Origin of the sequence: Pantoea sp. RIT413 (assembly GCF_003057675.2) — a bacterium.
Taxonomy (GTDB): Bacteria; Pseudomonadota; Gammaproteobacteria; order Enterobacterales; family Enterobacteriaceae; genus Pantoea; species Pantoea eucrina.
On the sequence record NZ_QBJB02000014.1, the window covers coordinates 1 to 57,671 of the forward strand.

Sequence of the window (57,671 nt, forward strand, 5' to 3'; positions counted from 1 at the left end):
CTCCCCATGCGAGAGTAGGGAACTGCCAGGCATCCATCAAGTAAAAGAGCCCTGAACACGCGTTCAGGGCTTTTTTACGTCTGCAGAAAATAACTTTTACGTTCGCTCACGGCTATTGCTGAAGCATCAGCATGCTATGGGTACTTTTTTTTCCTCAAAAAAGATCTTACCGTCTCGCTTTTAGTGCCGGCGCAATTTCCTTTCTTCTCTGTCGCTGTCGGTTATGCCACATTAAGCTGAAACATTTTCATAAATAGCATGAAGTCTCGACATTCCGCGTATGCCAGGCTAATCTCGGGCATCTGGATGTCTAAACGTTTATATGGTTATCAGCAAGAGGTGAGCAGGTTATGCCAATCAGGGTGCCCGACGAATTACCGGCAGTGAATTTCTTACGTGATGAAAATGTGTTTGTGATGACCTCATCGCGCGCCCGTGTTCAGGAGATCCGCCCGTTAAAAGTACTGATCCTTAACCTGATGCCAAAAAAGATCGAGACTGAAAATCAGTTTTTACGTCTGCTCTCTAACTCACCGCTGCAAATTGATGTGCAGCTATTGCGGATAGACAGCCGCGAATCGCGCAATACCCCCAGCGAACATCTGAATAACTTTTACTGCAATTTCGAAGAGATACAGCACGATAACTTCGATGGCCTGATTGTGACAGGTGCGCCGCTGGGTCTGGTTGACTTTAATGACGTCGCCTACTGGCCGCAGATCCAGCGCGTGCTGCACTGGGCAAACGAGCATGTCACCTCTACGCTGTTTGTCTGCTGGGCGGTACAGGCTGCGCTGAACATTCTGTATGGTATTCCCAAGCAGACGCGGCAAAACAAACTGTCAGGCGTCTATGAACATCAGATCCTGCATCCGCACGCTTTGCTGACGCGCGGCTTTGATGACAATTTTCTGGCGCCGCATTCGCGCTATGCGGATTTTCCCAGCCAGCTTATACGCGACTACACCGATCTCGAACTGTTTGCTGAATCTGAGGCAACCGGCGCCTATCTGATGGCGAGTAAAGACAAGCGGCTGGCCTTTGTAACCGGGCACCCGGAATATGACGCGCTGACCCTTGCAGGTGAATTTCACCGGGATAATGATGCGGGTCTGCAGCCGGAAGTGCCGTTTAACTATTTCCCGCAGAACAATCCGGTCCTGCCGCCACGTGCGACCTGGCGCAGCCACGGCAACCTGCTGTTCTCTAACTGGCTGAACTACTATGTTTACCAGATCACGCCGTTTGACCTGCGCCACATGAATCCGACTCTCGACTGATCTCTTTTTAGCTTCTCTCCACCGCGATCGCCCTCAGGCCATCGCGGTTTTTTTATGTCTTTTCCAAAGCAGAAACCATTGCCTTTATTTTGATACTTTAAATAACAGTATATACAGAGAGTTAATGATTATCTTTTCATAAAATGGAAATAGTTTTTGAAATAAAAATTAAAATGCATATGCTCTGATCCTGTCGGTTACAAAACATCCAGTATTCTGATCCCGGCAGTAAACCAGGATCGCTTCAGGAGAGAGCCAGCATGACAGACACGATTATTCACTCTACGCTGACCTTCACTCAGCCCTTCTCAGACGCGGAGCAGCAACTGCTGACGCCGGCGGCTATTGATTTTCTGCAGGCGCTGGTCGTGCGCTTTGCCCCGGAACGCGATCGACTGCTTAAAGCGCGGCAGCAGCGCCAGCGGGACTACGATCGCGGAGCGCTGCCTGACTTTAATGCGGAAACCACTTCCATTCGTGAAAATGAATGGCAGGTGCGCCCGCTGCCTGAGCTGCTGTGCGATCGCCGGGTCGAAATTACCGGGCCACCCGATCGCAAAATGACCATTAACGCGCTGAACGCCAACGTTAAGGTTTTTATGGCGGATTTCGAGGATTCGCTGGCTCCGTGCTGGAGCAAGCTGATTGAAGGGCAGCAGGTGCTGCGTGAAGCGGTCGCCGGTACGCTGCGTTTTACCCGCGATGATGGCCGGATCTACCAGCTGCGCTCCGATCCTGCACTGCTGATGTGCCGGGTGCGCGGATTACATCTGGCTGAAAAGCATGTGGAGTGGCGCGACAAAGCGATTCCGGCTGGCCTGTTTGATTTTGCTCTCTTTGTATTCCATAACGTGCGGGCGCTGCAGGAAAAAGGGCATGCACCGTGGTTTTATCTGCCTAAAACCGAGCACGCCAGTGAGGTAGCGTGGTGGCGTGAGATCTTCCGCTTCAGCGAAGATCGTTTTGATCTGCCGCGTGGCACGATCAAAGCCACGGTACTGATTGAAACGCTGCCCGCGGTGTTTCAGATGGATGAAATCCTGTGGGAGCTGCGCGACCACGCCGTAGCGCTTAACTGCGGCCGCTGGGATTACATCTTCAGCTACATCAAAACGCTGGGGCAGCACGGCGATCGCATTCTGCCCGATCGACAGCAGATCACCATGGATCAGCCATTTCTGGATACGTACTCCCGGCTGCTGATTAAAACCTGCCACCGGCGCGGCGTACTGGCAATGGGCGGCATGTCTGCACTCATCCCGGCGCAGGAAGAGACGCGCAATGCGTGGGTAAAAGAGAAAGTTGAGGAAGATAAAGCGCGCGAAGCGGGTAACGGCCATGACGGGACATGGGTTGCGCATCCTGGTCTGGCAGATATTGCCATGAAGGTGTTTGATCGCCAGCTGGGCGATCGCGCCAATCAGCTGCACGTGACGCGTAATACCGATTCGCCGGTAACGGCTGAGCGGCTGCTGCGTCCCTGCCGCGGTTTACGTACCGAAGCGGGCATGCGCGCAAACATCCGCGTTGCGCTGCAGTATCTGGAAGCGTGGATTAGCGGTAACGGCTGCGTGCCGATTGAGGGACTGATGGAAGATGCGGCAACGGCTGAAATCGCCCGCGCCTCTATCTGGCAGTGGATCCGTCACAAACAGATCCTGAGTGATGGCCAGCTGGTCACTGCTGCCCTGTTTGAGCAGTTTCTTGACGAAGAGCTGGCCGCGCTGCGTCAGCGCTACGGCGACGTACGTTTTCAGCAGGGACGCTTTGAAGATGCAGCCGCGCTGATGGCGCAAATCACCACGGATAACGAGCTGGTTCCATTTCTGACGCTGCCAGGCTACCGCCTGCTGCCCTGACCCCGGAGAGAGTGCTATGAATCGGACACAACAGATCACACAGCTGGAAATGAGCTGGCAGGATGCGCGCTGGAACGGTATCACGCGTCCCTATCGGGCAGAAGAGGTCATCAGCCTGCGCGGCTCGGTGACGCCGGCCTGCACGCTGGCAGAGCGGGGCGCCGTCAGGCTCTGGTCGCTGCTTAACGGCGGTGCGGCAAAAGGTTATATCAACAGTCTCGGCGCATTAACCGGCGGTCAGGCGCTGCAGCAGGCGAAAGCCGGTATCGAAGCTATTTATCTCTCTGGCTGGCAGGTGGCGGCGGATGCGAACCTCGCCGGGCAGATGTACCCCGATCAGTCGCTCTATCCGGTTAACTCTGTACCGGAGGTGGTGCAGCGGATTAATCAGAGCTTTCAGCGCGCCGATCAGATCCAGTGGGCCAGCGGCCTGTCGCCGGAAGATGACGCGTATGTCGACTATTTTCTGCCGATAGTGGCCGATGCGGAGGCGGGCTTTGGCGGCGTACTGAACGCTTTTGAGCTGATGAAATCGATGATTGTGGCCGGGGCTGGCGCCGTGCATTTTGAAGATCAGCTGGCGGCGGTAAAAAAATGCGGTCATATGGGCGGTAAGGTGCTGGTGCCAACGCAGGACGCGATTCAGAAACTGGTAGCTGCACGCCTTGCGGCTGATGTCATGAATGTGCCAACCGTGCTGATTGCGCGCACCGATGCGGACGCCGCCGACTTAATTACTTCTGACTGCGATCCGAACGACAGCGCGTTTATCACCGGTGAACGTACGCCGGAGGGATTTTATCGCACCCGTGCCGGGATCGAGCAGGCGATCAGCCGCGGTCTTGCCTATGCGCCCTATGCCGATGTTTTATGGTGTGAAACCTCCACGCCCGATCTGGCGCTGGCGCAGCGCTTTGCTGACGCGATACACGCGCGCTATCCCGGCAAACTGCTGGCTTATAACTGCTCACCCTCATTTAACTGGAAGAAAAACCTCGACGATCGCACCATCGCACGCTTTCAGCAGGCGCTGAGCGACATGGGCTATCGCTTTCAGTTTATTACGCTGGCCGGGATCCACAGCATGTGGTTCAGCATGTTTGACCTGGCGCACGCGTACGCGCAGGGCGAGGGGATGCGCCACTACGTTGAAAAAGTGCAGCAGCCGGAATTTGCGGCGCGCGACAAAGGCTACACCTTTTCATCGCATCAGCAGGAAGTGGGCACCGGTTACTTTGATCGCATCACCACGGTGATTCAGGGCGGCGCATCTTCTGTGACGGCCCTGACCGGCTCAACGGAAACCGCGCAGTTCTGATCGGATCGGCAAGAGAGGCGCCGCTGCTGTGCAGCGGCTCGTGGCCACCGCGTACCGGAGATAACTGATGTCACCCGGAGAATCCCTTATTGCCCATACCATTCTGCAGGGCTTTGACGCGCAGTACGGTCGTTTTCTCGATATCACCGCCGGTGCGCAGCAGCGGTTTGAGCAGGCTGACTGGCCGGCGGCGCAGCGCGCCATGAAGGAGCGCATACATCTGTATGATCATCATGTCACCCTGGTAGTCAGTCAGTTGCGCGTGCTGAACGGGCAGGCGGAGTGGGATACCGCCTTCTGGCTGCGGGTAAAGGCGCACTATGAGACGCTGCTGCCGGGCTATCCGCGCCATGAAATTGCAGAGAGCTTTTTTAACTCCGTTTACTGCCGGCTGCAGGGGCACAGCCATCTGTTTCCGGAGCGGCTGTTTATTCACTCCTCGCAGCCGGGTTTGCAACAACCGGAAGCGCAGCGTCCACTGTCGCGTCGCTATGCTCCCCGGCCGGACTGGCAGAGTGCGCTGCGGCAGCTGCTGTCCGATCTTCCTCTGCGGCTGACGTGGCAGGATCGGGCACGCGATATCCGCTGGATTGAGCGGCATCTGAAGGAGCAGTTCAGCGCGGCGCAGCTGGCCGGTGCCGTGCTGGAGGTCGCCAGCGAACTTTTCTATCGTAACAAAACCGCGTGGATTGTCGCGCGGCTGCAGTTCCGCAGCGGTGAGATCCTGCCCTGTCTGCTGCCGATCCAGCGCGACAGCGATGGACAGCTGTGGATCGATACCTGCCTGACGGATCGCGATGAGGCGAGCATCGTATTTGGCTTCGCCCGCGCCAGCTTCATGGTTTACGCCCCGGTGCCTGCGGCGCTGGTGGCGTGGCTGCAGCCGCTGCTGCCAGGCAAAACCCTCGCCGAGCGCTATATCGCCATTGGCTGCCAGAAACACGGTAAAACCGAGAGCTACCGCGAATATCTGCACTATCTGGCACGCCATGATGACGCATTTGCGCCTGCGCCTGGCGTGCGCGGCATGGTGATGCTGGTGTTTACTCTGCCGGGCTACGATCGGGTATTCAAGGTCATTAAAGACCGTTTCGCGCCGCAAAAGGAGGTAACGGAAGCGCAGGTGCACGACTGCTACCGGCTGGTCAAAGAGCACGATCGCGTCGGACGCATGGCGGATACGCAGGAGTTTCGCTATTTTGCCCTGCCGCGCGCGCGGATCCCGGACGCGCTGATGGCGGAGTTCATGCGCGATATACCGGAAAAGATCACGCTGCGCGATGAGAACGTTATCATTCGTCATCTCTGGCTGGAGCGTCGCATGGAGCCGCTTAACCTCTGGCTGCAGCACGCCAGCGAGGCGCAGCGTCGGCATGCGCTGGAGGAGTATGGCAATGCCATCTGTCAGCTGGCGGCGGCTAACATTTTTCCCGGCGATATGCTGTTTAAAAATTTCGGTATGACGCGCCACGGGCGCGTGGTGTTTTATGACTACGATGAAATCCGCCTGATGACTGAGCTGATATTCCGTGACGTTCCGCCCGCGCGTTATGAAGAGCAGGAGCTGCAGGCAGAGCCCTGGTACAGCGTCGGGCCCGATGACATATTTCCGGAGACGTTCCGTTACGCGCTCTGCAGCGAACCCGCGACCGGCAGGCTGCTGCAGACGCTGCATCCGCAGCTGTTTGACCCCGGCTGGTGGCGATCGCTGCAGGCGCAGATCCGCAATGGCCATGTTGAAGAGGCGATGGCGTGGCGTAACGCCCGGCGCTTCAGCGTGCGCTACGCCACGGTAGCAGTTTAACGCCCGGCGTACGCCTGCGTGACCGTTCGGGCGGCGCGGATCACCAGCGCACCCAGCTCGGTAATACGATCGTCCGTCATACGGGCCAGCGGGCCTGAAATAGAGATCGCGGCAAACGCGTCGCCGTGCTCGTCATAAATAGGTGCCGCTACGCAGCGCAGCCCCAGCGCATGCTCCTCATCATCATGCGAGAAGCCCATTTTGCGGATCAGCGCCAGATTCTCTTTCAGCGTATGCGGCGACATCAGCGTTTTAGGCGTATAGCCGTGCAGGCCTTTCTGATGCAGCAGTGCAGTTACCTGATCGTCATTCAGATGGGCCAGAAAAGCTTTCCCGGCGCCGGAAGCGTGCATCGGCAGCTTGCCGCCAATCGGGGCTGACATACGCATCAGCTGCGTGCACTGCACCTGATCAACAATCACCGCCTGATAATCACTCAGGTCCAGCACCGCCAGATTCACCGTCTCGCCAGCTTCCTCCATCAGTCGCCGTAACACCGGATGCACAATGGCCAGCAGATTGCGGCTCTGCAGAAAACTGCTGCCCACCACAAAGGCGTGGGCGCCAATCGTCCAGTAGCCCAGATCGCCCACCTGATGCACAAAGCCCTGCTGCTGCATCGTGGAGAGCAGACGATGCGTGGTTGAATTTGGCAGGCCCGCCTGCTGCGCCAGCTCGGTCAGCGCCACGCTGCCGTGCGCGTCGGCAATTAGCTCCAGCAGACGCAGGCCGCGCGTCAGCGACTGAACCTGACCGCCAGCCGGCGGCGTAGCCGCAGGGGAGGTAACGCGAGGTTTTTTTCCGCGTTTAGCCGGTACCGGGGTAGCCATAGTTGCTCCATTTCAGCGTTGTACGTGGAAACCATTTTCGTTTTAACCATTATGGAGGCAAATGCAGTTGTGCTGGTCGGATCTGTGAGCAATGAGGAAAGAAAGCGTGCGGAGTCTGACTGATGCCAGGGGAAAGAGGGGTGGAGAGCATCAGCACAGATAGAGTGCGCGGGTGTTACCCCGCGCCCGATCTTAATTAAACCGCGCGTCGCGATCGGCGGTCAGATCGTAAAGCTGATATTTACGACTCAGCATCTGGCCACCATCACGCGTCAGCGGCACCCAGTTCACCTGTGCACGGCCGCGCGTTGGCGTGACGGTAAACAGATCCATCGGAACCGAAATATAGAAGCCTTTGGTAAAGTCGCCTTCGCCATACGCTTCAGATGAAACGTTGGTTTTGGTGGCGTAGAAGCCCACGGTGACACCGCTGTCGTAGCGTTTGGAGATATCCAGCGTGGCGCCTTTATCCTTCGCCAGGTATTGCCCCACGCTCGCTTTCACCAGCACATCCTGCATAAACCACGGGCGCCAGTAGGCGGTCAGATGACCGGTTGGCGCTTTGTAGTCGCGGAACTGCATCATGTTGTCCCAGTCGCGTTGTTTGACATAGTTGGCATCAACGCCCACCGCCCAGTTGCTGTCTACCGGGCGGTAGAGCACTTCAGCACCGGCGCCGCCATACATGGTCTCCAGATAGCCGCCATAAACCTGACCATACAGGTTATTACCGAGGTAATGCATATAGTTGGCCTGCAGATCGTTTACGTAGACATTGTTTTTCACATAGTCGCGGATATGGGTACGCACGCGCGGCAGCGTGGAGTCAGAGGGCGCGCCGTTATAATTGAAGCGGTCATAGTTGTTCACGATATTGCCAAACAGGCTGCCGCCCACCAGCAGGTGATCGGTCAGCCAGTAATCCGCGTTTGCCATCGCGCCAACCTGATACATATAGAAGCTTTCCGGCCCGCCAACTGACTGGTTGAGCACCGGTGACAGGCTGTAATTCAGGCGATCTTTACGCATAAACAGGCCCTGCTCGGTTGCGCCCGGATCGACCGGATTAACGCGCGACTGCTGCAGCGGCTGCTCATGCCCCAGCGGATAGCCGCTGAGCGTATTATGCAGGCTGGCAACCTGCGTGCGCGTCGTCACCTGCGGCATATTAAAGCGCGACTCCGTGACGGCAATCGTGTCAATGCCGGCCGGCAGGTGATTCATCATAATACGATTGGCGCGATCAACGCCTTCGCGCGTATCGCGATATTTGATCTGCTCACCGCTGACGTAAAGGGTAGCGCCTTTGGTCTGAATGCGCGGGCCATTGAATCCGGCGTCATACTTCAGTGCGCTAAGCTGGCTGGCGACCACGGCAGAATCCAGCAGATCGCCCTGCGGATGCGGGTCGTAAGCAGGCTTCGGCGTATCGATATGCGTCTGGCGCAGATCGTTGAAGTTGGTGCGAATGGTGACGCCAAACATAAAGGTGTTGCCGCGCTCATAGCTGGCATTGATATCTGCCCAGTCAGTAAGGCGATAAATCGCACCGGCGTTGACTTTGCTGCGCTGCTCCAGCCGTCCGGCAAAGTCATCCTGATAGTCGTTGCCCTCATACTCCAGCTTAAGGCGCAGCGGCTGCCACGGCGTCTGATACTCCACGCCGCCAAAAAGGGCAGCAGGGCCATGAAACAGCTGTGAGCCATTGACTGAACCAGCCGTGCCGCCACCGGTGCGGCTGCAATAGCTGTCGCTGTAAGAGCAAAACGGGTTTTTCACGGTGCCGCTGTTGCCGAGATAGCCCCAGCCAAGGCCCAGCGTAAAATCGAATGGCCCCCAGGCTTTAGACGCCACCAGATATTCGCTGTCAAACAGCCCGGTGCCGCCGAGGTCGCGTGAACCCACCGCCACCTCCGGCAGCCAGTAGCTCTCCTGCCAGAGGCGCAGTTTCAGATCGAACGCTTTATCTTTATAACTCTGGTTGCCGCTGAAATCTTCCACGCCGCTGTAGCGACGGGTCCGCACATCGGTATAGCGTACGGTGGTTTCCAGCCACGACAGAAGCTGAAGCGAGGCGGAGTAGTAGCGATACTGATCGTTATCCCGCGCGTTAAGGCTGAATTCACCCTCTTTCGCCATGCGGGCGGTAGGCGTCTGCAGCAGGCCGACGCCGCCAAAATCGGATTGTGAAGGACCCACCGGCTGCGGCCAGGTTTCAGCCTGCACCTGGCAGGCGGCAGAGACAGATGCAGCCAGCAGGCTGAGCAGTAGTTGTTTTTTCATTATTGCGGGATCCGGTGAGTCAGAACAGAAATCAGACGCGTATTTAAATCTGCCTGGCCCCACGGCAGGCTCCATGAGGTAAAGCCGAGCCAGATAATGCTGCCGGGTTCAACTTCAGCATGACGCTGATTCCAGTAGGCGACCGGAACCTGACGGACCTCGCCAGATGGCGCAATAACGGTGGCCACGCTGCGATCGCCGCCGGTCAGGCGTTCGTGTGCGGCGAGATAGTCGCGTACGCTGCGTCCGGGCTGCCAGCTCTCTGCGCCAGGCCGGGCGAGGGCGCCCATAATCAGTACCTGGTGCGGTTCCGGCAGGGTATAGAGGTCATAACTGCCCTGCAGCGCACGATCCGCTTCCGGATGCAGCCGCAGCCAGTCGATATCCAGCGAGGTAAACTGCCGGCCGGTAACCGGCAGCGCGTTGAGCTGCCGGATCACTGCACCGATGGTTGCGCCGAGTGCGGCATCGCTGCTGCCCTGCCAGGCGCGCAGATCGGTCAGCAGCTGGTGGCGCTGTTGCTGTACGGCAGCGGTAGCACCGCGCTCTGCTATGACGGTGCCGGGCCACCAGGTATTGAGGCCGGGATGCGTCAGCAGCTGGCTCAGACGCTGAACGTCATCAATCTGCATGCTGCTATCGCCTGTCGCAGCGTGCACGGTAATCTGGCCTGCGGCCAGCGCGTTGCCTGCCGCAGGCAGAGCCAGTGCAGCCAGCAGAGTTATTATTTTTTTCATGATTTAGCCGGCTTCAGAAGGGTGGTTACAACAGGAAACTGGTCAGCGGCAAGCATCTGCTGCGCCTGCAGCACCGTGCCGTCGCGGTTGTCGATCCAGAACGTGTTCTGCCAGGTGCGGTTCAGGCTCGCCATCGACACATTTTCCTGCCAGACGCGGCACGGTATCGCTTCTCCCGCCAGCGTCAGCACTTCATCGGTGCCGCGCTCAAACTGCGAGACCGCCGTTGCGGCGCGTACCCGATCCTGTTCACGCCACTGCACGACGCGTGTCCAGCTGGCACCGTTCTGCAGATGCAGCGCATCAGCCAGCGGATCCCCGGCGAGGTTGCTGACCGCCTGCAGGTTGTCGCGCAGTCCCAGCGTTTTCACCAGGCGGCCATGCTGCATCACCAGCATGGCTTTGTCCTGAGTCACCCACTTTTGCTGACCCGCTTCAAGGTAGCCGAGTACCACAAAGATACGTGCGCCATTGTCGATGCGGGCGTACATACTGGCGTAAGGGAGTTTCTGAATCTGTTCGGCACTGACCGTGACGTCGTCGGGACCATTGACGGCAAGCATGACGGTCTGCTCAAGACCTTTTTGCGTCTGTGTGCAGGCCTGCAGCAACAGACAAAGCAGCAGCAAAGAGAGTTGGCGCACTGTGTGTATCCCTGTCTAAAAAACAAAAGCAAAAAATAACCACACGGCGGTGTGGTCAGGAGTCAAAGCGTATTATCAGCGGGTCGTGCCCGTTGTGGTTGTTGTTGTACCGGTATTTGCGCCATCACCGCCGCCGCCGCCGCCAGCAGCGGCAAGGCCGAGACCTACCAGCGCGCCGAGCGCGCCAATCCCCACCGCGGTCGATGCGCCAGAGGAGATCGCGCCCGCCTGTGCGCCGGCTGCTGCGCCGGTCTCTTCCGGTACGGCGTGGGCGGCAGAAGCGACCGCGAGATATAACAAGGCTGCACCGGCAGCCACGAGTTTTTTCATAACAGCGTTTCCTGCATTTAGAAAAAAAATGAATGAAGGAGCTATCCTGGTTTCAGGCGCATTTACGTCAGAGCAATAAAATATCAGCCTGTAGCAGGCTAAAAAGCGCGCCCGTATCCGGCTGCTGTGGTATTGCAGTCAGAAAAAACCGGCGTGAATAGCTTTTTTCCGTGGCCCGTTTGCTACTGCCTGAAGCGTAAATATGACGACATTATATACGGCAGGATTTTACACTTTTTTAGTAAAATTTGGCACGGAATAGGAATTATCGGATTTTCCTGATGGGTTGTAAATTTAAATCCGCGTGGATTCAGGGGGGCTGAGCGCCTGTTGCACGCAATCAGATCCGGTAAAATCTGTGATTTTTGCAGAGGCTTAGCGCAACATCAGATTTTCTGTAGCCAGCCGAAGGGATATTTCATCAGCAATGAATGGCCGTATTAAAACCGGCAAATAAGCGGAATAAAAAAAGGCGGCCAGCGGCCGCCCTGATGATCCTGATGCAAATTAACGCCAGGATTTGTAGCGATTGATCAATCCATTGGTCGAGCTGTCGTGACTGGCAATATCTGCGTCATTTTCCAGCTCAGGCAAAATACGATTTGCCAGCTGTTTGCCCAGTTCCACGCCCCACTGATCGAACGTGTAAATATTCAGAATGGCACCCTGCGTGAAAATCTTATGTTCATACAGCGCAATCAGCGCACCCAGGCTGTAAGGGGTAATTTCGCGCAGCAGAATGGAGTTAGTCGGACGGTTACCTTCAAACACTTTAAACGGCACAACGTGCGCCACGGACTCCGCCGATTTGCCGGCATCCGTAAACTCTTTCTCTACCGTATCGCGTGACTTACCAAACGCCAGCGCCTCGGTCTGAGCAAAAAAGTTCGACAGCAGCTTCTGGTGGTGATCGGCCAGCGCGTTATGGGTAATGGCCGGTGCAATAAAGTCGCACGGCACCAGCTTGGTTCCCTGATGGATCAGCTGATAAAACGCATGCTGACCATTAGTGCCAGGCTCGCCCCAGATAATCGGGCCGGTCTGATAGTCGACCGGATTGCCTTCACGATCGACATACTTGCCGTTCGATTCCATGTTGCCCTGCTGGAAATAGGCAGCAAAGCGATGCATATACTGGTCGTAAGGCAGGATCGCTTCGGTTTCGGCACCAAAAAAGTTGTTGTACCAGATACCGATCAGCGCCAGCAGCACCGGCAGGTTCTGCTCCGCCGGAGCGGTGGCAAAATGCTGATCCATCGCGTGTGCGCCGCTGAGCAGCTGCGTGAAGTTGTCAAATCCGATGGAGAGAATAATAGAGAGGCCGATGGCCGACCAGAGCGAGTAGCGCCCGCCAACCCAGTCCCAGAACTCAAACATGTTGCTGGTATCAATACCAAACTCGCTGACCGCTTTGCCGTTGGTAGAGAGCGCGGCAAAATGTTTTGCCACGTGCTGCTGATCGCCCGCCGTTTTCAGGAACCAGTCGCGTGCGCTGTGCGCATTGGTCATGGTTTCCTGCGTGGTGAAGGTTTTTGAGGCCACCAGGAACAGCGTGGTTTCCGGGTTCAGATCTTTCAGCGTCTCAGCAATATGCGTGCCGTCAACGTTGGAGACAAAGTGCATATTCAGATGGTTTTTATAAGGGCGCAGCGCCTCAGTCACCATAAACGGACCGAGATCGGAGCCGCCAATGCCGATGTTGACCACATCGGTAATGGGCTTACCGGTGTATCCCTTCCATTCGCCGCTGATGATACGCTCAGAGAAGCCTTTCATCTTGTCCAGCACGGCGTTGACTTCCGGCATCACATCTTTGCCATCAACCAGAATCGGCGTATTGCTGCGGTTGCGCAGCGCCACGTGCAGCACGGCGCGCTCTTCCGTACGGTTGATCTTCTTGCCGGAGAACATCGATTTAATGGCGCCCGCCAGGTCAGTCTCTTTAGCCAGCGCCTGTAATTTTGTGAGGGTTTCCTCAGTGATACGGTTTTTTGAGAAATCCACCAGCATCTGGTCATCGAACGTAGCGGAGAATTTCGCAAAACGATCGGCATCCTGCTGAAAAAGATCGGCGATCTGCACTGATTTCATCTGTTCAAAATGCTGCTGCAGCGCTTGCCACGCTGCGGTTTGTGTCGGATTGATATTTTTCATGGCAACACTCTTGTTGATATAAGAACCGTCATTTCATCCGGGCGCGTTCCGCTGGCCCGGCATGCTTAGTTTCTCTTACGGCGCGCTGCTGATACCCCGGTGTGCGCCTGTTTATCAGGGGCATAACCGCGTCGGGTACAGTCGAACAGGCATCGCGCAAACGCATTTCAGTATGACCATAGTTGCAGGCGAAAGGAAAAATTTTGTGACCCTGGCCGCACGGTTTCAGTGAAATCCAGGCGCCAGTATGCCGCATGCGGAAAAGATAAATTCTGCGGCGCGTCAGTAAAAAGCCGCGTAAGCGGGCGCTTTTGTATCAGGGATCCCGCATCGGGCGCGGCGCGCATTTACAGCGGGGCTTCGCGCGTTAAAAAATCATTTCTCCGGGTGCCACAAGGCTGGACAGCAGCACAATTTGTCGATAATTTATGCCCGCGACTTGCACCTCCGGGTGCAAGCCAGAAGAGGCGCGTCGCCCAGGCAGTGTGTTTGAGGATCCGTATCCGGCGAAAACACATCAGGGGGTGCGACGCCGAGATGGCATAACACGCGGAGTGTTGTGCTGTCGGCTGCAGGGGCTGAATCCTCTGGGTTGTCACCAGAAGCGTCCGCAGTCGGACGTTTCGCAAGGTGAAGTGCTTTTGGTGACTCATCTCCTGATCTTGTCTGTCCAATTCCGCTCTTCTCTTGTGCCAAGGCTGTTATCCCTGTCTTCTGAACCGAATTCCCGGCGGAAGATAACCTGACACGAGGTTTGTTACATGTCTCAACCGTTGATTGTGGCAAAATTTGGTGGCACCAGCGTTGCCGATTTCGATGCCATGAACCGCAGCGCAGACGTTGTGCTGTCCGATGCCCACACCCGTCTGGTCGTTCTCTCTGCGTCTGCTGGCGTGACGAATCTGCTGGTCGCGCTGGCCGAGGGCCAGGATCAGGCAGAGCGTACCCAGATGCTGGATGAAATTCGCCGTATCCAGTACGCCATTATCGATCGCCTTGCTGCGCCGGATGTGATCCGTGAAGAAATTGACCGCGTGCTGGAAAACATCACCATGCTGTCAGATACCACGGCGCTGGCCAATTCTCTGGCTCTTACCGATGAGCTGGTCAGCCACGGCGAACTGATGTCAACGCTGCTGTTTGTCGAGATCCTGCGCGAGCGCGGTGTCAATGCAGAGTGGTTTGACGTTCGCAAAGTGATGCGCACCAGCGATCGTTTTGGCCGGGCCGAGCCGCAGGTGGCTGAGCTGCAGACGCTGGCAGCGGCGCAGCTGCAGCCGCGCATTGCGGAGGCGCTGGTGGTTACCCAGGGCTTTATCGGCAGCGAGAGCAAAGGGCGCACCACCACGCTGGGCCGCGGCGGCAGCGATTATACTGCTGCGCTGCTGGGCGAGGCGCTGCAGGCTGAGCGCATCGATATCTGGACCGACGTGGCAGGTATCTATACTACCGATCCGCGCGTGGTGCCGGCTGCGCGCCGTATCGAAGAGATCACCTTCGAAGAGGCGGCAGAAATGGCAATTTTTGGCGCGAAAGTGCTCCATCCCGCCACGTTGCTGCCGGCGGTACGCAGCGATATCCCGGTGTTTGTTGGCTCCAGTAAAGATCCGGCCGCCGGCGGCACGCGCGTCTGCAATGAAACGCGTAATCCGCCGCTTTTCCGCGCGCTGGCACTGCGTCGCAAGCAGACGCTGCTGACGCTGCACAGCCTGAACATGCTGCACGCGCACGGTTTTCTGGCTGAGGTGTTTGCGATTCTGGCGCGCCATAATGTTTCTGTGGATCTGGTCACCACCTCTGAAGTCAGCGTGGCGCTGACGCTGGATAACACCGGCTCCACCAGCAGCGTGGATAGCCTGCTGACGCAGGCGCTGCTTACCGAGCTCTCTTCGCTGTGCCGCGTGGAAGTTGAAGAGAATCTGGCGCTGGTCGCTATTATCGGTAACAACCTGTCGAAAGCCTGCGGCGTGGGCAAAGAGGTCTTTGGTGCGCTGGAGCCGTTTAATCTGCGCATGATTTGCTACGGTGCCAGCAGCTACAACCTCTGTTTCCTGGTGCCGACGCCAGATGCGGAAGCGGTGGTGCGCGCGCTGCATCACAATCTGTTTGGTGCCTGATACCCCCCCTTATGATGCTGATTAGCCGGACGCTGTCCGGCTTTTTTTCCGGCTAATCCCGCCATATCTGCTGGCGTTTGCCGCAAAGCGCAGTGTTATTTCCCGCTTCAGGGCGCAATACGCAGCAGCTGATAGGCAATTGCCGCCGGCACCGTCGTCGGCGATAACGAAATGTTATGATCCCTTCCGATTGCAGCGGTCGTTCCCCGTGCGATCTTTCACCTGTGGCACATTATCTAAAACCTCTCCGGCTCGTTTTTGTAGCGGACAAAGGTCTCTGAAAAAGGAAGTGTTTCATGCTCGCCAGTATCACCCGCCTGTTTCCACTCTGGGCTGTACTGCTCTCAGTCGCCGCCTACTACTCGCCATCCACCTTTACCGGTATCGGTCCGTGGGTCTCTTATCTGCTGATGCTGATCATGTTTGGCATGGGCGTTACGCTAAATATTGACGATTTTAAACGCGTGCTGGTGCGTCCGGCTCCGGTGATTGCCGGCACCTTTCTGCACTATCTGGTGATGCCGCTGGCCGCATGGGCGCTGGCAAAGCTGTTTCAGATGCCGCCCGATCTGGCTGCCGGCATGATTCTGGTCGGCAGCGTCGCCAGCGGAACCGCGTCAAACGTAATGATTTACCTGGCGAAGGGCGATGTGGCGCTCTCGGTGACGATCTCTTCCGTCTCTGCGCTGGTGGGCGTGTTTGCCACTCCGCTGCTGACCCGTTTTTACGTTGATACGCATATTCAGGTCGACGTGGTGGGGATGCTGCTGAGCATCGTGAAAATTGTGGTGATCCCGATTTCACTCGGGCTGATTATTCATCACACCATGAACAGCGTGGTGCGCCGCGTTGAACCCTGGCTGCCGGCGTTTTCCATGCTCTGCATTTTGCTGATTATCAGCGCGGTGGTGGCGGGTAGCCAGAGCTTTATCGGATCGGTGGGCCTGATGGTGATTCTGGCGGTGATCCTGCATAACGCCATTGGTCTGCTCGGCGGCTACTGGGGCGGCAAGCTGTTTGGCTTTGATGAGTCGACCTGCCGCACGCTGGCGCTGGAGGTGGGGATGCAGAATTCGGGGCTGGCGGCTACGCTCGGCAAACTCTATTTCTCACCGCTTGCTGCCCTGCCGGGTGCACTCTTCTCGGTCTGGCACAACCTCTCCGGCTCACTGCTGGCAGGCTACTGGTCTGGCAAACCCATAAAGAAAAAATCCTGAATGGTTGATGCGGGCGATGCCAGTCGCCCGCAGCCATAGCATGCGGTTATAACTTCAGATACGCCCGGATCCCATCCAGAAGCATCTGCGTCGCCAGCATAATCAGGATCAGTCCCATCAGCCGCTCCAGCGCGTTAACGCCTTTGTCGCCCAGCAGGCGCAGAAACAGCCCCGACAGCAGCAGAATGATAACCGTAGCTCCCCAGGCGATCAGCAGCGCGCCGACCAGATGGCTCATCTGATGCGGGTACTGGTGCGACAGCAGCATCAGCGTGGCCAGCAGTGAGGGGCCGGCGACCAGCGGGATGGCCAGCGGCACGAGAAACGGCTCCTCGCCAGCCGGCAGGCCGCTGCTGCCGGTGTCGCCGGAGGGAAAAATCATGCGAATCGCGATCAGGAACAGAATAATGCCGCCGGAAATAGAGACCGTTTCGGTGCGCAGGTTCAGGAACATCAGAATGCGTTCACCGGCAAACAGAAACAGCAGCATCAGACCGAGCGCAATCAGCATTTCGCGCATCAGCACCACGCGACGGCGTCTGGGTTCCAGATGTTTCAGCACCGACATAAAAATAGGCAGGTTGCCGAGAGGATCCATGATCAGCAGCAGCAGCACGGTCGCAGATATCATTTCAGTCATGGGCGGTAAACCACTCCTTTCTGTTGGTGTTCACTATTATTAGCTCTGTTGCTGAAAAAACAGGTGTAATCGAATTAATTCACTTGCCAGAAGTGCAGCATTTTGTAGAGTTGAAGGTCGCAGGTAAACCTGAATATTACGCAGGCTCGCGCATCGTTAGCGCCGGGTCTGATACATGCACTATACAGGCCTCGGCCCGAGCTCCTGAGACGGACAGAAAATGAAGAATGTAGGTTTTATTGGTTGGCGTGGCATGGTCGGCTCTGTGCTGATGTCACGAATGAGCGAAGAACGCGATTTTGACGTGATCAATCCGGTGTTCTTCTCTACGTCGCAGCTGGGTCAGGCTGCGCCCGCGTTTGGCGGTAAGTCAACCGGCGCGCTGCAGGATGCGTTTGATATTGACGCGCTGAAAGCGCTCGACATCATTATTACCTGCCAGGGCGGCGACTATACCAGTGAAGTCTATCCAAAGCTGCGCGAGAGCGGCTGGCAGGGCTACTGGATTGATGCAGCTTCTACGCTGCGCATGAAAGATGACGCCATCATTATTCTCGATCCGGTCAACAATCAGGTGATTCGCGACGGCCTGAACAACGGCATCAAAACCTTTGTCGGTGGCAACTGCACCGTCAGCCTGATGCTGATGTCGCTGGGCGGCCTGTTTGCAAACGATCTGGTAGAGTGGGCCTCGGTGGCGACTTACCAGGCGGCGTCCGGCGGCGGCGCGCGTCATATGCGCGAACTGCTGACGCAGATGGGTATGCTGCATGACCATGTCGCTCCGGCGCTGCAGGATCCCGCTTCCGCTATTCTGGAGATTGAGCGCAGCGTGACTGATTTTACCCGTTCCGGCACGCTGCCGACGGATAACTTTGGTGTGCCACTGGCGGGCAGCCTGATTCCCTGGATCGACAAGCAGCTCGACAATGGCCAGAGCCGCGAAGAGTGGAAAGGGCAGGCGGAGACCAACAAGATCCTCAATACCGGCAACATCATTCCGGTTGACGGCCTCTGCGTGCGCGTCGGCGCGCTGCGCTGCCACAGCCAGGCGTTTACGCTGAAGCTGAAAAAAGATCTGCCGCTGGCAGAGATTGAGCAGCTGCTCGCGGCGCATAACGAGTGGGTAAAAGTGGTGCCAAACGATCGCGAGATCACGATGCGCGAGCTGACGCCCGCTGCGGTTACCGGTCGCCTGACCACGCCGGTTGGCCGCCTGCGCAAACTTAATATGGGACCGGAGTATCTTTCCGCTTTCACCGTTGGCGATCAGCTGCTGTGGGGTGCCGCAGAACCGCTGCGTCGCATGCTGCGTCTGCTTATCGACTAAGCGCAGCGACATCAGACAGGCCGGGGTTTCCCGGCTTTTTTTTAATCAGCTGACGGGCAAAACCTAAGGCAAATTGCCGCCAGCGAGTGATCGGCTTCCCTTTTTTGTTTTTCCGATAACAATTTTTCACGTTCCTCCCTGGCTTCTGCCAACCCCAAGCTATGATTTAACTGAGAAGTACCGATTGTTAACAGGTTGTACTTTGTAAGCGAATTAGTAGTGGTACCTGGCAACGAATTTTCCCATGGAGGGTGGCCTCTCTTGCCAGCGTACGTATGACTCAATGAAAAGCAGCGCACTTACAGCGGCACAGCTGCCCCTGCGGTCGCCTGCACAAAATCATAGGAAGAAAGTCATGTCAGAGTTTCCCGATCGCGATGCGATCAATGCGCTTTTTGCCGGGGATTACGCCGACCCCTTTTCTGTCCTGGGAATGCACCAGACCGTTCAGGGCCTTGAAGTCCGCGCGCTGCTGCCGGATGCGTCTGAAGTCTGGGTGATTGAAACCAAAACCGGCCGCAAATGTGGTCAGCTGAAGTGTCTGGATTCACGCGGCTTTTTCAGCGGAGTGATTCCGCGCCGCAAGAACATGTTTCGCTATCAGCTGGCGGTGAACTGGCATGGTCAGCAGAATCTGATTGATGACGCCTACCGTTTTGGCCCGCTGCTGGCCGATATGGACGCCTGGCTGCTGGCTGAAGGTACGCACCAGCGTCCGTATGAAACCCTGGGTGCGCACGGCGCGACCATTGATGGCGTCAGCGGCATCCGCTTTGCCGTATGGGCGCCGAATGCCCGGCGCGTCTCTGTGGTGGGCGACTTCAACTTCTGGGACGGCCGCCGTCATCCGATGCGCTTCCGGCGCGAACTCGGTATCTGGGAGCTGTTTGTGCCGGGTGCGGTAAACGGACAGCTCTATAAATATGAGATTGTCGATTTACACGGGCAGATGCGTATCAAAGCTGACCCGTTTGCGTTTGAAGCGCAGATGCGCCCGCAGACGGCATCGATGATCTGCGGCCTGCCGCCGAAGGTTGAGATGCAGCCAGCGCGCAAAGCGGCGAACGGTTTTGATCAGCCTATCTCTATTTATGAGGTGCACCTCGGCTCATGGCGACGCCACACCGATAACAACTTCTGGCTGAGCTACAAAGAGCTGGCTGAGCAGCTTATCCCCTATGTCAAAGAGATGGGCTTTACCCATATCGAGCTGCTGCCGATTAATGAGCATCCGTTTGACGGCAGCTGGGGTTATCAGCCGCTGGGCATGTATGCGCCGACGCGGCGCTTCGGCACGCGCGATGAGTTCCGTCAGTTTATTGCAGCGGCACATGAGGCGGGTATCAACGTACTGCTGGACTGGGTACCGGGCCATTTTCCTGACGACGACTTCGGTCTGGCGAAATTTGACGGCACTGAACTCTATGAGCACAGCGATCCGCGCGAAGGGTATCATCAGGACTGGAATACGCTGATCTATAACTTTGGCCGGCGTGAAGTCAGCAACTATCTCTCCGGTAACGCGCTTTACTGGCTGGAGCGGTTTGGCATTGACGGCCTGCGCGTGGATGCGGTGGCTTCAATGATCTACCGCGACTACAGCCGTAAAGCGGGCGAGTGGATCCCGAATCATCTGGGCGGGCGCGAAAATCTGGAAGCGATTGCATTTCTGCGTCATACCAACCAGACGCTGGGCACGGCGGTACCTGGCAGCATCACCGTGGCGGAAGAGTCAACCGACTTCCCTGGCGTCACGCGCCCGAGCGAAAATGAAGGGCTGGGCTTCTGGTTTAAGTGGAACCTGGGCTGGATGCACGACACCCTCGACTACATGAAGCTCGACCCGGTACATCGCCGCTATCATCACAATCTGATGACATTTGGCATGGCCTACAACTACAGCGAAAACTTCGTGCTGCCGCTCTCCCATGACGAAGTGGTGCACGGCAAGCGCTCTATTCTCGATCGCATGCCGGGTGACGCCTGGCAGAAGTTCGCTAACCTGCGCGCCTACTACGGCTGGATGTGGGCGTTTCCGGGTAAAAAGCTGCAGTTTATGGGCAATGAGTTTGCTCAGGGGCGCGAGTGGAACCATGACGTCAGCCTCGACTGGCACCTGCTGGAAGGCGATGACAACTGGCATCACGGCGTGCAGCGTCTGGTACGCGATCTCAACCACACCTATCGCCACTATGCGCCACTTTATCAGCTCGACTTTGATCCGCAGGGCTTTGAGTGGCTGGTAGTGGATGACCACGATAACTCGGTGTTTGTCTTTGTACGCCGCGACCGCGAAGGCAATGAGATCATTGTTGCCAGCAACTTTACGCCGGTCACGCGCCAGGATTACCGTTTTGGCGTCAATCAGGCGGGCAGCTGGCGCGAAGTGCTGAATACCGATCAGCACGACTATCACGGCAGCGACGTGCGTAACCACAGCATCGCCCGCACCGACGAGATTGCCAGCCACGGCCGCGCGCAGTCGCTGAGTCTGACCCTGCCACCGCTGTCGACCATCTGGCTGGTGCGGGAGGCGGACTGATGATCGAAGCGGGCCAGCCTGCGCCGCACGGGGCCCGCTATGATGGACGCGGCGTCAACTTCACGCTCTTCTCGCGTCACGCAGAGAAGGTGGAGCTCTGCCTGTTCAGCTGTGAAGGAGAGGAGCAGCGTCTGACGCTGCCCGCCCGCAGCGGCGATATCTGGCACGGCTATATTGCCGGGCTGAAGCCGGGTCAGCGCTACGGCTATCGCGTTTATGGTCCGTGGGATCCGCAGCGGGGACACCGTTTTAATCCGGCTAAACTGCTGGTGGACCCCTGCGCCAAAGCCGTTACCGGCAGCGTTGCGGATGACGCCGCGCTGTATGGCGGCATCGCGCAGCCTGACAGTCAGGACAGCGCCGGCTGCATGCCCAAATCGCTGGTTATCGCTGAAGACTTTGACTGGGAAGACGATCGGCCACCGCGTACGCCCTGGGGCAAAACGGTCATTTACGAAGCGCACGTGCGCGGTCTGACGCAGCTGCATCCGGAAATTCCTGAAACGCTGCGCGGGACGTATGCGGCGCTCGGCCACCCTGCTATGGTGAAGTACCTGCGCGACCTCGGCATTACCGCGCTGGAGCTGCTGCCGGTGGCGGCGTTTGCCAGCGAGCCGCGGCTGCAGCGGACAGGGCTGCAAAACTACTGGGGCTACAACCCCTACGCGCTCTGGGCGGTACACCCGGATTATGCGTCAGGGGAAGCGGGCGTCACAGCGCTGCAGGAGTTTCAGCAGGCGGTGAAAACGCTGCACGCAGCAGGTATTGAAGTGATCCTGGACGTGGTCTTTAACCACTCCGCAGAGCTGGAAGAGATTGGCCCGACGCTGTCGCTGCGCGGGGTGGATAACGCCAGCTACTACTGGCTTGATGAGCAGGGGAATTACCAGAACTGGACCGGCTGCGGCAACACGCTAAATCTCAGCGAGCAGCAGGTGGTGGCGTGGGCGCTGGAAGCGCTGCGATACTGGGTACAGCACTGTCACGTTGATGGCTTTCGCTTTGATCTCGCCAGCGTGCTGGGGCGTACGCCGGACTTTTGCGCTGAAGCACCGCTGCTGGCGGCGATTCGCGCCTGTCCGGTTCTGTCGCAGGTCAAGCTGATTGCTGAGCCATGGGATATCGGCGAAAACGGCTATCAGGTGGGCCGGTTTCCGCCAGGCTTTGCCGAATGGAACGACCATTTTCGCGACGCCGCACGCCGCTACTGGCTGCATGGCGAACTGAACAACGGCGAGCTGGCGCGTCGGTTTGCCGCCTCAGCCGATCTGTTTCAGCAGGCAGGGCGCCGGCCGCACGCCAGCATTAATTTTATTACCGCGCATGATGGCTTCACGCTGCGCGACCTGGTGAGCTATAACCATAAACATAATCAGGCTAACGGCGAGGATAACCGCGACGGCAGCAGTGACAACTTCAGTCATAACCACGGGCATGAAGGGCTGAAAGCGAATCCGGATGTCCTGCAGCGGCGGCGGCACAGCGCGCATGCGCTGCTGACCACGCTGCTGCTGGCACAGGGCACGCCAATGCTGCTGGCGGGCGATGAGCGCGGCCAGAGCCAGTATGGCAACAACAACGCCTACTGTCAGAATAACCTGCTGACGTGGCTCAACTGGCAGCAGGATGATGAAGGGCTGGTCGACTTTACTGCGGCGCTGATCCAGCTGCGCCAGCGCATTCCGGCGCTGACGGCAGACTGCTGGTGGCAGGAAGGTGATGGTCAGGTGCAGTGGTTCAATGCCAGCGGCAAACCACTGGAACCAGAAGAGTGGGAGCGGAGTGCGCATCAGATGCAAATCCTGCTGTCGGATCGCTGGCTGATAACAATAAATGCAACAGATGCAATCAGTGACCTAGCCTTACCAGACGGAGAATGGCATGCCATACCTCCTTTCGCCGGGGAAGATAATCCCATTTTGACAACTGTCTGGCACGGGCCCGCACGCGGCGTGTGTGTGTTCCTAAAGCAATCATAAGGAGTCAGACATGGTGAAGTTAGACAGAAACGATCCTCTGATGCTGGCGCGCCAGCTCCCTACCCAGACAGTTGCCCTGATCCTTGCTGGCGGACGCGGCACGCGTCTGAAAGATCTGACCGCAAAACGCGCGAAGCCTGCCGTTCACTTTGGCGGCAAGTTTCGTATCATCGACTTTGCCCTTTCCAACTGCATTAACTCAGGCATCCGGCGCATCGGCGTCATTACCCAGTATCAGTCGCATACGCTGACGCAGCATATTCAGCGCGGCTGGTCACTGTTTAACGAAGAGATGAATGAGTTTGTCGATTTGCTGCCCGCTCAGCAGCGCGCCGCGACGGAGTACTGGTATCGCGGCACCGCCGATGCGGTGACGCAGAACCTCGATATTATCCGGCGCTATAACGCACAGTACATCGTGATCCTTGCCGGCGATCACATCTACAAAATGGACTACTCGCGTATGCTGCTCGACCACGCTGAACGCGGGGCGAAGTGCACTATCGCCTGTCTGCCGGTTCCGCTGGCGGAAGCGACCGCCTTTGGCGTGATGGCGGTAGATGCTGACAACAACGTGGTCGATTTTGTTGAAAAACCCGCGACTCCTCCCGCTATGCCTGGCGACGCAGATAAGGCGCTGGCAAGTATGGGTATCTATGTTTTCAATGCCGACTATCTTTATCAGTTACTGGAAGAAGATTTGCTGGTAGAGAACTCCAGCCACGACTTTGGCAAAGATCTGCTGCCAAAAATTGTGGCGAGCGGTGAGGCGTATGCACATTCATTCACGCTCTCCTGCGTGCAGAACGATGAGAATGCAGAACCCTACTGGCGTGATGTAGGTACGCTGGAGGCCTACTGGCGTGCGAATCTTGATCTGGCATCCGTGACGCCAGAGCTGGATATGTATGACCATGAATGGCCCATCCGGACCCATATGGAGCCACTGCCGCCGGCTAAATTTGTGCAGGATCGCTCCGGCAGTCATGGCATGACCATGAACTCGCTGGTATCGGGCGGCTGTATTATTTCCGGCTCCGTAGTCGTGAATTCAGTGCTGTTTCCGCGCGTGCGCGTAAACTCATTTTGCAATATTGATTCAGCGGTGCTGCTACCGGATGTTGTGGTAGGCCGTTCGTGCCGGCTTCGCCGCTGTGTAATTGACCGTGCCTGCGCAATCCCGGAGGGCATGGTGATTGGAGAGAATCCGGATGAAGACAGCCGGCGTTTTTACCGATCGGAAGAGGGCATCGTACTGGTGACGCGCGCCATGCTGGCCAGGCTGGCCACCGCGGGTCAGTGAGTGGCGACAAGCATACAAAAAAACCGCCGCGTGGAACGCGCGCGATAACATAATAGGGGTTCAGGATGCAGGTTTTACATGTCTGTTCAGAGCTTTTTCCGCTGCTGAAAACGGGCGGGCTGGCTGATGTCGTCGGCGCATTACCGCAGGCGCAAATAGCCGATGGTACGGATACGCGGGTACTGATCCCGGCGTTTCCGGATCTGCGTAAAGGAATTCCTGATACTGACGTGGTGGCGGAGCTGCAAACTTTTGCCGGGCCCGTGCGCCTGCTGTTCGGGCAGTACAACGGTGTCGGTATTTATCTGATTGATGCGCCAGGACTGTATGACCGTCCCGGCAGCCCCTACCACGACACGTCGCAGTTCGCATACGTAGACAACTATCTGCGTTTCGCACTGCTGGGCTGGATGGGTGCCGAGCTGGCCAGCGGAGTAGATGGCCTGTGGCGTCCGCAGATTGTGCACGCGCATGACTGGCATGCCGGTCTGACCTGCGCCTATATCGCCGCGCGCGGCAATCCGGCTAAAACGGTCTTTACCGTACACAACCTTGCCTATCAGGGGCTGTTTAACGCCCGGCATCTGGATGAGATTCAGATCCCGCGCGAATATTTTGGCATGCATGGCCTGGAGTTTTACGGCCAGATCTCTTACCTCAAGGCTGGTCTGTTCTTTGCCGATCACATCACGGCGGTCAGTCCGACCTACGCGCTGGAGATCACCCGACCGGAGTTTGGTTATGGCATGGAAGCGCTGCTGGAGCAGCGTCTGCGTGAAGGTCGTCTGAGCGGTATTCTCAACGGTGTGGATCCGGGCATCTGGGATCCGGCTCATGACCTGCTGCTGACCGCCCGTTATGACCGCGAAACCCTGGAAAGCAAAGCGGAAAACAAACGTCAGCTGCAGATCGCCATGGGACTGAAGGTCGACGATAAAGTGCCGATTTTCTGCGTCATCAGCCGGCTGACAAAACAGAAAGGGCTCGATCTGGTGCTGGAAGCGCTGCCGGGTCTGCTGGCGCAGGGCGGGCAGCTGGTGCTGCTGGGTCAGGGCGACGCCGAACTGCAGCAGGGTTTCCTTGCGGCCGCGGCGGAACACCCCGGCAGCGTAGGCGTGCAGATTGGCTATCACGAAGCGTTCTCACACCGCATTGTTGGCGGTGCCGATGTGATTATGGTTCCCAGCCGCTTTGAACCCTGCGGGCTGACGCAGCTCTATGGCCTGAAATATGGCACGCTGCCGCTGGTGCGTCGTACCGGTGGCCTGGCCGATACCGTACAGGATAGCTCTCTGGAGAACCTGGCGGATGGTGTTGCCAGCGGCTTCAGTTTTGAAGACAGCAATGCCTGGTCACTGCTGCGGGCTATTCGTCGCGCCTTTGTACTCTGGTCACGGCCTTCACTGTGGCGCTATGTTCAGCGCCAGGCCATGGCGATGGATTTCAGCTGGCAGGTGGCTGCGCAGGCCTACCGCGATCTTTATCAACGTATGCTGTAATTGAGAGATTGGGAGTCCGGATATGAATGCACCTTTCACCTACGCCTCACCCACGCTGACGGTTGAAGCGCTGAAGCACTCAATCGCCTATAAGCTGATGTTTACGATTGGCAAAGATCCTTCAATCGCGAATAAACACGAGTGGCTGAACGCCTCGCTGCTCGCGGTGCGCGACCGTATGGTGGAGCGCTGGCTGCGTTCCAGCCGTGCGCAGCTGTCGCAGGATGTGCGTCAGGTTTACTACCTGTCGATGGAGTTCCTGATGGGCCGCACGCTGGGCAATGCGCTGCTGGCGATGGGCATTTATGACGATCTCAATCAGGCGCTGGATGAGATGGGACTCAATCTCAGCGAACTGATGGAAGAGGAGAACGATCCCGGACTCGGCAACGGCGGCCTTGGTCGTCTGGCCGCCTGCTTTTTAGATTCGCTGGCAACGTTAGGCCTGCCGGGACGCGGTTACGGCATCCGCTATGACTACGGTATGTTCCGGCAGAACATTGTCGACGGCCAGCAGCGTGAGTCGCCGGACTACTGGCTGGAGTATGGCAATCCGTGGGAATTTCAGCGCCATAATACCCGCTATAAAGTGCGTTTCGGCGGTCGTCTGCAGCATGAGGGCGCGCGCGTTCGCTGGATTGAAACGGAAGAGATTGTCGCGATGGCGTACGATCAAATCATTCCCGGTTTTGACACCGATGCCACCAATACCCTGCGGCTGTGGGGGGCGCAGGCGAGCAATGAGATCAATCTCGGCAAGTTTAACCAGGGCGACTACTTTGCGGCCGTCGAGGACAAAAATCATTCCGAGAACGTTTCGCGGGTTCTCTATCCGGATGATTCAACCTACTCAGGACGCGAGCTGCGGCTGCGTCAGGAGTACTTTCTTGTCTCCTCTACGGTGCAGGATATTCTGCATCGCCACTGGAAAATGCATGAAACCTGGGACAACCTTGCTGACAAAGTCGCTATCCATTTGAACGACACGCATCCGGTTCTGGCGATCCCGGAGCTGATGCGGCTGCTGATTGATGAGTATAAATTCAGCTGGGATGACGCGTTTGAAGTCACCTGTCAGATCTTCTCCTATACCAACCATACGCTGATGAGCGAGGCGCTGGAGACCTGGCCGGTAGATATGATCGGCAAAATTTTGCCGCGTCACCTGAGTATTATTTTCGAGATCAACGATTACTTCCTGAAGACGATTCAGGAGCACTATCCCGACGACTGGGATCTGATGTCGCGCATCTCGATCATCGATGAGAATGATGGCCGCCGCATCCGTATGGCGTGGCTGGCGGTAGTGGTGAGTCACAAAGTAAACGGCGTCTCTGAGCTGCACTCCAATTTGATGGTGCAGTCGCTGTTTGCCGACTTTGCCCGGCTCTTTCCGGGACGTTTCTGCAACAAGACCAACGGCGTGACGCCGCGTCGCTGGCTGGCGCTGGCGAATCCGGCGCTCTCCGGCGTGCTGGATGAAACCATTGGCCGCACCTGGCGCACCGATCTGTCACAGCTCAGCGAGCTGCAGCCGCATATCGACTACCCGGCGTTTATTCGCCAGGTTGCCGATGCCAAATTTGCCAACAAGCAGCGGCTGGCGGCATGGGTCGCCAAAAATATGGATATCGTGCTCAATCCGCACGCGCTGTTCGATGTACAGATCAAGCGTATTCACGAGTACAAACGGCAGCTGCTTAACGTGCTGCATGTGATCACCCGCTATAACCGGATCAAAGCCGATCCCGATGCCAGCTGGGTGCCGCGCGTAAATATTTTTGCCGGTAAAGCCGCCTCGGCCTACTACGTGGCAAAACACATTATCCATCTGATCAACGATGTGGCTGACGTGATCAACAACGATCCGCAGGTAAAGAACAAGCTGAAAGTGGTGTTTATTCCTAACTACGGCGTCAGCCTCGCGCAGATCATCATTCCGGCGGCCGATCTTTCCGAGCAGATCTCCACGGCGGGTACTGAGGCCTCCGGCACCAGTAACATGAAGTTTGCGCTAAACGGCGCGCTGACCATCGGCACGCTGGATGGCGCAAACGTGGAGATGCGCGAGCACGTGGGCGCAGAGAACATCTTTATCTTCGGCAACACCACGCCGCAGGTTGAGCAGCTGCGCAAAGAGGGCTACAACCCGCGCAAATACTTTGAGGAAGATGCTGAACTGCATCAGGTGCTGACGCAGATTGCCACCGGCGTGTTCAGTCCGCAGGAGCCTGGACGGTATCGCAACCTGTTTGATGCGCTGGTTAACTTTGGTGACCACTATCAGCTGCTGGCGGATTACCGCAGCTATGTGGATACGCAGGATAAAGTGGATAAGCTTTACCGGCAGCCGGATGAGTGGCAGCGGCGTGCAGCGCTGAATATCGCCGGTATGGGCTACTTCTCGTCAGATCGCACCATTCAGGAGTATGCGGATGAGATCTGGCATATTTCGCCGGTGCGGTTATAAAAAAGGTCGCCATGAATGGCGACCCTGCAAAATATGGCCCGATGCGCATTAATGCGCATCGGGTAACGGCTTACTTCAGCGTAATGCTCTTCACAATGCTGTCTGCATCGCTCTGCGCCTGCTGCTGATTCTCTGCCGGCAGGGTGATCTGCAGCGTCAGCAGCTGGTTATCGACTTTTGCCAGCACCACCGTTGACCACGATGTCTGGTTGTTAGCGGAAATCACCGTATCCAGCTGCTGTGCCGGCTGGTCTTTCAGCGTTACCGCTTTATTCGACACCACCTGCAGCTGCGGATCGCGATTGCGCTGCTGCTGCTCCAGACGTTTTGAGAGCGTCTCAAGTGAGTCACTGGTCGGGTCGCCGGCAATCACGATAATGGCGCGCTGGCCGGTTTCATTAGCGTAGACGTGCATATTGGTGGATTCAGAGCCGAGTTTACCGCTCTTATCAGACATGCCCGCAGGCAGCGTAAAGCTCAGTTTCCCTTCCATCAGATTCACCGTCTGAGTGGACTGGCTGACGCTGGTACCGCTGTTGTCAGCAGCATCCTCTTTTTTCTGATCGCACGCCGCCAGGCCCAGCACCAGCAGGCCGATACCTGCATACTTCACTACGTTGCGCATTCTGTTCCCTTTTACAATTCCAGTCTCGCTTATACAAACGGAATCGGCGGTCAAAAGCAACCGCCGATGTGTCAGGAAATCTTAGCGCACCGCGCCATTTCGTCTATGGCACATTAGCCGAAATTGATCTGGCGGGCCTGATGCCGTTCCGCCATGCGCTTCAGGGCGGCATTCAGCAGCAGGCCGTAGGCGGGCAGGAAGAAGATCAGGCAGATCAGCACTTTGAAGCTGTAATCCACCAGGGCAATCTCGACCCAGTGCGCTGCCATGAAGGGATCCTGGCTCTTATAAAAAGCGATAAAGAAAAAGGCCAGCGTATCGCTGACGTTGCCGAGAAACATGGCGCAGGCTGGCGCTATCCACCACTGCGGCAGCTGGCGCAGACGGTTAAAGACGTGAACGTCAAGGATTTGACCCAGCGCATAGGCCATAAAGCTGGCGCAGGCGATACGGGCGACAAACAGATTGACCTGCTGCAGCGACGCCCAGCCCTGCCATGCCCCCTGATAAAAGAGGCAGGAGATAGCGTACGAGATAAATAGCGCCGGGATCATCACCGCGAGAATAATGCGTCGCGCGAGCGGGGCGCCAAAAATACGCACGGTCAGGTCGGTTGCGAGAAAAATAAAGGGAAAGCTGAACGCACCCCAGGTGGTATGAAAACCGAAAATAGCGACCGGCAGCTGAACCAGATAATTGCTGGAGGTGATCACCAGCAGATGAAACAGCGACAGCCAGAAAAGGGCGTGCATGCGCTGACGCGCAGAAAAAGCGATCATATTGAGCCTTTTTTAACAATGGGGTGAGGGAACCCATCCCTTCATCGTTCGCATTTTTGCTGCGCTGGCTGCGCGTGCCAAAAGACTAACGATTTTGGGGACTAAGCAACGGTATTGAAAAATCGGACGGCATCTTAACCCGTTGCGCAATTTATGCAACGGTTAATTTTAACGCAATCGTTGTCGCCTTGCGCTGCGGAAATGGCGAGCTAGAATGAGCATCCCTGTTTACTGACCGATAAGAGAATCATGAGCGATCCTTTCTCCGCACCCGACCACACGCTGGACGCGCTGGGCCTGCGCTGCCCTGAACCCGTGATGATGGTACGCAAGACGGTACGCACGATGCAGGCGGGTGAAACGCTGCTGATTATTGCCGACGATCCGGCGACTACGCGCGATATCCCCGGCTTCTGCCGCTTTATGGATCACGATTTACTGGCACAGCAGACCGAAGCGCTGCCGTACCAGTATCTGATCAGGAAAGGCGCGGAGGCCTGACGGGGGGCTGGCGCAGCAGACGCAGAGCGTTTGCGGTCACCAGCGCCGTAGCGCCCGAATCGGCCAGCACTGCCAGCCACAAGCCGGTTAAGCCGAGCAGCGTCGTGAGCAGAAACAGCGCCTTCAGCCCCAGCGCCAGCGTAATATTCTGCAGCACGATGGCGCGGGCGCGCCGCGCCAGCGCGACGGTCTGCGGCAGAAGGGTCAGGCGGTTCTGCGTCAGCGCAGCGTCGGCCGTTTCCAGCGCCACGTCGGTGCCGCTGCCCATAGCAATCCCGATAGCCGCCGCTTTCATCGCTGGCGCATCATTAATGCCGTCACCTACCATAGCCAGCGGCTGCTGCTGGCTCAGCGCGCGTACGGCACTGACTTTGTCTGCCGGCAGCAAACCCGCCCGATATTCAATATTAAGTTCTGCCGCTATGGCGGCGGCCGCACGCGGGTTATCTCCGGTCAGCATGACGCTGGCGATCCCCGCGGCTCTGAGCTGATCGATAGCCGCCGCAGCCTCTTCACGCAGCCGATCCTGCAGCGCCAGCAGCCCCAGCGGCCGATCTGCCTGCAGCAGGATCACTACCGTGTTGCCCTCGCGCTCGTACTCCATCACACGCTGCCGCTGCTGATCGCTCAATCCCGGCGCGGCACGCGGTGTCAGCAGCTGATAAGGGACGCCGTCAATGCTCGCGCGAATACCGCTGCCCGCCAGCGCCTGCTGCTGTTGCGCATCCGGCAGAGTCAGCTGCCGTTTCGCGGCTTCTGCGACAATTGCCTGCGCCAGCGGATGCCCGGACCCGCGCTCTGCCGCCGCCGCGAGGCGCAGCAGCGCCGCTTCGTCAGTCTGACCAAAAGCGCGGATCGCCGTAACCTGCGGTTTACCCAGGGTCAGCGTGCCGGTTTTGTCGAAGGCGATAACCTGCACGCGGCTCAGCTGCTCCAGCGCGGCGCCACCTTTAAGCAGCACGCCCTGACGCGCGGCAGAGGCCAGCGCTGAAGTCACCGCCGCCGGCGTTGAGATCACCAGCGCGCAGGGGCAGCCAATCAGCAGCAGCGTCAGCCCTTTATAGATCCACGGCTGCCACTCTCCCAGGCCAGAGAGCGGCGGGACCACCATCACCAGTAGCGCCAGCAGCATAATGGCCGGCGTATAGATGCGGCTAAAGCGATCGATAAAGCGTTCTGCCGGTGCGCGATGGCTCTCCGCTTCATCAATGAGCTGCAGGATACGATCGATAGCGCTCTCTCCCGGCAGAGAGGTCACTTTTATCTGCACCAGCCGATCAACGCTGGTGGCGCCGGCCATCAGCCGATCGCCGGGCTGATGGCTCACCGGCAGGGACTCACCGGTTAATGCGCTTTCATCAAAACTGGCGCTGAACTGCAGCAGCTCGCCATCAACCGGCAGGCGGCCGCCGGCGGCAACTTCAATAATGTCGCCCGGCTGCAGCGCCGCCAGCGGGACCGCAACGCGCTGCGCGCCCTGCAGCCGTGTCGCACGCTCCGGACGCAGCGCCATCAGAGCGGTCACACCGCGTCGCGCCTGCGCTGCGGCCCAGGCCTCAAGCCGCTCACCGATTAAAAACAGCAGCAGCACCATCGCAGCTTCGGCATGAGCGCCCGTTACCAGCGCGCCGGCTGCCGCCGCCGTCATCAGCGTTTCGATTGAGAAAGGCGAGCCGCTGCGGATCCGCTGCCAGGCGCTGTGCGCGACCGGCAGGAGACCGGCCAGCGCGGTCGCAACAAACAGGCGATCGCCCCAGATCGGTGACTGCTGACTTATCAGCCAGCTCGTCAGCATCAGCAGTGCCAGCAGCAGCAGCGCGGCGCGATCGCGCCAGCATGAAGTCGCCGGCGGGGGAGCGGGGGCATCAGCGGCGTGCAGCCTGAAGCCCGCCTGTTTTACCGCCTGTTCTATAGCGGCCTGCATGGCAGCGGGGGCACAGACTTCCAGCTTTTCACTGGCAAAAATCACGCGCGCCTGCGTGACCTGCGGCAGCTTTTGTACGGCGGTTTCGATAGTGCGCGCGCAGCCCGGGCAGTCCATCCCGGTAATTCGCCAGCGCAGTGCAGGCTGCCCGTTAGCAGAGTCTCTGTTTTCATCCGCGTTAGCTGACGCCGCGCTTCCGGCACAGCAGGCGGTGCCGGTTGTGACGGGCGTGGTCAGACGGGTGAAGCGGGCCGCGGGCAGGGGGCGCACGGCAGCGTGTGGCTGCAGTTTGCTACCCGGCCGGTCACAGCCGCAGGGGGAAATCTGTTGATGCATGGAGCCTCCGGTATCAGTAACGGGCAGCTGCCCGTTACTGAAGGCTACACTCTGGAGTCAGCTCCAGAGTCAAGCCCGGAATGGCCGGATTATCAGGAGAGCCAGAGTGAACGCACGATCATAAAATGACCGGCAAAATAGCAGGCGGCGACAATGGCGCTGTCAGCGCTGAAGCGGCGGCGATAGTGTGAAATAAACCAGATAATATTGGCCAGCAGCAGCAGGCCCGCACCAATCAGCAGCGAGAAACTGTAATCGGTCGGACGGAAAAAGTAGTTTTCAGCCGCCATCCAGTTCATCACCAGCGTCATGCCAATCAGGGTACAGATGGGCCAGCGCAGCTCCTCCAGCCGCGTCCAGAGCAGCGCAATGACCGCAACGCCGATAATCAGAAACGTCAGCGGAATAGGCCAGTAGAAGCTCATGGTCATATGGGCGGTAAAACTGATGGTGTAGAGCAGATGCGAAAGGAAAAACGCGCCCAGCGCATAAAGCATTTGCTGTCGGGGCAGCAGCATCAGCGCATCGCCTGCCAGCGTGGCAATCAGTCCGGCAAGGATCAGATAGTCAGTGGTGTTCACGGCAGGTGCCTGCCAGGCCCAGGCAACCAGCAGCAGCAGGGTAACAGGTTTAAACAGCCAGCGTTGCCACTGCGGACCGCGATAGGAGGCATCCACATAAAGCCAGCCGGAAAAAAGTACTGCAAGGAAAGACCAAAGCATTTTTTCTCCCTTTTGTAGACCAGATGTCCACACTGTTGAAATATCCCAGACTCTCTTTGAGTTTAAGTTACCGCTGGCAAATGTGACAATCGGGCAACTCTGGTTGTATGCTTTAGCTTCTTTTTTAATGATCAAATGAAGTGAAGTGCGAGCAAAAACATGAGCAAACCACCGCTAATCTTTTTTATCGTCCTGGCGATTATCGCCATTCTGGCGACCCGGCAGTTTATCAAGCAGCGGCGGGAAGCTGCGGTTAACGACGCCTCCCCGGTACGATCGCTGACCGTGCAGGTAAAAACCAAGCGTGAATATCCGGCACCGAATCGTCGTTCGCGTCAGCGCGAAGAGATTGCCGGTGAAGAGATGAAATATGAAGCCTGGTTTCATCCGCTGAACGGGGCGAGCGACATTAAAACCGCGGTCAGCGCCAGCGATTATCACCAGATGGATAAGGGCGTAAAAGGCGAGCTGAAGATGCAGGGCAGCCGTTTTGTCAGCTTTACCCCCGCGCGCTGAAACCGGAGCGCCGGCAAAGGTGCCCCGGTTAGCGCCGGATCACATCTTCGGATAGTGCTTTTTCTGCCAGGCGAGCAGCTCAAATACCCCGAAAAAGAAAATCTTAGCCTGCGTGGCGCCGCTCAGCTTCGGCGCCTCTTTGGGCTGGGTGGCGCGCAGCAGCACCAGCTGCAGTCCATGCATAATCACCATGAAAAACAGGGCGACATGCACAAAATAGCGCAGCGGTGTGGGGAAAGGGTGCACCAGATTAAGCAGCAGAAAAGCCCAGACGCAAATCATCAGTAACCGTCCCAGATTAAGCCACATCATGCGCCTCCTGTTGGCGTTGATAGAGTCGATAGGCGACCTGACCGGCGATCTTCTCCCGGTAAAGCAGCCAGCTGGCGGGCACGTCAGGCGCCCCCTGTTCCACTTCACTTTCCACGTAAATCAGCGCGTCTGCGCTCAGCCACTGATTGCGCTCCAGCAGCGCCAGCGTCTCCGCCAGCAACCCTTTGCGAAAGGGCGGATCGACAAATACGATATCAAAAGCTTCGCCAGGCTGAGCCAGCCACTGCAGCGCGCTGGTCTGCACCACCGTCGCCTGCGTGGCGCGCAGCGTGTCGACATTGCGTGACAGCTGCTGCGCTACGCTGCGCTCCAGCTCCAGCAGCGTGACGGAACCCGCATAGCGCGACAGCGCTTCGAGACCCAGCGCGCCGCTGCCGGCGAAGCAGTCGAGGCAGCGCGCCTGCGGAAGGTCGGGTGCCAGCCAGTTAAACAGGGTTTCGCGTACGCGATCGGTCGTGGGGCGCAGGCCTGCGCTATCCGGCACCGGAAGTTTACGGCCGCGCCACTGGCCGCCAATGATGCGGATCTGGCCAGCGCCGCCGCCGCTGCGGGGTGATTTACTCATTTTGCTCACAACTCGTCATAATTTGTTGCGTAGTTTAACGGGCGCGACAGGCAGAAGAAACGTAAAAAAGGGTGCTGTGGTGCGCTGGCCGGAAAGTGTTAGACTATTGAACGATACAAGCGTGCGTAATTCGCTGATTTTACGCCGCAGAAAGCTAAAAAACTGAATTTATATCCCCTGGGGACAGCGTGCTACCGGGAATAAGCCATCGAGGAGTGTAGTTACACAATGGCAAAAGAGAAAAAACGCGGCTTTTTTTCCTGGCTGGGATTTGGCAAGGAAGAGCAGGCACCCGCCCCGGCTGAAGAGCAGGTAAAAGAGCAGCCTGCAGAGGAGGCTCAGCCCGCTGCCGCTGAAGAGAGTGCGTCAGAGCGTGCCGAAGCGCAGGCAGCAGAAACCGTTGCGCTGACGGAGCAACTGGCGAAAGAGCAGGCGGCAGCAGATCAGGCAGCCCGGCATGCGCTGCCACCTGAAGAGGCCATCATCACCGCGCAGCCGGAGGAGATCCTGCCGGAAGAGGAGTCTGAACTGGCGCCGCTGCCGGTCAATGAAGAGATCCTGCCGGAAGAGGAGCCTGAGCTGGCGCCGCTGCCGGTTAATGAAGAGATCCTGCCGGAAGAGGAGCCTGAACGGGCGCCGCTGCCGGTTGCTGAAGAGACCCTGCCGCAAGAAGAACCTGAACTGGCGCCGCTGCCGGAAGAGATACCGGCTGCCACTGCCGGGGAGCCACCGCTGACAGCCGCCGTCGCGCCGGAACCGGTTCTGCCCGGCGATGAAAGCCAGCTGGCGGAAGCGGAACCTCTGGCAGATGAGGATGCGCCGCTCAGCGATGAAGAGCTGGAGGCACTGGCGCTGGCGGAAACCTACGCTGAAGACGCCGCTGCAGACTCTGCAGACACCGTAAGCGATCTTCCGCTGGCGGCCGCGCCTATTGTGGCGCAGGAGCAGGAGCGCCCGACTAAAGAGGGCTTTTTTGCGCGCCTCAAGCGCAGCCTGGTTAAAACGCGCACCAACCTTGGCTCAGGTTTTATCAGCCTGTTTCGCGGTAAAAAGATTGATGACGACCTGTTTGACGAGCTGGAAGAGCAGCTGCTGATTGCGGATGTGGGCGTGGAAACTACTCGCCGGATTATCACCAGCCTGACTCAGCAGGCGAGCCGCAAACAGCTGCGCGATGCTGAAGCGCTCTATGGTCTGCTGAAGGCGGAAATGGCCGGCATTCTCGATAAAGTCGATGCGCCGCTGGATGTCAGTGGCAAAACGCCGTTTGTGATCCTGATGGTCGGCGTAAACGGCGTCGGCAAAACCACCACTATCGGTAAACTGGCGCGCCAGTATCAGGCGGAAGGCAAATCGGTGATGCTGGCTGCCGGCGATACCTTCCGTGCCGCTGCGGTCGAGCAGCTGCAGGTGTGGGGAGAGCGCAATCATATTCCGGTTGTGGCACAGCATACCGGTGCGGATTCCGCCTCGGTGATTTTCGATGCTATTCAGGCGGCGAAGTCGCGCAATGTGGATGTGTTAATTGCGGATACCGCTGGTCGCCTGCAGAACAAATCGCACCTGATGGAAGAGCTGAAAAAAATCACCCGCGTGATGAAGAAGCTGGATGAGGATGCGCCGCATGAAGTGATGCTGACGTTAGATGCCAGCACCGGACAGAATGCGGTGAGTCAGGCAAAACTGTTTAATGAAGCGGTAGGGCTGACCGGTATCGCCCTGACCAAGCTGGACGGCACGGCGAAGGGGGGCGTTATCTTCTCCATTGCCGATCAGTTCGGCATTCCTATTCGTTATATCGGTGTCGGAGAAGGCATCGAAGATTTACGGCCATTTAAGGCCGAAGACTTTATTGAGGCACTGTTTGCCCGAGAGGAATGATTGGCATGATTCGCTTTGAAGAAGTCAGTAAGGCTTATCTGGGAGGGCGCCAGGCGCTGCAGGGCGTTGATTTTCATCTGCGTCCCGGCGAGATGTCCTTCCTGACCGGACACTCCGGCGCGGGTAAAAGTACCCTGCTGAAGCTGATTTGCGGCATTGAGCGTCCGAGCGCCGGACAGATCTGGTTCAGCGGGCACGATATCTCCCGCCTGCGTCACAGCGAAGTGCCGTTTCTGCGGCGCCAGATTGGCATGATTTTCCAGGATCACCATCTGCTGATGGATCGCTCTGTCTATGACAATGTGGCTATCCCGCTGATTATTTCCGGCGCCAGCGGCGAAGATATCCGCCGTCGTGTTTCAGCGGCCCTGGATAAAGTCGGCCTGCTCGACAAAGCGAAAAGTTACCCGATTCAGCTCTCCGGCGGTGAACAGCAGCGCGTGGGTATTGCGCGCGCGGTGGTTAATAAACCCGCCGTACTGCTGGCAGATGAACCCACCGGTAACCTCGATAATGCGCTGTCAGAAGATATCCTGCGCCTGTTTGAAGAGTTCAACCGGGTCGGGGTAACGGTACTGATGGCAACCCACGATCTGGGGCTGATCGCGCGGCGTAACTACCGCGTGATGACGCTGAATCAGGGACGTCTGCACGGAGGCCACGATGGTCAATAAACGCAACAAGCGCCCGGCGGCGGCCAGAGCGGCAAAGCAGCCTAAAACGCCGTCAAAGCGCAAAGCGCTAAAAGGTGGCTGGCAGGAGCAGTGGCGCTACGCCCTGCGCGGCACCCTGTCTGATATGTGGCGCCAGCCGCTGGCAACGCTGCTTACCGTTATGGTTATCGCGATTTCACTGACGCTGCCCAGCGTCTGTTACATGGTGTGGAAAAACGTCAGCCAGGCGGCCACCCAGTGGTATCCGGCGCCGCAGCTGACGGTCTATCTCGACAAGACGCTGGACGACAGTGCGGCAGAAAACGTCACCGCACAGCTTAAGCAGCTGGAAGGCGTCGACAGTGTGAACTACCTGACGCGCGACGAGGCGCAGAGTGAGTTTCGCAACTGGTCTGGTTTTGGCGGCGCGATGGATCTGCTGGAGCAAAATCCGCTGCCGGCGGTGGCCATCATCACGCCGAAGCTTAATTTCCAGAACTCAGACACTATGGCAAGCCTGCGCGATCGGGTGGCAAAAGTGCAGGGCGTGGATGAAGTACGGATGGATGACAGCTGGTTTGCCCGTCTGGCGGCGCTGACCGGTCTGGTCGGGCAGGTGGCCTCTATGATCGGTCTGCTGATGATTGTGGCAGTGTTCCTGGTGATTGGTAACAGCGTCCGGCTCAGCATCTTTGCCCGGCGTGACACCATCAACGTCCAGAAGCTGATTGGCGCAACGGATGGCTTTATCCTGCGGCCGTTCCTCTATGGCGGTGCGCTGCTCGGTTTTGCCGGTGCGCTGCTGTCGCTGGTGCTGTCTGAAGTGCTGGTGCTGCGACTGCAGTCGGTGGTGGCGCAGGTCGCGTCGGTGTTTGGCACCGCCTTTACGCTGGAAGGTTTTGCGTGGGACGAAGGCCTGCTGCTGCTGCTGATTGCCGCCATTATTGGCTGGATTGCTGCCTGGCTTGCCACTGTACAACATTTACGCCGATTTACGCCGCAGTAACCCATGGCAACGATTTTTTGATATACTCTTCCTCTGCCGCCAGCAATGCAGGCGCAGAGGAATGCTCCGATTTTCCCCGCTGTCACCTGTGTGTAAAATATTCACTGCTATAATTGAACTTGTGGATAACCCTGGCGTCTAATTAGCACAGATTGCTGTTGGTTTTCGCCTGACGTTGACATACTGTAGCGTCTGCGTAAGGACACGCGCAGCAACTCCATTGAATTTGTGAGGGTTTGAATGACCAAAGAAATGCAAACTTTAGCGATTGCTCCTCTGGGCAACCTGGAATCTTACGTTCGGGCTGCCAACAACTGGCCGGTATTGACGGCAGAAGAGGAAAAAGCACTGGCTGAGCGGCTGCATTACCAGGGCGATCTGGATGCAGCGAAAACGCTGATCCTGTCACACCTGCGCTTTGTTGTTCACATCGCACGTAACTATGCAGGTTATGGTTTGCCACAGGCGGATCTGATTCAGGAAGGCAATATCGGCCTGATGAAAGCGGTGCGCCGTTTTAATCCGGAAGTGGGCGTGCGCCTGGTCTCATTTGCAGTGCACTGGATCAAAGCAGAGATCCACGAGTACGTGCTGCGCAACTGGCGCATTGTCAAAGTCGCTACTACCAAAGCGCAGCGTAAGCTGTTCTTTAACCTGCGTAAAACCAAGCAGCGTCTGGGCTGGTTTAATCAGGATGAAGTTGACATGGTGGCGCGTGAACTCGGCGTCAGCACGAAAGATGTGCTGGAGATGGAGTCGCGTATGGCGGCACAGGACATGACCTTTGATATGTCCTCTGACGATGAGGCGGGCGACGGCAAGCCAATGGCTCCCGTACTCTACCTGCAGGATAAAACATCAGACTTCGCTGACGGTATCGAAGAGGATAACTGGGACGCCCACGCAGCGGATAAGCTGAGTGATGCGATGCTCAGCCTGGATGAACGCAGTCAGCATATCATCCGTGCCCGCTGGCTGGATGATGACAATAAAACCACGCTGCAGGAGCTGGCCGACCGCTATGGCGTTTCAGCGGAGCGCGTGCGTCAGCTGGAAAAGAATGCGATGAAAAAGCTGCGCATGGCGATTGAAGCCTGACAGTTCGCAGACGGTAATAAGGGCAACCTCAGGGTTGCCCTTTTTTATGTCCGCCATCCGGCCGCGTAACGCTACTCTGCCACTTTTACCCAGCCATCTGCCTGCGCGCGGAAGCCACACGCCTGCATAAACGCCGCCCGGATCCCCTGGTCAGCATAGCCATCATCCGCAATCCACCAGTGATCCTGCGAACCATTCTGCGCCAGAGTCTCCTCCAGTAAGTAACGCCCGACGCCGCGCCGGCGCGTAGCCTCACGGACTTCAAAGTGCGTGATTTTGCCGTGGGTACCGCGGATTTCCAGCTGCAGCGCGCCCAGCAGCCGATCGTTAAACCGCGCGGCATAGAGCCGCTGCGTATCACTCAATGTCTTTTCCAGCTGCGCAATATCCTGCTGTGGCCAGATTTTAGCGAGGTCGATGCGATCCTGCGGCGTAAGTGAAACGATACGCTGAATAGTGAGTTTCATAACCCGTACCTGTACTGGCAGAAAGGGCATAGTGTAGCGAATTTATACAGTCAGAGCGCTGTCACTTTTTTGCGATAAAAACAGGTCAAATGGCAGACACTTTGCCAGGATTGTGGAGTAAGCCCGCAACGATTGCCGAATAAGCCAGCATAACACGCTACCCTGGTGCACAAATTACGGCCATAACCTCCAGAGTATTATGCTGTTCAGGCCGCTCATTACTGAATATGTCAGTTGATTTACAGCAGAAAATTCCTGTTTAATAACCTGAAAATAAAGCTGTTTTAACAAAAAAAGCCAGATAAGAACGCTAACTCCTTCTATCTGAATCAGTTTCCTCTTTCACTGGCTGAAATAAAACCAATCACAACAGACACGACATAACAGATGGGGAAGTACGCATGAAGATGAGTAAAGGACGCGCGTTACTGGCGGGCTGCGTTGCACTGGCAATGAGCCATGCCGCGCTGGCTGCCGATATTAAAATCGCTATCGTGGGTGCAGCAACCGGCCCGGTCGCGCAATATGGTGATATGCAGTTCACGGGTGCAGCGCAGGCGATCAAAGATATTAATGCCAAAGGCGGCGTAAACGGCGACAAGCTGGTTGGCGTGGAGTATGACGACGCGTGCGACCCGAAACAGGCGGTTGCGGTGGCGAACAAAGTGGTTAACGACGGCATTAAATATGTTATCGGCCATCTCTGCTCCTCTTCTACGCAGCCTGCATCTGACATCTATAACGATGAAGGCATTCTGATGATCACGCCGGCCGCCACCGCCCCTGAACTGACGGCGCGTGGCTATGCTGACGTTATGCGCACTACCGGTCTCGACTCCGATCAGGGGCCGACGGCAGCGACCTATATTCTGGAGCAGATCAAGCCGAAGCGTATTGCCGTTGTGCATGACAAGCAGCAGTACGGCCAGGGTCTGGCGGAGTCCGTGCAGAAAACCCTGAAGGCCAAAGGTGGCAACGTGGTGCTGTTTGAGGGCATCACCGCCGGCGATAAAGATTTCTCCACGCTGATTGCCCGCCTGAAGAAAGAGAACGTCGATTTTGTTTACTACGGCGGCTACTACCCGGAGCTGGGGCAGATCCTGCGCCAGGCAAAAACTGCCGGCCTGAAAGCGGGCTTTATGGGACCAGAGGGCGTGGGTAACGCCTCACTCTCCAATATTGCTGGCGATGCGTCAGAAGGGCTGTACGTCACGCTGCCAAAGCGTTATGACCAGCTGCCGGAGAACAAAGCGATCGTTGATGCCATTAAGGGCAACAGCGCTTCAAACCGCAAAGATCCGACCGGCCCGTTTGTCTGGACCACCTATGCCGCAATCCAGTCGCTGGTGGCGGGCATTGAGCGCAGCAAAAGCGATGAGCCCGATGAGATTGCAAAAAACCTGAAAGCGGGCGCGCCGGTACCTACCGTGATGGGCAACCTGAGCTGGGATCAGAAAGGCGATCTGAAAGGGTTCGAGTTCGGCGTGTTTAAATGGCACAAAGATGGCTCATCAACCGCAGTGAAATAAGCGCTGTTAACCGGTTCTACCGCATAGCGTAACTATCTCCCCCTCCCGTGCGCGGGCGGGGGCAGGGAGCTGGCAGACGCGCCGCGAGCGGTTTGCTGCCCTGACCCTTTCTTACCCCAGAGAGGGAATCTCTGATCCACTTGCAGGTCCTCATTATGTCCGAGCAGTTTCTCTATTTTATTCAGCAGATGTTCAACGGGGTCACCCTCGGGAGCACCTATGCGCTGATCGCGATTGGTTACACCATGGTGTATGGCATTATCGGCATGATCAACTTCGCCCACGGCGAGGTTTACATGATCGGCAGCTATGTCTCTTTTATTGTCATTGCCGCCCTGATGATGATGGGCATTGATACCTCGTGGCTGATGATCGCCACCGGTTTTATCATGGCAGTGATCATCTCCAGCGCTTACGGCTGGAGTATTGAACGCGTTGCCTATAAGCCGGTGCGCTCTTCCAAGCGGCTGATTGCGCTTATCTCCGCCATCGGGATGTCTATTTTCCTGCAAAACTACGTCAGCCTGACCCAGGGCTCGCGCGATCTGGCGCTGCCGAGTCTGATCACCGGCCAGTGGACATTGGGTGAAAGCAACGGCTTCGCCGCCACGCTCACCACCATGCAGCTGGTGATCTGGGTAGTGACGTTTCTGGCAATGCTGGCGCTGACGCTGTTTATCCGCTATTCGCGTATGGGTCGCGCCTGTCGCGCCTGCGCAGAAGATCTGAAAATGGCGAGCCTGCTGGGCATCAATACCGATCGCGTTATTTCGCTGACCTTCGTGATCGGCGCGGCGATGGCAGCGGTCGCGGGCGTATTGCTGGGGCAGTTCTACGGCTCAATCAACCCGTTTATCGGCTTTATGGCCGGCATGAAAGCATTTACTGCAGCGGTGCTGGGCGGTATCGGCAGTATTCCGGGCGCCATGATTGGCGGACTGGTACTCGGCATTGCGGAAGCGCTGACGTCAGCTTACCTCTCGACGGAATATAAAGATGTGGTCTCCTTTGCGCTGCTGATCGTGGTATTGCTGGTGATGCCAACCGGTATCCTGGGCCGCCCGGAGGTAGAGAAAGTATGAAGCGTCTCGGGCTGCTTAACGCCGTGCTTTCCGCGGCAATGCTGCTGGTACTGGCCAGCTTCTTTATGGGTATGCGTCTCGACCTGGATGGCACCCGGCTGATTGTGGTCAGCGCGGGCGAGGTTCGCTGGAACTGGATCTTCGCCGGCTGCGCGGTGGTCTTTATCTTTCAGCTGCTGCGTCCGCTGTTTTCAGGCCGGTTTCGCCGCAGCGGTAAAGCCTTTGTGCTGCCGGCGTTTGATGGATCTACCGCGAAGCAGAAACTGCTGATGGCGCTGCTGATCGTCGCTGCCGTTGCGTGGCCGCTGTTTGCCTCACGCGGCAGCATCGACATTGCTACGCTGACGCTGATCTACGTCATGCTGGGACTGGGGCTTAACGTGGTGGTTGGCCTCTCCGGACTGCTGGTGCTGGGCTACGGCGGTTTTTATGCCATTGGCGCCTATACCTTTGCGCTGCTGAACCACTACTACGGTTTTGGCTTCTGGGAGAGCCTGCCGCTGGCGGGCATCGTGGCGGGCGCCTTTGGCCTGATGCTGGGATTTCCGGTGCTGCGCCTGCGCGGCGACTATCTGGCGATTGTCACGCTCGGTTTCGGTGAAATCGTGCGTATTCTGCTGCTGAACAGTACGTCGATTACCGGCGGGCCGAACGGTATCGCGCAAATCCCCAAACCCGGCCTGTTTGGCATTGAGTTTGGCCGCCGCGTCAGCGAAGGGGGCTGGACGACGTTCCACGAGCTGACCGGGCTTGCCTACAACCCCAATCACCGCGTGATTTTCCTCTATCTGGTCGCGCTGCTGCTGGTGGTACTGACGCTATTTGTGATCAATCGCCTGCTGCGTATGCCGCTGGGGCGCGCATGGGAAGCGCTGCGCGAAGATGAGATCGCCTGCCGCTCGCTGGGGCTGAGCCCGACGCGCATCAAGCTGACCGCCTTTACCATCAGCGCCGTATTTGCCGGTTTTGCCGGGACGCTGTTTGCAGCGCGCCAGGGCTTTGTCAGCCCGGAGTCGTTTACGTTTGTTGAATCCGCTTTTGTGCTGGCTATCGTGGTACTGGGCGGGATGGGGTCTCAGCTGGCGGTGATCCTCGCGGCGATCCTGCTGGTGGTATCGCGTGAACTGATGCGCGATCTTAATGAGTACAGCATGCTGGTGCTGGGCGGCCTGATGGTGCTGATGATGATCTGGCGTCCGCAGGGGTTGCTACCGATGAAGCGTCCGCATCTGAAACTGAAAAAGAGCAAACAGGGAGAGCAGGCATGAGTCAGCCTTTATTAGCCGTTGAAGGCCTGATGATGCGTTTTGGCGGCCTGCTGGCCGTCAACAATGTGGCACTGGCGCTGCATCCGCAGGAAATTGTTTCGCTTATCGGACCCAACGGTGCCGGTAAAACCACCGTGTTTAACTGCCTGACCGGCTTCTATAAGCCGACCGGCGGCACCATTAAATTGCGCGATCGGCCGCTGCAGGGCCTGCCGGGACAGAAAATCGCGCGCATGGGCATTGTGCGCACGTTTCAGCACGTGCGGCTGTTCCGTGAGATGACGGTGATTGAAAATCTGCTGGTGGCGCAGCATCAGCATCTGAAAAGCGGCGTCTTTTCCGGCCTGTTAAAAACACCGGCGTTTCGCCGCGGTGAGAGCGAGGCGCTCGATCGCGCAGCCATCTGGCTGGAGCGTATCGGCCTGCTGGAGCTGGCAAACCGCCAGGCGGGCAATCTCGCTTACGGCCAGCAGCGCCGGCTGGAAATTGCCCGCTGCATGGTCACGCGCCCGGAGATCCTGATGCTGGACGAACCGGCCGCGGGCCTTAACCCGCGTGAAACGCATGAGCTGGATGCGCTGATCGCCGAGCTGCGCAGCGAGCACAAGGTATCAGTACTGCTGATTGAACACGATATGAAGCTGGTGATGGGCATTTCCGACCGCATCTACGTGGTCAATCAGGGAACGCCGCTGGCGAACGGTACACCGGAACAGATCCGCAACAACCCGGACGTGATCCGGGCTTATTTAGGTGAGGCGTAAGATGGCAAACCCGATGTTAACGCTGCAGGGTGTAAGCGCCCACTACGGTCCGATCCAGGCGCTGCACAATATTAATCTGCATATCAGTCAGGGGGAGATCGTCACGCTGATTGGTGCCAACGGCGCCGGTAAAACCACGCTGCTGGGTACGCTGTGCGGCGAGCCACGCGCCACCAGCGGCACCATTGTGTTTGACGGAAAAACCATTACCGACTGGCAGACGGCAAAAATCATGCGGGAGGCGATCGCGATCGTGCCGGAAGGGCGTCGGGTGTTTTCCCGCATGACGGTGGAGGAGAATCTGGCGATGGGCGGTTTCTTTGCCAGCCGGCATGAGTATCAGACGCGTATTGAGCGGGTTTACCAGCTCTTTCCCCGGCTGGCAGAACGCAAAGTGCAGCGTGCCGGTACCATGTCCGGCGGTGAACAGCAGATGCTGGCGATTGGTCGTGCGCTGATGAGCCAGCCGCGTCTGCTGCTGCTGGATGAACCCTCGCTCGGGCTGGCGCCTATCATCATCCAGCAGATTTTTGACACTATTGAGCAGCTGCGTAAAGAGGGGATGACCATCTTTCTGGTTGAGCAAAACGCCAATCAGGCGCTGAAGCTTGCCGATCGCGGTTACGTGCTGGAGAACGGTCACGTGGTGCTGGAGGACAGCGGTGAGGCGCTGCTCTCTAACGAAGCGGTGCGCAGCGCCTATCTCGGTGCCTGATCGGCCTGCGGCCCGGTATCCTGCCGGGCCGCCTTTTTCCTGCCTGCCGCTTTTTTGCTGAAAAATGTGCACAACGTTCACGTTTTACCGCCCGGCTGGCGCGTTTCTGTGTGTCATATCTCTGTCATATTTCGGTTATTTTTCTATCATCTTCCCGTGTCATGTTACTCCGCGAACAAAAAATGCGTGATATTGCGCGTACCTAACAGCACAGGAAAACTTTATGACCGCTTTAACGCTTCGTCCCCGTCTGATGAGTGTGTTGCTTGGTCTGGCGCTCAGCGGTAACGCGCTGGCTGCGACCGAAATCCCTTTCTGGCACTCAATGGAAGGGGAGTTAGGCAAAGAAGTTGACTCTCTGGCACAGCGTTTTAACCAGGCGCATCCCGATTACAAAATTGTGCCCACTTACAAAGGTAACTACGAGCAGAGCCTGGCGGCGGGGATCGCAGCGGTACGCACCGGTAAAGCGCCTGCGCTGCTGCAGGTCTATGAAGTCGGTACGGCAACCATGATGGCCTCGAAAGCGATTGTGCCGGTGCACGACGTGTTCAGCCAGGCTGGCGTGCAGATGGATGCGAAGCAGTTTGTGCCAGCCGTGGCGGGTTACTACAGCGACAGCAGCGGTCAGCTGATCTCTCAGCCGTTTAACAGCTCAACGCCGGTGCTCTACTACAACAAAGATGCCTTTAAAAAAGCGGGGCTGGATCCGGAGCAGCCGCCGAAAACCTGGCAGGAGCTGGCAAAAGACGCCGCTGCGCTGCGTAAAGCCGGCATGAGCTGCGGCTATGCCAGCGGCTGGCAGGGCTGGATCCAGATTGAAAACTTCAGCGCGTGGCATGCGCTGCCGGTAGCCAGTAAAAACAACGGCTTCGACGGCACGGATGCGGTGCTGGAGTTCAACAAGCCGGTGCAGGTGCGGCATATCCAGATGCTCGAAGAGATGAACAAAAAAGGTGATTTTACCTACTTTGGACGCAAGGATGAGCCGACCGCCAAGTTTTATAACGGCGACTGTGGGATCACGACCGCCTCTTCCGGCTCGCTGGCGGATATCAAGCACTACGCCAAATTTAACTTCGGCGTAGGCATGATGCCGTATGACGAGACCGTGCCTGAAGCACCGCAGAACGCCATCATCGGTGGCGCCAGCCTGTGGGTGATGAAAGGCAAAGATGCGGCCACCTATAAAGGGGCGGCGGAGTTTATGAAGTTCCTCGCGCAGCCGGAGATTGCCGCCGAATGGCATCAGAAAACCGGCTACCTGCCGATCACTACCGCCGCCTACGAGCTGACCAGAAAGCAGGGTTTCTATGAGAAGAACCCGGGCGCGGATATCGCTACCCGGCAGATGCTCAACAAAGATCCGCTGCCATACACCAAAGGGATGCGTCTCGGCAATATGCCGCAAATCCGCACGGTGGTAGATGAAGAGCTGGAAGGCGTCTGGACCGGCAAGCAGACGCCGCAGGCAGCGCTGGATAACGCGGTTAAGCGCGGTAATGCACTGCTGCGCCGCTTTGAACAGCAGGTGAAATAAATCCGATCCACCGGGAGCGACGCTGGGTCGCTCCCGCTTTCAGCGTGAGTTCGCTATGCCCTCATCGTCTCGTCCGGTCTTTCGTGCCCGGCTGCTGCCCTATTTGCTGATGGCACCGCAGCTGATTATCACCGCCATCTTCTTTCTCTGGCCTGCCGGAGAGGCCCTCTGGTATTCGCTGCAGAGCATCGATCCGTTTGGCATCTCCAGCACCTTTGTCGGGCTGGAGAACTTCAGCCGTCTGTTCAGCGATCCCTACTATCTCGACTCCTTCTGGACCACGATAGTGTTCAGCCTGCTGGTCACGGTGCTGGGGATGCTGTTCTCGCTCCTGCTGGCCGCGCTGGTTGACTATGTTGTGCGTCTGCAGAAGCTCTATCAGACCCTGCTGCTGCTGCCGTACGCGGTGGCACCGGTGGTCGCCGCAGTGCTGTGGATGTTCCTCTTTAATCCAGGGCTTGGGCTGCTCAGCCATCTGCTTAATCAGATGGGCTATAACTGGAACTATGCGCAGAACAGCGGTCAGGCGATGTTTCTGATCGTGCTCGCCTCTATCTGGCAGCAGATGAGCTACAACTTTCTGTTTTTCTTCGCGGCGCTGCAGTCGATTCCGAAGTCGCTGACTGAGGCGGCCGCTATCGACGGGGCCGGGCCGGTACGGCGCTTTTTTCATCTTTCTCTGCCGCTGATTACGCCGGTGAGCTTCTTTCTGCTGGTGGTCAACCTGGTCTACGCCTTCTTTGATACCTTCCCGGTCATTGATGCCGCCACCGGTGGCGGGCCGGTACAGTCCACCACCACGCTTATCTACAAAATTTATCGGGAAGGATTTACCGGTCTCGATCTCTCCTCATCTGCCGCGCAGTCAGTCGTGCTGATGCTGCTGGTGATTGGCCTCACTATTCTGCAGTTCCGCTTTGTTGAGCGTAAGGTGCAATATCAATGATTGAGAACCGACGCGGGCTGGATATTTTCAGCCACACGCTGCTGATTCTGGGCGTGCTGACCATTCTGTTTCCGCTCTATGTCGCCTTTGTCGCCGCCACGCTGGATAACACGGCGGTTTATCAGGTCCCGATGACGCTGGTGCCCGGCACGCATCTGTGGGAGAACGTTTCGCGTATCTGGACGCAGGGCGTTAACGGCAGCGCCGCGTTTGGCATGATGTTGCTGAACAGCTTTATCATGGCGCTGGCGATTACGATCGGCAAAATCAGCGTCTCTATGCTCTCAGCTTTTGCGCTGGTCTGGTTTCGCTTTCCGCTGCGCACGCTCTTTTTCTGGCTGATTTTCATTACGCTGATGCTGCCGGTTGAAGTGCGTATCTTCCCGACGGTTGAGGTGATCGCTACCCTTAATCTGCTCGACAGCTACAGCGGGCTGACGCTGCCGCTGATGGCGTCGGCAACGGCCACCTTTCTGTTCCGCCAGTTCTTCCTGTCGCTGCCGGACGAGCTGATTGAAGCCGCGCGCATTGACGGTGCCGGGCCGATGCGCTTCTTTTGGGACATTGTTCTGCCGCTGTCAAAAACCAATCTTGCCGCGCTGTTTGTGATCACCTTTATCTACGGCTGGAATCAGTATCTCTGGCCGCTGCTGATTATCAATGATGCCAGTCTGAGCACCGCCGTGGCGGGGGTAAAAAGCATGATCAACACCAGCGGCGGCCCGACGCAGTGGAATGAAGTGATGGCGGCGATGTTATTAACCCTGATCCCACCGGTTGTGGTGGTTCTTGTAATGCAGCGCGCGTTTGTGCGTGGCCTGGTGGAGAATGAGAAATAGATGGCAGGCGTAACCTTACAGAGCGTGACGAAATCGTATGACGGCAAAAATGCGGTGATCCAGCCGCTAACCATCACCATCAACGAGGGCGAGTTTATGGTGATGGTGGGGCCCTCCGGCTGCGGCAAGTCGACGCTGCTGCGCATGGTGGCCGGACTCGAGCGCGTCAGCTCCGGCGACATTTTTATTGCTGAGCAGCGGGTCACGGAGATGGAGCCGAAAGATCGCGGCATTGCGATGGTGTTTCAGAACTACGCGCTCTACCCGCATATGACGGTAGGCGAAAACATGGGCTATGGCCTGAAAATCCGCGGCATGGGCAAAGCGCAGATCGCCCAGCGCGTGCTGGAGACCGCGCGTAGTCTGGAGCTTGACCACCTGCTGAACCGGCGACCGCGTGAACTCTCGGGCGGGCAGCGGCAGCGTGTGGCGATGGGACGCGCTATCGTGCGTGAACCGGCTGTCTTCCTGTTCGATGAACCCCTCTCCAACCTTGATGCGCGCCTGCGCGTGCAGATGCGTCTTGAACTGCAGCAGCTGCACCGCCGTCTGAAAACCACCAGCCTTTACGTCACGCACGATCAGGTTGAGGCGATGACGCTGGCGGAGCGGGTGATGGTGATGAACAAAGGGATTGTGGAGCAGGTTGGCACGCCGGTAGAGGTTTATGAGCGTCCGGCCAGCCAGTTTGTTGCCGCCTTTATCGGCTCCCCGGCGATGAACCTGCTGCCAGGAGAGATCAGCCGCGATGGCCTGCACTTTACGCTGGATGCGCTGAACAGCCTGCCGCTGGGCGAGAGACGGCCGCAGTGGGCTAACAGGCCGCTGACGCTCGGCATCCGTCCTGAGCATATTCATCTCTCTTCGCGTGAAGCAGGCGGCGTGCCGCTGGTGGTCGATACGCTGGAGATCCTCGGCGCGGATAACCTGGCACACGGCCATCTTGGTCAGGCGCGGCTGGTGGTACGGCTGCCGCACAGCGAACGTCCGCAGGCGGGCAGCACGCTGTGGCTGCATCTGCCGCCGGATGCGTTACACTTCTTCGATGCTGTTCATGGAAAACGTCTGGAATGAGTAACAACAACTGGCCCTACCCGAAAATTGTGGCCCATCGCGGCGGCGGTAAACTCGCGCCGGAAAACACGCTGGCGGCAATTGATACCGGCGCGCGTTATGGCCATACCATGATTGAGTTTGATGCCAAACTCTCGCAGGATAAACAGATCTTTCTGCTGCACGATGACACGCTCGATCGCACCAGCAGCGGCTGGGGCGTGGCGGGCGAACAGACGTGGGCGCAGCTGGCACAGCTCGATGCCGGCGACTGGTTCAGTGGGGCGTTTACGGGCGAGCCGCTGGCGCTGCTGACGGACGTGGCGGCGCGCTGTCGTCAGCACCGAATGATGGCGAACATCGAAATTAAACCCACCACCGGCACCGACGCGGAGACGGGCGCTGCCGTGGCGCTCGCCGCCCGTAAGCTCTGGCAGGGGCAGACACCTCCGCTGCTCTCCTCATTCTCACCTGAAGCGCTGGCGGCAGCACAGCAGGCTGCGCCAGAGCTGCCGCGCGGTCTGCTGCTGGATGAGTGGGATGACGCATGGCAGACGCTGACCAGCCAGCTGAAGTGTGTGTCGATTCACCTGAATTACCGGCTGCTCGACGCGGAGCGCACCGCGCTGCTGAAGGCAGCCGGGTTGCGTATCCTGGCCTATACGGTTAACCAGCCCGCGCGTGCCCGCGAGCTGCTGAGCTGGGGTGTGGATGCCATCTGCACCGACCGCATCGACATTATCGGTCCCGATTTCAGTTAGTTGTTATTCGGCATGGTGCCGTTCTGCTGCGTATTCTGACCCGGCTGCGACTGCAGTACCTGCTGCCGGGTGCTGTCGCGTTTTTCCTGCAGCTGCCGCTGCATATTTTGCGTCTGCCGCTGCTGATCCTGATGCAGCAGGCGCTGCTGCTGCTGCTGCTGGGTCTGCATCTGGGTCTGCATACGCTGCTGGCTTGGGTTATAGCCGGGCTGATTCACATTATTGTTATTCAGCGTATTTGCCATACCGCTCAGCGGCAGCAGGGCTGCCAGCGCAATAAGCCATGTTTTCATTATTCCCTCCGATCGTCTGACCTGCTGTGTAAACAGGCGGCCCGCAGGCCGCCTGCCTCTTAATCATAAGTTTATGCGATATCACAAAGCCTGAAATCGGGCGTGCGTGCAATTTGCGTTAAGTGTTATGTTTTTACTGCTTTAGCAAACACTTGCATCGATAAATAACAAATGTAAACAACTGAAAAGGATGGTGGCAGGATGAGGACAGCAGGCAGGTTGCGCCAGTTGAGCTGGGCGATGTTAATGAGTTTTACCGTGGTGCAGGGGGCTGCTGCGGCGCCCGCAAGCGCGCCGCCGATCTCCTATGGCGTTGACAGCGACACCTTTCATCCGGTAAAGGCGCAGCACGGCATGGTCGCTTCGGTGGATGCGATGGCAACGCAGGTGGGCGTGGATATTCTCCGACAGGGCGGCAATGCGGTGGATGCGGCGATCGCCGTGGGCTTTGCGCTGGCCGTTACTCATCCGCAGGCGGGTAATCTCGGCGGTGGCGGCTTTATGCTGCTGCGCACGGCGTCCGGGCGGACTGCTGCTATCGACTTTCGTGAAATGGCGCCGGCGCGCGCCTCGCGCGATATGTTCCTTGATAAGCAGGGTAATGCGGATAGTAAGTTATCACTTACTTCTCACCTGGCGTCTGGTACGCCGGGTACGGTTGCGGGATTTGCGCTGGCGGCAAAGAAGTATGGCACGCTGCCGCTGCGCACGCTGCTGGCCCCGGCTATAAAGCTGGCGCGTGACGGCATTATCGTCAACGATGCGCTGGCGGACGATCTCGCCACCTATGGCAAAGAGAACCTGATCAATCACGCCACCAGCCGGGCAATTTTTTACAAAGCGGATGGCAGACCTTACCAGAAAGGCGATCGGCTGGTGCAGAAGAACCTGGCGCGCAGCCTGCAGCTGATTGCGCAGCAGGGAGCCGATGCGTTTTATACCGGCCGCATTGCTGATGAGATCGCCAGCGAGATGGCACAGCACGGCGGGCTGATTGGCAAAGCGGATCTCGCCGCTTACCGTGCCGTAGAGCGTAAACCGGTCAGCGGCACCTACCGCGGCTATGAAGTGTTCTCTATGCCGCCACCCTCATCGGGCGGGATCCACATTATGCAGATCCTGAATATCCTGGAGAACTTCGATCTGGCGAAGTGGGGCTTTGGCAGCGCAGACGCCATGCAGGTCATGGCAGAAGCGGAGAAGTACGCTTACGCCGATCGCTCAGAGTATCTTGGCGATCCCGATTTCGTTAAAGTGCCGCAGCAGGCGCTGACCAGCAAAGCCTATGCCAGGACCCTGGCGCAGCAGATCGATGTCAGCAAAGCGCGGCCGTCGTCAGAGATCAAACCGGGTAAGCTGGCACCGTACGAGAGCAATCAGACCACCCACTTCTCGGTGGTGGATAAAGCGGGCAACGCTGTGGCGGTAACCTATACCCTGAACACCTACTTTGGCAGCGGGATCGTGGCAGGCAACAGCGGCATCCTGATGAACAACGAAATGGATGATTTCTCCGCGAAGCCGGGTACGCCAAACGTTTACGGTCTGGTCGGCGGCGAGGCGAATGCGATTCAGCCGGCGAAGCGTCCGCTCTCCTCCATGTCACCGACGATTGTGGCCAAAGAGGGGAAAACCTGGCTGGTCACCGGCAGCCCGGGCGGCAGCCGGATCATCACGACCGTGCTGCAGATGGTGGTTAACAGCATCGATTTCGGGATGAACGTGGCGGAAGCGACTAACGCGCCGCGTTTTCATCATCAGTGGCTGCCCGATCAGCTGCGCGTGGAGAAAGGCTTCAGTCCCGATACGCTGCGCCTGCTGGAAGCGAAAGGCCAGCACGTGAAGGTGCTGCCGGCAATGGGCAGCACGCAGAGCATCATGATCGGTCCTGATGGCATGCGCTACGGCGCCTCCGATCCGCGTTCGGTTGACGATCTCAGCGCCGGTTATTAATCGCCGGTAAGTCCGATACTGCTTCCGGTATTGTTTAGCCAGCCTGCGTGCTGGCTTTTTTTATCGCCAATCGACCCATCCGGCATGCGGGCGGGCACCAGACACGGAAGCGGTAAAAATAGTGATAAACTCAGCCTATCTCTGGCCTCAGGTGCATACGATGAAGAAGAAAAGACCGGTATTACAGGACGTCGCCGATCGCGTCGGCATCACCAAAATGACCGTCAGTCGCTATCTGCGCGACCCGGAGCGGGTCTCCGCCGCGCTGCGTGACAAAATTGCCGTCGCGCTGGATGAGCTGGGCTATATCCCTAATCGTGCACCCGATATGCTCTCAAACGCCACCAGCCGCGCCATTGGCGTGCTGCTGCCCTCCCTGACCAACCAGGTCTTTGCTGACGTGCTGCGCGGAATTGAAACCGTGACCGATGAGGCGGGATATCAGACGCTGGTCGCGCACTTTGGCTACAATCCGGAAAAAGAGGAGCGGCAGCTGCGCTCGCTGCTGGGCTGGAATATTGACGGCGTGATCTTAACCGAACGCACCCATACCACCGGTACGCTGCGCATGCTGGAGGTAGCCGGGATCCCGGTCATTGAGATCATGGACAGCGTCACGCCGTGTCTGGATATGGCGGTGGGATTTGATAATGTCGAAGCGGCGCGACAGATGACGCAGGCTATCCTGAAGAAAGGGCATCGCCATACGGTCTACCTGGGGGCGCGGCTCGATGAACGTACGCTGCAGAAGCAGCAGGGATATGAACAGGCAATGCGCGAGGCGGGGCTGACGCCGCACAGCGTGATGATGGAAGACGCCTCTTCCTTCAGCGCCGGCGCGCAGCTGCTGTGCGAGGCGCAAAAGCGCTATCCGGCAACCGACAGTCTGTTCTGTACTAACGATGACCTGGCCGTAGGCGCCATGTTTGAATGCCAGCGTCAGGGGCTGCGCGTGCCGGAGCAGATGGCGATCGCGGGCTTTCATGGTCACGATATTACGCAGGTCGTGACGCCGCGGCTGGCAACCGTGCTGACACCGCGCGAACGGATGGGGAGCGAGGCGGCTGCCATGCTGCTGGCGCGCATTGGTGGCGATCGTTCATTTAGCGGCCCGCTCGATATCGGCTTTGAGATTGCTGAAGGTGACAGCATCTGATTTTGGCGATTGTATGAGCCACTTCACACTTTTACGCTTTTCCGGCTGACGAGGGTTGTCAGCATCGGGACGCACTCCGACAATGAATGACAGATTTGTTATCGGTAACATTGGCAGAATAAGCTGCCGGAGCGCAAAACTATGATCACGCCATCTTCATCACATCACGTTTTTATCCTGATGGGTGTATCCGGCAGCGGAAAGTCTGTCGTTGCTAATCGGGTATCACACGAACTGAATACCGCTTTTCTGGATGGAGATTTCCTTCATCCGCGCAGCAACATCATGAAAATGGCGGAAGGCCATCCGCTGGATGACAACGATCGCCAGCCGTGGCTGCAGGCGCTGAACGACGCGGCTTTTGCCATGCAGCGCACTCAGGCGGTGTCGATTATCGTCTGCTCGGCGCTGAAAAAGTCCTATCGTGACATTTTGCGCCAGGGCAATCACAACCTGAAATTTATCTATCTGAAAGGCGATTTCGAAACCATTGAAACCCGCCTCAAAGCCCGTAAGGGTCACTTCTTCAAGCCGCAGATGCTGGTAACGCAGTTTGCCACGCTGCAGGAACCTGGCACAGATGAGGCAGATGTCCTGATGGTGGATATCAATCACTCGCTGGATGACGTTGTTGCAGCTACGGTTGCGACCATCAGGGATGCAATCAACAAGGGCGAGTAATGAGTACCGCAACGCTGGTGTTAACCGCAGCAGGCTCTGTCCTGCTGCTGCTGTTTCTGGTAATGAAAGCGCGGATGCACGCCTTTGTCGCCCTGATGTTAGTTTCTATTGGCGCCGGACTTTTCTCCGGTATGCCACTCGATCAGATCGCCGATACGATGCAGAAAGGCATGGGCGGCACGCTGGGCTTTCTTGCCATCGTCGTAGCGCTTGGCGCAATGTTCGGCAAAATTCTGCATGAAACCGGTGCGGTGGATCAGATCGCTATCCGGATGCTGAAAACCTTTGGCGAGAGCCGGGCGCACTATGCGATGGGGATCGCCGGGCTGATCTGCGCGCTGCCGCTGTTTTTTGAAGTTGCGGTGGTGCTGCTGATCAGCATCGCCTTTGCGGTGGCGCGCCGCACGCATGACAACCTGGTGAAGCTGGTGATCCCGCTGTTTGCCGGCGTGGCGGCGGCGGCGGCGTTTCTGCTGCCGGGACCTGCGCCGATGCTGCTGGCGGCACAAATGCACGCTGATTTTGGCTGGATGATCCTGCTGGGACTCTGCGCAGCCATTCCGGGGATGCTGATCGCCGGGCCGCTGTTTGGCAGCCTGATCGCCCGCCACGTCAGCTTCAGCGCGCCGCCGGAAGATCATCAGCCGGATGTGGACGAGGGCAGGCTGCCCTCATTTGGTTTCAGCCTCTCTCTGATCCTGTTTCCGCTGCTGCTGGTCGGGCTGAAAACCATCGGTGCGCGCTTTACCACGCCGGATACCCGGCTTTACGAATGGCTGGAATTTATTGGCCATCCGTTTACCGCGATTCTGCTGGCGCTGCTGGTGGCGATCTATGGCCTGGCGTACCGGCAGGGCATGGATAAAGAGAAGGTGATGCAGGTGTGCGGCAGCGCGCTGCAGCCCGCCGGCATTATTCTGCTGGTTATCGGTGCCGGCGGCGTCTTTAAGCAGGTGCTGGTTGACTCTGGCGTGGGGCCGGTGCTGGGTCACGCGCTGACCGGCGCCGGTATGCCGATCGCGCTGGCCTGCTTTATTCTGGCGGGCGCTATCCGGGTTATTCAGGGCTCTGCAACCGTGGCCTGTCTGACCACCGTAGGGCTGGTGATGCCGGTGATCGAACCGCTGCACTACAGCGGCGCGCAGCTCGCGGCGCTCTCAATCTGTATCGGCGGTGGCTCAATTATTATCAGCCACGTCAACGATGCCGGCTTCTGGCTGTTTGGCCGCTTTACCGGTGCCACCGAGGGCGAGACGCTAAAGACCTGGACGCTGATGGAGACCATCCTCGGCACCACCGGCGCCATCGTCGGCATGATTGCGTTTAGTTTGTTATCGTAAATAAACCAGGGGCGCATAAATGCGCCCCCTACATCGCTCTCGTAGGGGCGTCATTAATGACGCCCTGGCCGATGCCCGCACCGAATCATTTATGGCGATTGATACCGTGCACACCCTAAACCAGGGGCGCATAAATGCGCCCCCTACGGGATTAAATAACGCCGTTAGTGGCGGTTGATACCGTGCACACCCTAAACCAGGGGCGTATAAATGCGCCTCTGCGTGCTTACCTTAATCTACTTCCCGCTCATCATCTGGCTGGTCGAGAACGGTGTAAGCCACCGCGCAGAACAGCGAATTAAGGCGCTTCATATCTCCCAGCAGCCCCAGATGCAGCGAACTGGTCTCAATGCTCTGCACATTATTCAGATGCAGCCGCTCCACGTGCGAGTGAGAGAAACGGCGGATCAGAATACGGAAGCGATGTTTGGCCCGCCGCAGACGTTTCGCGCTGGTGATATCATGCGACAGAAATACCGAGAGGCTCAGGCGCAGGTTATTCAGCACCTGCTCCTGCAGTGTATTCAGCTCTTCCAGCCCTTCTGCCGAAAAGGCCCGCCGCGCCTGCAACGATTTATCCGCAACGTCACCGCTCATGCGCTCAATGATGTCACCCGCCTGTTCAAGATTCAGCGCCATCTCAATAATTTCAGCCCAGCGCCGCGCATCCTCCTCTGCCAGATCTTCGCGCGGCATGCGGGCCAGATAGAGTTTGATCGCGGTATAGAGCACGTCAACATCATCATCCAGCTGCCGCACCCGGTGCGATTCACGCAGTTCGCCCCGGACTACGCGGCTGAACGACTCCAGCATCTGCTCCAGCACGTCGCCCATGCGCAGGGTCTCACGCGCGGCATTGACCAGCGCCAGCGCAGGCGTATCCAGCGCGCTTTTATCCAGATGTCTGGGCTTGAGATGCGCCTGATGCTCTGCATCGTCAGAAATCATACGCTGGCAGAGTCGCGCCATCGGTGCCGCAAACGGCACCATGATCAGGCAGCGTGCCAGGTTGTAGAAAACGTGGAAAAAGATCACCAGCTCTTCATCATTCACCGGCAGCCGATCCAGCAGCTCAGCAATAAAATCAACAAACGGCAGTACCGCAATGCTGCCGATAAGCTTGAACAGCAGGCTGCCGAGCGCCACCCGCTTGCCAGCCGCATTAGAACCGCTGGCGTTGATCATCGCCAGCAGGCCGCTGCCGAGGTTGGCACCAATGACCAGACAGAGCGCCACCTTAAATGAGATCACCCCGGCGGCCGTCAGGGTCGCGGTGATCAGCACCGCCGCCAGGCTCGAGTAGCTGATGATGGCAAAAACGGCGCCAATCAGGGCGTCCAGCAGCGTATCGCCGGTCAGGGTGGAGAAGAGCACCTGCACGCCCGAAGCCTGCGTTATCGGACGTGCTGCGGTGACAATCAGCTGCAGCGCCAGCAGGATCAGCCCGAGACCAATGGCAGCACGGCCCATCTGTCCGACGCGCGTCTGTTTGCGGCTGAGAAAAAAGACCACGCCAAAAAAGATAAACAGCGGGGAGAGCCAGGAGAGATCGAAGGTCAGCACGCGCGCCATAATGGCCGTGCCGACGTCAGCCCCCAGTACCACCACCAGGGCAGGTGTCAGGCTGACCAGGTTTTGCGCCACAAACGAGGTGACCAGCAGCGTAGTGGCGTTGCTGCTCTGTACCAGAGCGGTAACGCCAATGCCGGCCAGAAAAGCCATCGGTTTTTTTTCCACGCTGCGGCTCAGTACCCGGCGCAGATCGGCGCCGTACACGCGCATGATGCCGGTACGCACAATGTGGGTGCCCCAGACCAGCAGTGCGACAGCAGAAAGCAGATTAAGCAGAGTTAGCACGGTCGCAGGCTCCTGTATGCCAGGCAAAAAGCAGCCAGCTGCCTGCCTGGCAAACACGGCAGCGGGGGAAGACCGGTAGCGCACCGCATGAATTTTTCGTTAGATATAAATAACCTGAAGCGGCGTCGACCTGTTAACTGTAGCTGAATCCG

Annotated in this window: 48 protein-coding genes and 1 riboswitch; of the genes, 32 read left to right on the forward strand and 16 right to left on the reverse strand. The window is 57.8% G+C overall.

Going from position 1 to position 57,671, the window contains the following annotated elements; translation table 11 throughout:
- The first annotated feature begins 350 nt into the window (after positions 1 to 350).
- The 4 genes from metA (at position 351) to aceK (ending at position 6,261) form a co-directional block, all read left to right on the forward strand.
- Positions 351 to 1,280, forward strand: coding sequence for a homoserine O-succinyltransferase (gene metA / locus DBY66_RS14860; RefSeq protein WP_108570107.1), 930 nt, complete (start codon positions 351 to 353; stop codon positions 1,278 to 1,280).
- 260 nt (positions 1,281 to 1,540) lie between these two features.
- Positions 1,541 to 3,139 (forward strand): malate synthase A, encoded by a 1,599-nt coding sequence (aceB, locus tag DBY66_RS14865; protein WP_108570108.1) that lies wholly within the window; start codon positions 1,541 to 1,543, stop codon positions 3,137 to 3,139.
- A gap of 16 nt (positions 3,140 to 3,155) precedes the next feature.
- Positions 3,156 to 4,457 carry an isocitrate lyase gene (gene aceA / locus DBY66_RS14870; protein ID WP_104085634.1) on the forward strand — a complete coding sequence of 434 codons (1,302 nt, stop codon included), beginning with the start codon at positions 3,156 to 3,158 and terminating at the stop codon, positions 4,455 to 4,457.
- Positions 4,458 to 4,524: 67 nt separating this feature from the next.
- On the forward strand, positions 4,525 to 6,261 hold the full coding sequence (gene aceK, locus DBY66_RS14875; protein WP_108570109.1) for a bifunctional isocitrate dehydrogenase kinase/phosphatase: 1,737 nt from the start codon (positions 4,525 to 4,527) through the stop codon (positions 6,259 to 6,261).
- Here the strand turns inward: aceK and iclR are convergent.
- From iclR to pgi, 6 genes are all read right to left on the reverse strand, one after another.
- A complete protein-coding gene (iclR, locus tag DBY66_RS14880) occupies positions 6,258 to 7,091 on the reverse strand; it encodes a glyoxylate bypass operon transcriptional repressor IclR (protein WP_039381868.1) in 834 nt (277 codons plus the stop codon). The two genes, aceK and iclR, sit on opposite strands and share 4 nt — an antisense overlap.
- A 192-nt stretch (positions 7,092 to 7,283) precedes the next feature.
- Positions 7,284 to 9,374, reverse strand: coding sequence for a YjbH domain-containing protein (locus DBY66_RS14885; protein ID WP_104085632.1), 2,091 nt, complete (start codon positions 9,372 to 9,374; stop codon positions 7,284 to 7,286).
- The gene (locus DBY66_RS14890) at positions 9,374 to 10,111 is read right to left on the reverse strand and encodes a capsule biosynthesis GfcC family protein (RefSeq protein WP_039381872.1); all 738 of its coding nucleotides are present in this window, start codon (positions 10,109 to 10,111) and stop codon (positions 9,374 to 9,376) included. Before DBY66_RS14890 ends, DBY66_RS14885 begins: the two co-directional genes overlap by 1 nt.
- Positions 10,108 to 10,755, reverse strand: coding sequence for a YjbF family lipoprotein (locus DBY66_RS14895; protein ID WP_094112274.1), 648 nt, complete (start codon positions 10,753 to 10,755; stop codon positions 10,108 to 10,110). The genes DBY66_RS14890 and DBY66_RS14895 overlap by 4 nt, the downstream gene beginning before the upstream one ends.
- 75 nt (positions 10,756 to 10,830) lie before the next feature.
- Positions 10,831 to 11,085 carry an exopolysaccharide production protein YjbE gene (gene yjbE / locus DBY66_RS14900; RefSeq protein ID WP_039381876.1) on the reverse strand — a complete coding sequence of 85 codons (255 nt, stop codon included), beginning with the start codon at positions 11,083 to 11,085 and terminating at the stop codon, positions 10,831 to 10,833.
- Between the two features lie 507 nt (positions 11,086 to 11,592).
- Positions 11,593 to 13,239, reverse strand: a complete 1,647-nt coding sequence (gene pgi / locus DBY66_RS14905; protein ID WP_108570110.1) for a glucose-6-phosphate isomerase — start codon at positions 13,237 to 13,239, stop codon at positions 11,593 to 11,595.
- Between the two features lie 454 nt (positions 13,240 to 13,693).
- A riboswitch (Lysine riboswitch) is annotated at positions 13,694 to 13,888 on the forward strand.
- Positions 13,889 to 14,000: 112 nt separating this feature from the next.
- Here pgi and lysC point away from each other — a divergent pair.
- Together lysC and panS are read left to right on the forward strand one after the other, a co-directional pair.
- Positions 14,001 to 15,356, forward strand: a complete 1,356-nt coding sequence (gene lysC, locus DBY66_RS14910) for a lysine-sensitive aspartokinase 3 (protein ID WP_094112172.1) — start codon at positions 14,001 to 14,003, stop codon at positions 15,354 to 15,356.
- Positions 15,357 to 15,652: 296 nt separating this feature from the next.
- On the forward strand, positions 15,653 to 16,573 hold the full coding sequence (gene panS, locus DBY66_RS14915) for a ketopantoate/pantoate/pantothenate transporter PanS (RefSeq protein ID WP_108570111.1): 921 nt from the start codon (positions 15,653 to 15,655) through the stop codon (positions 16,571 to 16,573).
- Between the two features lie 46 nt (positions 16,574 to 16,619).
- Here the strand turns inward: panS and DBY66_RS14920 are convergent, their stop codons facing one another.
- Positions 16,620 to 17,213, reverse strand: a complete 594-nt coding sequence (locus tag DBY66_RS14920) for a YhgN family NAAT transporter (protein WP_108570112.1) — start codon at positions 17,211 to 17,213, stop codon at positions 16,620 to 16,622.
- Between the two features lie 220 nt (positions 17,214 to 17,433).
- On the opposite strand from DBY66_RS14920, the gene asd reads away from it, so the two are divergent.
- The 6 genes from asd to glgP all read left to right on the forward strand — a co-directional run bounded on the left by asd (position 17,434) and on the right by glgP (position 28,336).
- Entirely contained in the window at positions 17,434 to 18,543 is a 1,110-nt protein-coding gene (gene asd / locus DBY66_RS14925) for an aspartate-semialdehyde dehydrogenase (RefSeq protein ID WP_108570113.1), read from the forward strand.
- 355 nt (positions 18,544 to 18,898) lie between these two features.
- Positions 18,899 to 21,085, forward strand: coding sequence for a 1,4-alpha-glucan branching enzyme (glgB, locus tag DBY66_RS14930; protein ID WP_104085629.1), 2,187 nt, complete (start codon positions 18,899 to 18,901; stop codon positions 21,083 to 21,085).
- Positions 21,085 to 23,064, forward strand: a complete 1,980-nt coding sequence (glgX, locus tag DBY66_RS14935; protein WP_108570114.1) for a glycogen debranching protein GlgX — start codon at positions 21,085 to 21,087, stop codon at positions 23,062 to 23,064. Before glgB ends, glgX begins: the two co-directional genes overlap by 1 nt.
- 10 nt (positions 23,065 to 23,074) lie before the next feature.
- On the forward strand, positions 23,075 to 24,367 hold the full coding sequence (gene glgC / locus DBY66_RS14940) for a glucose-1-phosphate adenylyltransferase (protein ID WP_094112167.1): 1,293 nt from the start codon (positions 23,075 to 23,077) through the stop codon (positions 24,365 to 24,367).
- A 65-nt stretch (positions 24,368 to 24,432) separates the two neighbouring features.
- Positions 24,433 to 25,866 (forward strand): glycogen synthase GlgA, encoded by a 1,434-nt coding sequence (gene glgA, locus DBY66_RS14945; RefSeq protein ID WP_039381887.1) that lies wholly within the window; start codon positions 24,433 to 24,435, stop codon positions 25,864 to 25,866.
- Positions 25,867 to 25,888: 22 nt separating this feature from the next.
- Entirely contained in the window at positions 25,889 to 28,336 is a 2,448-nt protein-coding gene (glgP, locus tag DBY66_RS14950) for a glycogen phosphorylase (RefSeq protein WP_039381888.1), read from the forward strand.
- Positions 28,337 to 28,406: 70 nt separating this feature from the next.
- On the opposite strand, the gene DBY66_RS14955 is transcribed toward glgP, so the two are convergent.
- Positions 28,407 to 28,961, reverse strand: coding sequence for a DcrB family lipoprotein (locus DBY66_RS14955; RefSeq protein ID WP_108570115.1), 555 nt, complete (start codon positions 28,959 to 28,961; stop codon positions 28,407 to 28,409).
- A gap of 113 nt (positions 28,962 to 29,074) precedes the next feature.
- Positions 29,075 to 29,740, reverse strand: a complete 666-nt coding sequence (locus DBY66_RS14960; protein WP_039381893.1) for a 7-cyano-7-deazaguanine/7-aminomethyl-7-deazaguanine transporter — start codon at positions 29,738 to 29,740, stop codon at positions 29,075 to 29,077.
- Positions 29,741 to 29,989: 249 nt separating this feature from the next.
- Here DBY66_RS14960 and tusA point away from each other — a divergent pair, with 249 nt between their 5' ends.
- Complete coding sequence (gene tusA, locus DBY66_RS14965; protein WP_039381895.1) at positions 29,990 to 30,241, forward strand: sulfurtransferase TusA; 252 nt, start codon at positions 29,990 to 29,992, stop codon at positions 30,239 to 30,241.
- On the opposite strand, the gene DBY66_RS14970 is transcribed toward tusA, so the two are convergent.
- Together DBY66_RS14970 and DBY66_RS14975 are read right to left on the reverse strand one after the other, a co-directional pair.
- Complete coding sequence (locus DBY66_RS14970; RefSeq protein WP_108570116.1) at positions 30,219 to 32,501, reverse strand: zinc/cadmium/mercury/lead-transporting ATPase; 2,283 nt, start codon at positions 32,499 to 32,501, stop codon at positions 30,219 to 30,221. The two genes, tusA and DBY66_RS14970, sit on opposite strands and share 23 nt — an antisense overlap.
- A gap of 92 nt (positions 32,502 to 32,593) precedes the next feature.
- Positions 32,594 to 33,223, reverse strand: coding sequence for a lysoplasmalogenase (locus DBY66_RS14975; protein WP_039381901.1), 630 nt, complete (start codon positions 33,221 to 33,223; stop codon positions 32,594 to 32,596).
- Between the two features lie 159 nt (positions 33,224 to 33,382).
- On the opposite strand from DBY66_RS14975, the gene DBY66_RS14980 reads away from it, so the two are divergent.
- On the forward strand, positions 33,383 to 33,739 hold the full coding sequence (locus tag DBY66_RS14980) for a DUF2500 domain-containing protein (protein ID WP_039381903.1): 357 nt from the start codon (positions 33,383 to 33,385) through the stop codon (positions 33,737 to 33,739).
- Positions 33,740 to 33,778: 39 nt separating this feature from the next.
- On the opposite strand, the gene DBY66_RS14985 is transcribed toward DBY66_RS14980, so the two are convergent.
- Positions 33,779 to 34,048, reverse strand: a complete 270-nt coding sequence (locus tag DBY66_RS14985) for a DUF1145 family protein (protein ID WP_039331733.1) — start codon at positions 34,046 to 34,048, stop codon at positions 33,779 to 33,781.
- Positions 34,038 to 34,637, reverse strand: coding sequence for a 16S rRNA (guanine(966)-N(2))-methyltransferase (rsmD, locus tag DBY66_RS14990; RefSeq protein WP_108570117.1), 600 nt, complete (start codon positions 34,635 to 34,637; stop codon positions 34,038 to 34,040). The genes DBY66_RS14985 and rsmD overlap by 11 nt, the downstream gene beginning before the upstream one ends.
- 228 nt (positions 34,638 to 34,865) lie before the next feature.
- Here rsmD and ftsY point away from each other — a divergent pair, with 228 nt between their 5' ends.
- From ftsY to rpoH, 4 genes are all read left to right on the forward strand, one after another.
- Positions 34,866 to 36,518 (forward strand): signal recognition particle-docking protein FtsY, encoded by a 1,653-nt coding sequence (gene ftsY / locus DBY66_RS14995; RefSeq protein ID WP_108570118.1) that lies wholly within the window; start codon positions 34,866 to 34,868, stop codon positions 36,516 to 36,518.
- A gap of 5 nt (positions 36,519 to 36,523) precedes the next feature.
- Entirely contained in the window at positions 36,524 to 37,192 is a 669-nt protein-coding gene (ftsE, locus tag DBY66_RS15000; RefSeq protein WP_065650521.1) for a cell division ATP-binding protein FtsE, read from the forward strand.
- Entirely contained in the window at positions 37,182 to 38,177 is a 996-nt protein-coding gene (gene ftsX / locus DBY66_RS15005; protein WP_104085623.1) for a permease-like cell division protein FtsX, read from the forward strand. Before ftsE ends, ftsX begins: the two co-directional genes overlap by 11 nt.
- A 240-nt stretch (positions 38,178 to 38,417) precedes the next feature.
- Positions 38,418 to 39,275, forward strand: a complete 858-nt coding sequence (gene rpoH / locus DBY66_RS15010) for an RNA polymerase sigma factor RpoH (protein ID WP_039381911.1) — start codon at positions 38,418 to 38,420, stop codon at positions 39,273 to 39,275.
- 71 nt (positions 39,276 to 39,346) lie between these two features.
- Here the strand turns inward: rpoH and panM are convergent, their stop codons facing one another.
- Complete coding sequence (gene panM / locus DBY66_RS15015; RefSeq protein WP_039381914.1) at positions 39,347 to 39,742, reverse strand: aspartate 1-decarboxylase autocleavage activator PanM; 396 nt, start codon at positions 39,740 to 39,742, stop codon at positions 39,347 to 39,349.
- 401 nt (positions 39,743 to 40,143) lie between these two features.
- Between panM and DBY66_RS15020 the strand changes: the two genes are divergently transcribed.
- The 10 genes from DBY66_RS15020 to ugpQ all read left to right on the forward strand — a co-directional run bounded on the left by DBY66_RS15020 (position 40,144) and on the right by ugpQ (position 50,239).
- Positions 40,144 to 41,271, forward strand: a complete 1,128-nt coding sequence (locus tag DBY66_RS15020) for a branched-chain amino acid ABC transporter substrate-binding protein (protein WP_108570119.1) — start codon at positions 40,144 to 40,146, stop codon at positions 41,269 to 41,271.
- A gap of 155 nt (positions 41,272 to 41,426) precedes the next feature.
- Positions 41,427 to 42,353 (forward strand): high-affinity branched-chain amino acid ABC transporter permease LivH, encoded by a 927-nt coding sequence (gene livH, locus DBY66_RS15025; RefSeq protein ID WP_108570120.1) that lies wholly within the window; start codon positions 41,427 to 41,429, stop codon positions 42,351 to 42,353.
- Positions 42,350 to 43,621 (forward strand): high-affinity branched-chain amino acid ABC transporter permease LivM, encoded by a 1,272-nt coding sequence (locus DBY66_RS15030; RefSeq protein ID WP_094111289.1) that lies wholly within the window; start codon positions 42,350 to 42,352, stop codon positions 43,619 to 43,621. The genes livH and DBY66_RS15030 overlap by 4 nt, the downstream gene beginning before the upstream one ends.
- Positions 43,618 to 44,385, forward strand: a complete 768-nt coding sequence (gene livG / locus DBY66_RS15035; protein ID WP_039381923.1) for a high-affinity branched-chain amino acid ABC transporter ATP-binding protein LivG — start codon at positions 43,618 to 43,620, stop codon at positions 44,383 to 44,385. Before DBY66_RS15030 ends, livG begins: the two co-directional genes overlap by 4 nt.
- 1 nt (position 44,386) lies before the next feature.
- On the forward strand, positions 44,387 to 45,100 hold the full coding sequence (gene livF, locus DBY66_RS15040; RefSeq protein ID WP_071668457.1) for a high-affinity branched-chain amino acid ABC transporter ATP-binding protein LivF: 714 nt from the start codon (positions 44,387 to 44,389) through the stop codon (positions 45,098 to 45,100).
- A 223-nt stretch (positions 45,101 to 45,323) separates the two neighbouring features.
- Positions 45,324 to 46,640: a sn-glycerol-3-phosphate ABC transporter substrate-binding protein UgpB gene (gene ugpB / locus DBY66_RS15045; protein ID WP_071668456.1), complete on the forward strand. Its 1,317-nt coding sequence runs from the start codon at positions 45,324 to 45,326 to the stop codon at positions 46,638 to 46,640.
- Positions 46,641 to 46,695: 55 nt separating this feature from the next.
- A complete protein-coding gene (gene ugpA / locus DBY66_RS15050) occupies positions 46,696 to 47,586 on the forward strand; it encodes a sn-glycerol-3-phosphate ABC transporter permease UgpA (protein ID WP_039381930.1) in 891 nt (296 codons plus the stop codon).
- Complete coding sequence (ugpE, locus tag DBY66_RS15055; RefSeq protein ID WP_039381934.1) at positions 47,583 to 48,425, forward strand: sn-glycerol-3-phosphate ABC transporter permease UgpE; 843 nt, start codon at positions 47,583 to 47,585, stop codon at positions 48,423 to 48,425. The genes ugpA and ugpE overlap by 4 nt, the downstream gene beginning before the upstream one ends.
- Positions 48,426 to 49,499: a sn-glycerol-3-phosphate import ATP-binding protein UgpC gene (locus DBY66_RS15060; protein WP_039381936.1), complete on the forward strand. Its 1,074-nt coding sequence runs from the start codon at positions 48,426 to 48,428 to the stop codon at positions 49,497 to 49,499.
- Positions 49,496 to 50,239, forward strand: a complete 744-nt coding sequence (gene ugpQ / locus DBY66_RS15065) for a glycerophosphodiester phosphodiesterase (protein ID WP_108570121.1) — start codon at positions 49,496 to 49,498, stop codon at positions 50,237 to 50,239. Before DBY66_RS15060 ends, ugpQ begins: the two co-directional genes overlap by 4 nt.
- Here the strand turns inward: ugpQ and DBY66_RS15070 are convergent.
- The gene (locus DBY66_RS15070; RefSeq protein ID WP_039381941.1) at positions 50,236 to 50,532 is read right to left on the reverse strand and encodes a DUF2756 domain-containing protein; all 297 of its coding nucleotides are present in this window, start codon (positions 50,530 to 50,532) and stop codon (positions 50,236 to 50,238) included. The genes ugpQ and DBY66_RS15070 overlap by 4 nt on opposite strands.
- A gap of 201 nt (positions 50,533 to 50,733) precedes the next feature.
- Between DBY66_RS15070 and ggt the strand changes: the two genes are divergently transcribed.
- The 4 genes from ggt to gntU all read left to right on the forward strand — a co-directional run bounded on the left by ggt (position 50,734) and on the right by gntU (position 55,662).
- Positions 50,734 to 52,485 carry a gamma-glutamyltransferase gene (gene ggt / locus DBY66_RS15075; protein WP_108570122.1) on the forward strand — a complete coding sequence of 584 codons (1,752 nt, stop codon included), beginning with the start codon at positions 50,734 to 50,736 and terminating at the stop codon, positions 52,483 to 52,485.
- Positions 52,486 to 52,645: 160 nt separating this feature from the next.
- Positions 52,646 to 53,641, forward strand: a complete 996-nt coding sequence (gntR, locus tag DBY66_RS15080) for a gluconate operon transcriptional repressor GntR (RefSeq protein ID WP_039381945.1) — start codon at positions 52,646 to 52,648, stop codon at positions 53,639 to 53,641.
- A gap of 141 nt (positions 53,642 to 53,782) precedes the next feature.
- The gene (gene gntK / locus DBY66_RS15085; RefSeq protein ID WP_039381948.1) at positions 53,783 to 54,322 is read left to right on the forward strand and encodes a gluconokinase; all 540 of its coding nucleotides are present in this window, start codon (positions 53,783 to 53,785) and stop codon (positions 54,320 to 54,322) included.
- On the forward strand, positions 54,322 to 55,662 hold the full coding sequence (gene gntU, locus DBY66_RS15090; RefSeq protein WP_039381950.1) for a gluconate transporter: 1,341 nt from the start codon (positions 54,322 to 54,324) through the stop codon (positions 55,660 to 55,662). The genes gntK and gntU overlap by 1 nt, the downstream gene beginning before the upstream one ends.
- Before the next feature lie 231 nt (positions 55,663 to 55,893).
- On the opposite strand, the gene DBY66_RS15095 is transcribed toward gntU, so the two are convergent.
- Entirely contained in the window at positions 55,894 to 57,519 is a 1,626-nt protein-coding gene (locus DBY66_RS15095; RefSeq protein WP_039381952.1) for a Na/Pi cotransporter family protein, read from the reverse strand.
- Positions 57,520 to 57,671 lie beyond the last annotated feature (152 nt).

Excerpts from the sequence above, each read along its gene's own strand:
- DBY66_RS14955 (WP_108570115.1), bottom strand. The coding sequence starts at position 28,961 with ATGCGCAACGTAGTGAAGTATGCAGGTATCGGCCTGCTGGTGCTGGGC.
- ugpA (WP_039381930.1), top strand. The coding sequence starts at position 46,696 with ATGCCCTCATCGTCTCGTCCGGTCTTTCGTGCCCGGCTGCTGCCCTAT.
- tusA (WP_039381895.1), top strand. The coding sequence starts at position 29,990 with ATGAGCGATCCTTTCTCCGCACCCGACCACACGCTGGACGCGCTGGGC.
- livG (WP_039381923.1), top strand. The coding sequence starts at position 43,618 with ATGAGTCAGCCTTTATTAGCCGTTGAAGGCCTGATGATGCGTTTTGGC.
- ftsX (WP_104085623.1), top strand. The coding sequence starts at position 37,182 with ATGGTCAATAAACGCAACAAGCGCCCGGCGGCGGCCAGAGCGGCAAAG.
- DBY66_RS15020 (WP_108570119.1), top strand. The coding sequence starts at position 40,144 with ATGAAGATGAGTAAAGGACGCGCGTTACTGGCGGGCTGCGTTGCACTG.
- DBY66_RS14920 (WP_108570112.1), bottom strand. The coding sequence starts at position 17,213 with ATGACTGAAATGATATCTGCGACCGTGCTGCTGCTGCTGATCATGGAT.
- gntK (WP_039381948.1), top strand. The coding sequence starts at position 53,783 with ATGATCACGCCATCTTCATCACATCACGTTTTTATCCTGATGGGTGTA.
- DBY66_RS14960 (WP_039381893.1), bottom strand. The coding sequence starts at position 29,740 with ATGATCGCTTTTTCTGCGCGTCAGCGCATGCACGCCCTTTTCTGGCTG.
- pgi (WP_108570110.1), bottom strand. The coding sequence starts at position 13,239 with ATGAAAAATATCAATCCGACACAAACCGCAGCGTGGCAAGCGCTGCAG.
- DBY66_RS14985 (WP_039331733.1), bottom strand. The coding sequence starts at position 34,048 with ATGTGGCTTAATCTGGGACGGTTACTGATGATTTGCGTCTGGGCTTTT.
- DBY66_RS14970 (WP_108570116.1), bottom strand. The coding sequence starts at position 32,501 with ATGCATCAACAGATTTCCCCCTGCGGCTGTGACCGGCCGGGTAGCAAA.
- ugpQ (WP_108570121.1), top strand. The coding sequence starts at position 49,496 with ATGAGTAACAACAACTGGCCCTACCCGAAAATTGTGGCCCATCGCGGC.
- livF (WP_071668457.1), top strand. The coding sequence starts at position 44,387 with ATGGCAAACCCGATGTTAACGCTGCAGGGTGTAAGCGCCCACTACGGT.
- iclR (WP_039381868.1), bottom strand. The coding sequence starts at position 7,091 with ATGGCTACCCCGGTACCGGCTAAACGCGGAAAAAAACCTCGCGTTACC.
- aceK (WP_108570109.1), top strand. The coding sequence starts at position 4,525 with ATGTCACCCGGAGAATCCCTTATTGCCCATACCATTCTGCAGGGCTTT.
- panM (WP_039381914.1), bottom strand. The coding sequence starts at position 39,742 with ATGAAACTCACTATTCAGCGTATCGTTTCACTTACGCCGCAGGATCGC.
- yjbE (WP_039381876.1), bottom strand. The coding sequence starts at position 11,085 with ATGAAAAAACTCGTGGCTGCCGGTGCAGCCTTGTTATATCTCGCGGTC.
- DBY66_RS15060 (WP_039381936.1), top strand. The coding sequence starts at position 48,426 with ATGGCAGGCGTAACCTTACAGAGCGTGACGAAATCGTATGACGGCAAA.
- lysC (WP_094112172.1), top strand. The coding sequence starts at position 14,001 with ATGTCTCAACCGTTGATTGTGGCAAAATTTGGTGGCACCAGCGTTGCC.
- glgA (WP_039381887.1), top strand. The coding sequence starts at position 24,433 with ATGCAGGTTTTACATGTCTGTTCAGAGCTTTTTCCGCTGCTGAAAACG.
- ftsE (WP_065650521.1), top strand. The coding sequence starts at position 36,524 with ATGATTCGCTTTGAAGAAGTCAGTAAGGCTTATCTGGGAGGGCGCCAG.
- ftsY (WP_108570118.1), top strand. The coding sequence starts at position 34,866 with ATGGCAAAAGAGAAAAAACGCGGCTTTTTTTCCTGGCTGGGATTTGGC.
- rsmD (WP_108570117.1), bottom strand. The coding sequence starts at position 34,637 with ATGAGTAAATCACCCCGCAGCGGCGGCGGCGCTGGCCAGATCCGCATC.
- DBY66_RS14975 (WP_039381901.1), bottom strand. The coding sequence starts at position 33,223 with ATGCTTTGGTCTTTCCTTGCAGTACTTTTTTCCGGCTGGCTTTATGTG.
- rpoH (WP_039381911.1), top strand. The coding sequence starts at position 38,418 with ATGACCAAAGAAATGCAAACTTTAGCGATTGCTCCTCTGGGCAACCTG.
- aceB (WP_108570108.1), top strand. The coding sequence starts at position 1,541 with ATGACAGACACGATTATTCACTCTACGCTGACCTTCACTCAGCCCTTC.
- aceA (WP_104085634.1), top strand. The coding sequence starts at position 3,156 with ATGAATCGGACACAACAGATCACACAGCTGGAAATGAGCTGGCAGGAT.
- DBY66_RS15070 (WP_039381941.1), bottom strand. The coding sequence starts at position 50,532 with ATGAAAACATGGCTTATTGCGCTGGCAGCCCTGCTGCCGCTGAGCGGT.
- glgB (WP_104085629.1), top strand. The coding sequence starts at position 18,899 with ATGTCAGAGTTTCCCGATCGCGATGCGATCAATGCGCTTTTTGCCGGG.
- glgX (WP_108570114.1), top strand. The coding sequence starts at position 21,085 with ATGATCGAAGCGGGCCAGCCTGCGCCGCACGGGGCCCGCTATGATGGA.
- ugpE (WP_039381934.1), top strand. The coding sequence starts at position 47,583 with ATGATTGAGAACCGACGCGGGCTGGATATTTTCAGCCACACGCTGCTG.
- ggt (WP_108570122.1), top strand. The coding sequence starts at position 50,734 with ATGAGGACAGCAGGCAGGTTGCGCCAGTTGAGCTGGGCGATGTTAATG.
- panS (WP_108570111.1), top strand. The coding sequence starts at position 15,653 with ATGCTCGCCAGTATCACCCGCCTGTTTCCACTCTGGGCTGTACTGCTC.
- livH (WP_108570120.1), top strand. The coding sequence starts at position 41,427 with ATGTCCGAGCAGTTTCTCTATTTTATTCAGCAGATGTTCAACGGGGTC.
- metA (WP_108570107.1), top strand. The coding sequence starts at position 351 with ATGCCAATCAGGGTGCCCGACGAATTACCGGCAGTGAATTTCTTACGT.
- DBY66_RS14980 (WP_039381903.1), top strand. The coding sequence starts at position 33,383 with ATGAGCAAACCACCGCTAATCTTTTTTATCGTCCTGGCGATTATCGCC.
- gntU (WP_039381950.1), top strand. The coding sequence starts at position 54,322 with ATGAGTACCGCAACGCTGGTGTTAACCGCAGCAGGCTCTGTCCTGCTG.
- ugpB (WP_071668456.1), top strand. The coding sequence starts at position 45,324 with ATGACCGCTTTAACGCTTCGTCCCCGTCTGATGAGTGTGTTGCTTGGT.
- gntR (WP_039381945.1), top strand. The coding sequence starts at position 52,646 with ATGAAGAAGAAAAGACCGGTATTACAGGACGTCGCCGATCGCGTCGGC.
- DBY66_RS15030 (WP_094111289.1), top strand. The coding sequence starts at position 42,350 with ATGAAGCGTCTCGGGCTGCTTAACGCCGTGCTTTCCGCGGCAATGCTG.
- DBY66_RS14885 (WP_104085632.1), bottom strand. The coding sequence starts at position 9,374 with ATGAAAAAACAACTACTGCTCAGCCTGCTGGCTGCATCTGTCTCTGCC.
- DBY66_RS14890 (WP_039381872.1), bottom strand. The coding sequence starts at position 10,111 with ATGAAAAAAATAATAACTCTGCTGGCTGCACTGGCTCTGCCTGCGGCA.
- glgC (WP_094112167.1), top strand. The coding sequence starts at position 23,075 with ATGGTGAAGTTAGACAGAAACGATCCTCTGATGCTGGCGCGCCAGCTC.
- asd (WP_108570113.1), top strand. The coding sequence starts at position 17,434 with ATGAAGAATGTAGGTTTTATTGGTTGGCGTGGCATGGTCGGCTCTGTG.
- glgP (WP_039381888.1), top strand. The coding sequence starts at position 25,889 with ATGAATGCACCTTTCACCTACGCCTCACCCACGCTGACGGTTGAAGCG.